This window comes from Ramlibacter cellulosilyticus (assembly GCF_014297465.1).
GTDB classification, from domain to species: Bacteria; Pseudomonadota; Gammaproteobacteria; order Burkholderiales; family Burkholderiaceae_C; genus Ramlibacter; species Ramlibacter cellulosilyticus.
In genome coordinates this window covers 54,297-108,568 of the sequence record NZ_JACORT010000009.1, presented here as the reverse complement: position 1 = coordinate 108,568, position 54,272 = coordinate 54,297, and the positions used below count along the sequence as shown (strand labels likewise).

Genomic DNA, 54,272 nt, shown 5'->3' with positions numbered 1-54,272 from the left:
ATACCTCACCATGAACGCTCTGCAATCGAGAACCGGCGTGGGGGGCTGCCGCCGGATCAGCCACGGACTGGCAGCCCTGGCACTTGCATGGGGCTCAGGGGCGCTGGCGCAGGACGTCGTGTCCGTGCCCGCCGCCCACTTGCACCACGCGGAGGGCTCGGTGGCGTACGCGCCGCAGGGCGACAAGGAGTGGCATGACGTCCAGCCGCGCCGGCTCCTGAAGCGGGGCGACCGCCTCTGGATCGACCGCGGCTCGCGCGCCGAAGTGCAGGCAGGCGGCCATGCCGTGCGGCTCAATGGCGAGACGCAGATGGTGCTGGAGAACGTGGGCGACACCGCGACCCAGCTAAGCCTCACGCAGGGCACCATTGCCGCAACGGTCACCCAGCTGAATCCGGGCGACAGCTTCGAGGTCGGCACGCCCAACCTCGCGTTCCGCGCGCGGCAGGCCGGCGACTACCGCATCGACGTGGACCCCAAGCAGGGCCTCACCCGCATCGTGGTGCTCTCCGGCTCGGGCGTCGTGTACGGCGAGAAGGGCGAGGCGCTGGAAGTGAAGAACGGCCAGCGCGTGAGCTTCAAGTCGCGCGACCTTTCGCGCGTGCCGCAGTCCGCGTTCGCGGCCACCGACGATTTCGACAAGTGGACCGGCGCGCGCCGGCGCGGCGAGCCCACCGTGAGCATGCCCAACGTGGCGCAGGCGGCCCCCGCGGCCCCCGCGGTGCCTGCCTTCATCAACAAGGGCAAGGACATCGTGATCACCGGGCCCGCGTCCTCGCTCCCCGGTGCCAGGCCCGCCGCCGCGGCGCAAGCGCCGGTGCAGGCCGCGAAGGCCGCGGCCACGCCCGCGCCGCTGCCGCCGGCCGTGCCCCTGCCGCCCGTCGCCAAGGCGCAGACCCTGCCGAACGTGACGGTGCTGCCCACGGCACCCGCGGCGGTGCCGCTGCGCGTGGGTGCCCCCGGCACCGCCGTCGCGTCCGCCCTGCCCTCGGCCTCCCTGAAGGCGGAAGCCGAAGCCCGCGCGCGGGCCCAGGCCGAAGCGGCCGCGCAAGCCGCGCGCGAGCAGGCCGAACGCGAGCGCGTCGCGCAGCAGCGCGAGGACGAGCGCCGCGCCGCCGCAGCGCGCGCGGAAGCCGAACACCGCGCCGCCGCCCTCGCGGAAGCAAAGCGCGTCGAAAACGAGAAGCGTGCGGCCGCCGCCGAGGCGAAGCGGATCGACAACGACAAGCGCGCCACCGCGGAGGCGAAGCGCGCGGAGAACGAAAAGCGCGCCGCCGCGGCCGAAGCGAGGAAGGCCGAAGCCCGGCGCATCGAGAGCGAGCGCCGCGTCGCCGCCGACAACCGGCGCGCCGAGGATCGCCGGCGCGCCCACGCCGCCGCGAAGCGCGCGGACGACGAGCGCCGCGCCGCCGCACAGGCGAAGAAGGAGCAGGAAACGAAGCGCGTCGCCGCCGCCAGGCGCGCGGAGGAAGAACGCCGCGCCGCCGCGAAGAAGGCCGAAGAGGAAAAGCGCCTGGCCGCCGTCCGCAGGGCCGAAGCGGAGAAGATCGCCGAGGCGCGCAAGCAGCAGCTCGCCCGCCTGCAGGAGCAGGCCCGTCGCGAGGAACAGGGCGCGCAGGCGCGCCGCGAGCAGGCCGCGCGCCGCGCGGAAGAGGAAAGGCGGGAGGAACAGGCCCGTCGCGAGGAGCAGGCGCGCCGGGAAGAAGTGGCGCGCCGCGAGGAGGACTTCCGGCGCCAGCGGGCCCTGGCGGACCAGGCGCGGCGCGAACAGGAACGACGGGACCAGGAAGTGTGGCTGCGGCAGCAGCAGTACTACCAGCCGCAGCCGGTGCGGCCGGCACCCATGGGCGTGCCGGCCCGCAGGGTCAGTTGACGCGGCCGCGCGTGTAGGTGCGCGTCACGGGCGCCGGCTTCTCTTCTTCCGGCGGCAGGTAGATCGTGGTGCGGTCGATCTTGGCGTCGAAGGCGGCGATCTCGGCGCTCGCGCAGCGGATCACGGCGCGGTCCAGGGGATGGCAGGTGCGCTGGCTCAGTTTGGTCAGGGATTCCGACTGGTCGATGTGGGCACGGACCTGGGCGGGATCGACCATCAGGGCGAAGGGATTGGCGGCCAACGCTGTCGTCATTTTCTTGGACTCCTTGATTGATTTGCGCCTGTCAGCGACGCTGTTCTGGATGACGCAGACTGTCGGCCCTGGGCGCAAGAGGATGGGTCAGAGGACTGCGTTACACCTTGTAGGACGCAGGCGCACCGCCGGCCGGGTTGGGGGACGGTGGAACGGGAGTTGCACAATAGGCACATGCCCTTCATGCCGCCCTTCATCGCACCCACCTTCCACCACGATGCCGAGAGCGCCCTGGACCAGGTGCGAGCGATCTACGCGCAGCAGATCAACCACCTGCGCGAGGCGATGCAGCGCTTCGTGGCCGGCGAGCAGATGCCGGCGCGCGTGCGGGCCTGCTACCCCTACGTGCGCATCCACACCGACAGCGTGGTGCCGCAGGCCGCACTGGAGAACTCGGGCCTCTCGTACGGCTTCGTCGCGAGCACCGGCCGCTACGAGACGACGCTGACGCGACCCGACCTGTACGGGCCGTACTACCTGCAGCAGTTCCGGCTCCTGCTCCAGAACCACGGCGTGCCGCTGGAGATCGGCACGAGCCACGAGCCGATGCCGATCCACTTCTCCTTCGCGGAGCATGACCACATCGAAGGCAACATGCCGCCGCAGCGCCGCGCGCTGATGCGCGACCTGTTCGACCTGCCGGACCTCGGCACCATGGACGACGGCATCGCCAACGGCACGGTGCGCTTCGACGCCGGCCAGCCGGTGCCGCTGTCGCTGTTCACCGCCTCGCGCGTCGACTACTCGCTGCACCGCCTGCGCCACTACACCGGCACGGTGCCCGAATGGTTCCAGAATTTCGTGCTGTTCACGAACTACCAGTTCTACATCGACGAATTCGTGAAGCTCGGTCACGAGGAGATGAACCGCCCGGACAGCGAGTACATCGCCTTCGTCGAGCCGGGCAACGTGGTCACGCGCCGCGTGGGCCTGCCGCGCGAGGCGATGGACAGCCTGGGCGCGCCGCCGCCGCGGCTGCCGCAGATGCCGGCGTACCACCTGATCCGCCCGGGGCACGGCGGCATCACCATGGTGAACATCGGCGTGGGCCCGTCGAACGCGAAGAACATCACCGACCACGTCGCCGTGCTGCGGCCGCACGCCTGGCTGATGCTCGGGCACTGCGCGGGCCTGCGCAACAGCCAGCAGCTGGGCGACTACGTGCTGGCCCACGCGTACGTGCGCGAGGACCACGTGCTCGACGAGGAACTGCCCTTGTGGGTCCCCATCCCCGCGCTGGCCGAGATCCAGGTGGCGCTGGAGCAGGCGGTGGCGGACGTCACGCAATGCCAGGGCGCGGACCTCAAGCGCATCATGCGCACGGGCACCGTGGCGAGCACGGACAACCGCAACTGGGAGCTGCTGCCCGGCAACGAGCCGCAGCGCCGCTTCTCGCAAAGCCGCGCCGTCGCCCTCGACATGGAGAGCGCCACGATCGCGGCCAACGGTTTCCGCTTCCGCGTGCCCTACGGCACGCTGCTGTGCGTGAGCGACAAGCCGCTGCACGGCGAGATCAAGCTGCCGGGCATGGCGAACCACTTCTACCGCGAGCGCGTGGACCAGCACCTGCGCATCGGCATGCGCGCGATCGAGATCCTGCGTTCACAAGGTCCGCAGCGGCTGCACAGCCGCAAGCTGCGCAGCTTCGACGAAGTGGCGTTCCAGTAAGGGGACGTTCTACAGCGCGCGCGTGGGTGCGAACGCGTCGTTCTGCGGCGCCGGTTCGGCCCGCTGCTTGCCGGACGCAGGGGCGTTGCGGCTCGACTTCGCCGCGCGGCTGCGCGTGCGGCCGCGGAAGGGCGTCGCGCGCCCGAGCAGCAGCAGGACCGCCACGCCCGCGACCATGCCGATCGCGACCGCGTAGCCCGCGGCGACGTAGTACTCCTCGATCTGGTGGCTGAGGAGGTAGAGCGCCGACAGGGCCGACACCGACATCGCCAGCGCCGCCACCGCGAACGCGAGGAAGTCGCCGAGCACCACTTTCTGGCCGCAGCGGGCGCACGCCGAAATGTCTTTCAGGTACAGCTTGCGGACGTCGAGCATCCGGTGGCAGTGGGGGCAGCGGTAATCCATGGCGGACGGTCTCGGGGGAGAAAGCGGAACCCTAACGCTCCTGCGCGGTGCGTGCAATCACCCGCGCGGGAGAACGCCACGCACGGCCGAGCAAAAACTCACAGCGCGGCTTCCGTCTCGATCAGCGTACCCATGGCTTCGCCCAGGCGGACGGGCCGCGTCGGTGCCCAGTCGGGCGTGAACGTCAGCACGTTCTGCGGAAAGAGCAGGATCACCGTCGAGCCGAGCAGGAAGCGGCCCATCTCGGCGCCCTTGGCGAGCACGATGTCCTGGTCGTCGTAGCGCCACTCGCGCGGCTCGCGCGTGCGCGGCGGGTTGATGACGCCGTGCCACACGGTCGCCATGCTGCCGACGATGGTCGCGCCCACGAGCACCATCACCAGCGGGCCGTGCGGGCATTCGAACTCGCACACGACGCGCTCGTTGCGCGCGAACAGGCTGGGCACGTGGCGCGCCGTCAGCGGGTTCACCGAGAAGAGGTCGCCGGGGATGTAGATCATCCGCTTCAGGCGCCCTTCGCAAGGCATGTGGATGCGGTGGTAGTCGCGCGGCGCGAGGTACAGCGTCGCGAAGTGCCCGTGGTCGAAGCGGTGCGCGAGCTGCTGGTCGCCGCCGACGAGCGCGCGCGTGGAGTAGCTGTGGCCCTTGGCCTGGAACAGCTGGTCGTGCTCGATGGGGCCGAACTGGCTGATCGCGGCGTCCACGGGGCACACGAAAGGCGCCGCGGCGATCGGACGCGCGCCTTCGCGCAGCGGCCGCGTGAAGAAGTCGTTGAAGGTGGCGTAGCTCTCGATGCGCGGGTCCGCCGCCTCGGCCATGTCCACCTTGTAGTGCGCCACGAACTTGCGGATGACCGCCGTGGTGATCCCGCCCAGGCGCGCCCCGGCGAGCTTGCCCGCGAGCACGGTGAGCAGCTTCTTGGGCAGGAGGTACTGCTGCGTGATGGGCAAGGGTGGGAACAAGCGGCGACCTCTTCTTCTGGAAAGGGAAAATTCTAAGGGGGCGGCACGTTGCACTGCGTACACGGACGAGGTCGGACACAATACCCCGCCCATGACCGAGCTGCTCCTCGAAGTTCGCGACCTCACCAAGCGCTATGGCGACACGGCCGTGGTCGACGGGCTTTCCTTCGGCATCGCCGCCGGCGAGTGCCTGGGCGTCATCGGTCCCAACGGGGCGGGCAAGACGACGACGATCCGCATGTGCCTGGGGCTCACCGAGCCGGACAGTGGCGAGATCCGCGCGCTCGGCGGCACCCTGCCGCGGGACGCGCTGGCGATCAAGGCGCAGCTCGGCGTCGTGAGCCAGTTCGACTCGCTGGACCCCGACTTCAGCTGCGCCGAGAACCTGCTGGTCTATGGCCGCTACTTCGGCCTGCCCGAGCAGCGCATCCGCGAACGCATCCCGCAGCTGCTGGAGTTCGCGGCCCTCTCGGCCAAGGCCGAAGCGAAGCCGGTGGAACTGTCTGGCGGCATGCGGCGCCGGCTGTCGCTCGCGCGGGCGCTGGTCAACGACCCGCGCCTGCTGATGCTGGACGAACCCACCACGGGCCTCGATCCGCAGGCGCGCCACCTCATGTGGGAGCGCCTGCAGGTGTTGCTGCAGCAAGGCAAGTCCATCCTGCTCACGACGCACTTCATGGACGAGGCCGAGCGCCTGTGCAACCGCCTGCTGGTGCTCGACCACGGACGCAAGATCGCGGAAGGCAGGCCACGCGACCTCATCGCGGAGCACCTGGAGTCGGATGTCGTGGAGGCGTACGGCAACGGCGCGCTGTCGCTCGCGGAGTCGCCGCTGCGCGCGCTGGCCGGCCGCACGGAGGTGAGCGGCGAGACCGTCTTCTTCTACACGCAGGACGCGCGGCCCCTGCTCGATGCGCTCGGGCGCGAGCATCCGCGCCTGCGCACCTTGCACCGGCCGTCGAACCTGGAGGACCTGTTCCTCAAGCTGACGGGCCGGCAGATCCGCGAGGGGGCTTGAATGAGCGAGCACCTGTCCCACTGGCGCATCCCTGCCCTCTCGCTGCGGTGGTGGCCCGTGTTCCGCCGCAACCTGCTCGTGTGGCGCAAGCTGGCGCTGCCCAGCCTGATCGGCAACATCGCCGAGCCCCTGATCTGGCTGGTGGCCTTCGGCTACGGCATGGGCGCGCTGGTGGGCAGCGTGCGCCTCGCAGGCGCCGAGGTTCCGTACATCCTCTTCCTCGCGAGCGGCTCCATCTGCATGAGCGCGATGAACGCGGCGAGCTTCGAGGCGCTGTATTCCGCCTTCTCCCGCATGCACGTGCAGCGCACCTGGGACGGCATCATGAACGCGCCCGTGAGCCTGGACGACATCGTGCTGGCGGAGATGCTCTGGGCCGCCTACAAGGCGATCTTCACCGTGACCGCCATCCTGCTGGTGATGCTCGCGCTCGGCATCTCGTACAGCCCCAAGCTGCTGGTGGCCTGGGTCGTGCTGGCCGCCGCGGGCGTCACCTTCTCCTGCATCGCCCTGATATTCAACGCGCTGGCGAAGGGCTACGATTTCTTCACCTACTACTTCACCCTGTTCCTCACCCCGATGATGTTCCTCTCCGGCGTGTTCTTCCCGCGCGAGCAGCTGCCGCAGGTGGTGCGCGCCGTCTCGGAGTGGCTGCCGCTCACCAGCGCGGTGGAGCTGGTGCGGCCCATGTTCATGGACCGCTGGCCCGACGACGCGCTGCAGCACCTGCTGGTGCTCGCCGCCTACGCGGTGGCGGCGTTCTGGGCGGCGCTCGCGCTCACGCGCCGCCGCTTCGCCGCCTGAGGAAAGCCCCGCATGGCCGCCCTGCTCCCGCCGGACCTCGTGGCCATGATGGCGCGCGGCGTGTCCGTCATCGTGGGCTCGCGCGACGCGCGCCTGCGCCCCAGCATCATGCGCGCCGTCGGCAGTCGCGTCGAGGCGGGCGGGCAGGACATCACCGTGTATCTCGCCCGGCGGCAGTCGCGGCAACTGGTGCAGGACCTCGCGGCGACGGGGCAGGTCGCCGTCGTCTTCAGCGAGCCCTCCACGCACCGCAGCGTGCAGCTGAAGGCCTCGCGCGTGGACATGCGCCCGGCCGGGCCGGAAGACGAAGCGGTGCTCGCCGCGTACCTCCGCTCCATGGAGCACGAGATCCAGCAGGTCGGCTTCGGCCCGCCGGTGACGCGCGCCATGCTCGCGCACCGGCTCGACGACGTGATCGCCGTGCGCTTCACGCCGGAGCAGGCGTTCGAGCAGACGCCGGGCCCGCGCGCCGGCGCCGCACTCGGAGGCACGCCGTGAGCGCGCCCTGCCTGCAGGACATCCGCGGCTGCTTCGAAGGCATCATCCCGGCCATCGTGGCGACCTGCAGCGCCGACGGCGTGCCCAACGTCGCCTACATCTCGCAGGTGTTCTACGCCGACGAAGCGCACGTGGCGCTGTCCTTCCAGTTCTTCAACAAGACGCGCCAGAACATCCTCGCGAACCCGTACGCGACGGCGCTGGTGATCGACCCCGGCACCGCCCGCTTCTACCGGCTGCGCATCCGCTACCTGCGCACCGAAACGGAAGGCGCCTTGTTCGAAGGCATGCGTGCCCAGCTCGCCGGCATCGCCTCGCACAGCGGCATGCAGGGCGTGTTCCGCCTGCTCGGCTCCGACGTGTATGCGGTGGAGGAAATCGAGGCACTGGAAGGCGAGCCCCTGGCGGCGCCGGCGCCGCGCCCCAACCTGCTCGGCGCCGTGCGGCGTGCGAGCGAGCGCCTGGCGCGCTGCACCAGCCTGGACGAAGCACTCAACGCGGTGCTGGCGAGCGCGAGCGACCACCTGGGCATCCGGCACGCGATGGTGCTGATGCTGGACCCTGCGGCGCAGCGCCTGTACACGGTGGCGAGCTGCGGCTATGCCACCTCGGGCGTGGGCTCCGAGGTCGGCGTAGGCCAGGGCGTGATCGGCATGGCCGCGCGCGAACGCACGCCGGTGCGGATCGGCCACGTCACGAGCGCGGCGCTCTACAGCCAGGCGATGCGCAGCAGCTTCGATGCGAACGTGCCCGACTTCGAGCCGGTCACCGAGATCCCTTACCCCGGCCTGCCGCAGCCGCACAGCCAGCTGGCGGTGCCGATCCAGAGCGGCGGCCGCATGCTGGGCGTGCTGTTCGTCGAGAGCTCGCAGGAGCTGCAATTCAGCTACGAGCACGAGGACGCGCTGGTGGCGATCGCGGGACACCTGGGTGCGACGATCGAGCTGATGCAGGCGGCGACGGAAAGCGTGGAGGCAGCGGCGGCCCCCGCCGCGTCACCCGCTGCCACGCGCCCCTCGGCGCTCGCGCCGCTGGTGGTGCGCCACTTCCCGGCGAACGCGAGCATCTTCTTCGGCGACGACTACGTGATCAAGGGCGTGGCCGGCGCGATCCTGTGGAAGCTGCTGCGCGACCACCAGCAGCTGGGGCGCACCGAATTCAGCAACCGGGAGCTGCGTCTCGACGCGTCCCTGAAGCTGCCGGACGTGAGCGACAACCTCGAGGCGCGCCTGCTGCTGCTGCAGCGGCGGCTGGCGGAGCAGGAAGGCGCGGTGCGGATCGAGAAGACGGGGCGGGGGCGGTTCCGGCTGGTGGTGCAGCGGGGGGTGGAGCTGGTGCAGGTTTGATCCGGCGCCCTTCGGTGGGGTTCGCTTCGCTCACCTTCTGCGGCGTTCGCCGCACCACCCTACTCTGTGCGCACGGCGGCTGTTCGTAGGGTGGCGGCGCGCCAGCGCCGGCAGGTGAGCGCCAGCGAACCCCACCGTTCACCCCAGCGCCTTCGCGAGCTTTTCCCACTCCCGGCTGCTCAAATGCGGCCGCACCGCCGCCAGCACCGCCTCGAACGCCTCCGCCGGTGCCTTCGCCTTCATGTCGGCGCACAGCATCGCCCGTTCCTGCGGGTTCATGAAGGGCACCAGCCAGCGCGCCGTGAGCATCATCTCCTCCGGCGGGATCGAGGCCACCAGGGCATCGTGGATCGCCAGCAGCTCGGCGTCGGTGTAGCGGGCCCACAGCACCGCGTTGTGCGCAGTCTCTTCCACGTGCATGTGCTGGAAATTGCCGGCGACGAAGAGCGACAGCGCGCGGTACAGCGACAGGGCCGCGGCGGGACGCTCGGCCGCGGGGGCGATCTGCAGGTAGGCGACCTGCGCGGACAGGTGCGCGATCTCGCGCTCGTGTTCCTCGTGCTCGTGGCCGATGCGGTCGCTGGCACCCGGCGCGCGCGCCTCGATCGCTGCGTGCACGAAGGCGTTCTCGTGCGCGAGGTGGCTGCCGCAGAAGCCGAGCAGCCGGAGGACGCGCTCGCCGGCCTCGGCGACCTCGCCGTCGTCGGCCGGGTCCATGCGGCCCAGGGCCAGCAGGGTGTCGGCCATGAAGGCGCGCAGCGCCTTGTGGATGCCGGAGTACATGTCGAAGCGCGGCGCCTCGGCGGCGGCAACCTGGGCAAGTTCCTTGGATGTGATCTTCATGTCTTCTTTCGCTGGGGAGACGGCAGGAGCGCCGTGGAAAGAAGTCTAGGAACGCCCCTCGCGAGGCGTTCTGAAGAATCCACTAAGAAAACCTTCAGGAAACCTTAAACGGCCAGCGCCTCGCCGCCGGCGTGAACTGATTCACGGCCGCCGCGCGCTGCCGCCTTGACCAGGTCGGCGGCCTTCTCGCCGATCATGATCACCGGTGCGTTGGTGTTGCCGCCGACGATGCTGGGCATCACGGACGCGTCCACGACACGCAGGCCCGCGATCCCGTGCACGCGCAGCTGCGGGTCGACGACGGCCCCCGCATCGGTGCCCATGCGGCAGGTGCCCACCGGGTGGTAGATGGTGTCGGCGTGGCTGCGGATGAAGGCCTCGATCTGCGCGTCGTCGCGCGCGCCCGCGGAAGCCGCGAGCTCGCGCCCGCGCAGGCCCGCGAGCGCAGGCTGCTCGAGGATGTGCCGCATCACGCGGAAACCGCGCACGAGGCGGCGCACGTCGTCCGCGTCCGCTAGGAAGTGGGGGTCGATGCGCGGCGGCGCCAGCGGGTCCGCGCTGCGCAGCGTGAGCGACCCGCGGCTGCGTGGACGCAGCAGGCACACGTGGCAGGAGTAGCCGTGGCCGAACACCGTCTTGCGACCGTGGTCCACCAGCTTGCCGATCACGAAGTGCAGTTGCAGGTCGGGGATGGCTTCCTCCGGCGAGCTGCGGATGAAGCCGCCCGCTTCGGCGAAGTTGGTGGTCAGCATGCCGCTGCGCTGCCGCCGCCATTCGGCGATGCCTTTCACCACGTTCACGGCGCCGGTGAAGGACAGGCCGAAGAGGTCCGTGAGGTGCGGCGCGTCCCAGACCTGCACCACGTCGACGTGGTCGTGCAGGTTGCGGCCCACGCCGGGCAGGTCGTGCGCCACGGCGATGCCGTGCTCGCGCAGGTGCTCCGCCGGGCCGATGCCGGAGAGCATCAGCAGCTGTGGCGACAGCAGCGCGCCCGCGCTGAGGATCACCTCGCGCCGCGCGCGCAGCTCCTGCGAAGCGCCGACTATGCGGTACGCGACGCCCGTCGCGCGCTTGTCTTCCAGCAGCACGCGCGTGGCATGCGCCCCGGTGACCACGTGCAGGTTGGGCCGCGCACGGTTCGGGGCCAGGTAGGCCTTGGCCGCGCTGAAGCGCTCGCCGTCGCGGTGCGTGACCTGGTACAGGCCCACGCCTTCCTGCTCCGCGCCGTTGAAGTCGTGGTTCTCCGGATAGCCGGCCTGCCTGCCCGCCTCGACGAACACCTTGCTGAAGCGGTTGGGACTGCGCAGGTCCATCACGTTGAGGGGACCGTCGCCGCCGTGGAAGGCGTCGGCGCCGCGCTCGTTGCGCTCGGCCTTGCGGAACCAGGGCAGCAACTCGGCGAAGGACCAGCCCGGGTTGCCGGCGGCCGCCCACGCGTCGTAGTCGCTCGCATGGCCGCGCGCGTAGATCATCGCGTTCACCGAGCTGGAGCCGCCGAGCACCTTGCCGCGCGGCTGGTAGCCCCGCCGGCCGCCCAGGCCCGGCTGCGGCTCCGTCTCGAAGCCCCAGTTGGCCTGCCCGTTCTTCGCCAGCAGTGCCAGGCCGGCGGGGCAGTGGATCAGCACGCTGGTGTCCGGCGGGCCGGCCTCCAGCAGCGCGACCTGCACCGACGGGTCTTCGCTCAGGCGTGCGGCCAGCACGCAGCCGGCGGAGCCGCCGCCGACGATCACGTAATCCACCTGGCTGGGAAGCGCTGTGCTCATCCTGGTCTCCTCCACGGCAGTCTAGGCGCACGCTGGCGCGCCGGGCCGAGTGGCTGCTCTAATCGTGCTCATGGAAAACGCCCTCCCGCCTCCCCCCGAAGGAACGATCACGACCGAGCGGCGCGGCGCGCTGCTGCTGGTGGGCATCAACCGGCCCGCCAAGCGCAACGGCTTCACGCCGCGGATGTTCCGCGAGCTGGCCGAAGCGTACACCTTGCTGGACGAGGATCCCGCGCTGCGCGTCGGCGTGCTGTTCGCGCACGGGGACCACTTCACCGCCGGCCTGGACCTGCCGACCATCGCCCCGGCCATGCAGAAGGGCGAGAAGCTCTGGCCGCACGGGGCCGTGGAACCGCTGGACCTGGGCTCGCCCGGCTACCGGCGCCGCACGAAGCCCATGGTGGTGGCGGTCCAGGGGATCACCTTCACGCTCGGCATCGAGCTGATGCTGGCCGCCGACATCGTGGTGGCCGCGGACGATTGCCGCTTCTCGCAGCTGGAAGTGAAGCGCGGGATCATGGCCACCGGTGGCGCGACCCTGCGCATGGCGGAGCGCGCCGGCCTGGGCAACGCGCTGCTGCACCTGCTGACCGGCGACGAGTTCGGCGCGGCCGAAGCCTTGCGGCTGAACTTCGTGCAGAAGGTCGTCCCGCGCGGCGGCGAACTGCAGGAGGCGATCCGCATCGCCGAAAGCATCGCGGACCAGGCGCCGATGGCCGTCGTCGCGACGCGGCGCAATGCGCTGAAGGCCGTGGAGCGCGGACCGCTGGAAGCCATGGCCGAATTCGTGGCGGTGCAACAGCACCTGGCCCGCAGCGAAGACGCCGCCGAAGGCGTGCGCTCGTTCGTCGAGAAGCGCCAGGCGCGCTTCACCGGGCGCTAGCAAGCAGACCAAAGTCTTCCTTCTCCCGCAGAGCCACCTGCCCTGCACGGTGGCCGCCGGCCCGCGCGATCGCTCCAATCCTACGAGCGGATCGTCCCGCGTCCGTGAACCCGCACGTGGCGCGTCGGTAGATTGGTTTCCCGAGAAGAGAACCGGGAGAAGTCATGGAAGTCCAGGTGCGGGCGCTGTGCGCCGCGGGCGCGCTGTGTCTCGGTGCGCTGCTGGGTGGCTGCGGCGGCGGCGGTGGTGGATCGGGTTCCGCCGGAAGCGCAACGAACGGCTCCACGCCGGCGCCGGCGTCGGCTCCATCGCCCGGGTCGGCGACTGGCGCTGCTCCCGCGCCCGCCGTTCCGGGCGGCAACGCGGCTGCCGGCGTGCCGGGCGGCGTGCCCGACAAGGTGACGATCGCGGACGTGGGCCCGTATCCGGCCAGGCCGTCGACCGGGGGCAGCACGGGCGGCGGCACCAGCGCCGGCGGAGGCACGAGTAGTGGCGGCGGCACCAGCGCAGGTGGCGGCACGGGCACCGGCGGCACCGGCCCCGCCCCGGCGCCCGCCGGTCCCACGACCCTCGTCCTCTACGACGCTCCCGCGGGCGAGTACGAGAAGCTGGGCTTCTCCTACGCGATCATGCTCGGCAACCTGCTCGGGCACTTCGATGCGAAGGTGGACCTCGTGCCCGTGCACCGCTATGCCGCGGGCCAGATGGCGGCGCACGACGCCACCTTCTACCTGGGCGCGGCGTACGACACGCAGCTGCCCACCGCCTTCCTCGCCGATGCGGCGGCGACGACGAAGACGCTCGTCTGGTTCAAGTACAACCTCTGGCGGCTCGCGGACGATCCGGCGTACCAGTTCACCGCGACGCGCGGCATCGCCTTCGACGACCTGCGCGGCATGAACGCGCAGCCCACCGCCGCGGCGCCCAGCCCCGGCTTCTTCGACACCGTCGCCTACAAGGGCAAGGACTTCGTCAAGTACTACGCCTACGACGCGCAGAAGAACGCGATCGACGCGGACCCGGACATCGGCGTCACCGAAGTCGCCGACGCCGCGAAGGCCAGCGTGGTCGTCCCGATCCGCAATTCCAGGACCGGCGAGCAGGCACCGTACGTCGTGCGCTCCGGCCGCTTCTGGTACGTCGCGGACATTCCCTTCAGCTTCATCGGCCCGCGCGACCGCTACCTCGTGCTCGCCGACCTGCTGCACGACATGCTCGGCATCGACCACCCCGAGCAGCACCAGGCCATGGTGCGCCTGGAAGACGTGGGAGCGCCCGTGTCGGTGAGCGCCATGAAGCGGCTGACCGACTTCCTGCAGGGCCGCAACATCCGCTTCTCCATCGCCGTGATCCCGCACCACATGGATCCCAAGGGCTCGGGCAACGACGGCGTGCCGCAGGAGATCCCGCTCGCGCAGGCCACCAACCTGCGCACCGCGCTGGACTACGCCTTGCCCCGCGGCGGCGAGATCGTGATGCACGGCTACACGCATCAGTACGGCGCCGTGAAGAACCCGTGGACCGGCATGAGCGGCGACGACTACGAGTTCTGGGACATCGCGCACAACGCGCCGGTGCCGGAAGACTCCACGGAGTGGGCGCTCGGGCGCTTCACCAAGGGGCTGTGGGAGCTGGGGCAGTTCAACTACGGGCCCGTCGCCTGGGAGACGCCGCACTACATGGCCTCGCCCACCGCTTCGCGCGCGGTGCCGCTGGCGTTCAACACGACGTACCAGCGGGTCGTCTACTTCACCGCGGACAAGCCGGACTTCTCGCCGCATGCGGGCAAGGACTTCTCCGCCGGCCAGATCTTCCCGTACGTGATCCAGCGCGACTACTACGGCCAGAAGGTGCTGCCGGAGAACCTGGGCAACATCGAGTACGACATCCGCCGGATCGACCCCACCTCCTACTTCACCTACTCCTGGCAGGACATCCTCCTGAACGCCCAGTACGCGCTGACGGTGCGCGACGGCTTCGGCTCCTTCTTCTTCCACCCGTTCTGGCTGGAGAAGGACATCGGCACGACGGGCTACCAGGACTTCACGCGGCTCGTCGACGGCATCACCGCGCTGGGCTACACCTGGGTGACGCCGACGACGGTGCGCTGACCGCCAGTGCGGAGGGTGGCAGTGGCCGCCCTCCCCTTCCGCAGTTCAGTTGCGTGCAATTCAATCTTGTACTAGACTTCGCGGCATGCCCTCGCGCAGCCTCTCCGCCGACGAAGCGCTCCTGCTCGACAACCAGGTGTGCTTCGCGCTGTACTCGGCGTCGCTGGCGATGACCAAGCTGTACAAGCCGCTGCTCGACGAGCTGGGCCTCACCTACCCGCAGTATCTCGTGATGCTCGTGCTCTGGGAAGGCGACGGGCTGATGGTGTCCGAACTCGGCCAGCGGCTCAGCCTCGACTCCGGCACGCTCACGCCCTTGCTCAAGCGCCTGGAGGCCGCCGGCCTCGTCAGCCGCATGCGCGCGGTCGAGGACGAGCGCCGCGTGCACATCCACCTCACCGCCGCCGGTCGCCGGCTGAAGCAGCGCGCCGCCAGGGTGCCCGGCTGCGTGCTCGCGGCCAGCCAGTGCTCGCTGCCCGAGTTGCTGCAGCTCACGCGCGACCTGCGCACCCTGCGCGAACGCCTCACGGCCTGATCCTTTCCCCCCACCCCACCACAAGGAAGCAACGATGCCCACCGCTCTCGACAAAGTCCTCTACACCGCCAAGACCCATGCCGTCGGCGGCCGCGAAGGCACCGGCCGCTCGGACGACGGCCGCATCGAGGTGAAGCTGTCCTCCCCCGGCGGCGCCGGCCAGGGCACGAACCCCGAGCAGCTGTTCGGCGTCGGCTACTCCGCGTGCTTCCTCGGCGCGATGAAGGCCGTCGCCCCGAAGGTCGGCGTGCAGGTGCCGAACGACACGGCCATCGACGCGGAAGTGGACCTCGGCCCCACGTCGCTGGGCTACGGCATCGCCGTGCGCCTGAACATCACCGTGCCCGGCATGGAGCGCGCCAAGGCGGAGCAGCTCGTGGCCGAGGCCCACAAGGTCTGCCCGTACTCCAACGCGACCCGCAACAACATCGACGTGCAGATCACGGTGAAGTGAGCTCCTGCGGCGACAATGCCGCATGGAACCAGACGCTCGCCATCCGTACGAGACCCTCACGCCCGACGTGGTGCTGGATGCACTCGCGTCCGTGGGCCTCTTCGGTGACGGGCGTCTGCTCGCCCTGAGCTCCTACGAGAACCGCGTCTACCAGGTCCACCTGGAAGACGCGTTCGAGGGCAGCGCGATCGTCGTCGCCAAGTTCTACCGGCCGGGCCGCTGGAGCGAGGCGCAGGTCCTGGAGGAGCACGCCTTCGCGCAGGAGCTGCTGGCGGCCGAAGTGCCTGCCGTCGCGCCGCTGGCGCCGCAAGGCAGCACGCTGCACCACCACGCCGGCTTCGCCTTCAGCGTGTCGCCGCGCCGCGGCGGCCGCGCGCCGGAGCTCGACGACGGCGAGGTGCTGGAGTGGATCGGCCGCTACCTCGCGCGGCTGCACACCGTCGGCGCCCGTTCGGCCTTCGCCGTGCGCCCCGCGATCGACGTGGCCAGCTTCGGCGAGGAGCCGCGCGACTGGCTGCTCGCCCATCACGCCATTCCGCTGGACGTGCAGGGCGAGTGGCAGCGGGCTTGCGAGAAAGCGCTGGCGCAGGTGCGCTCGGCGTTCGAGACGGCGCGTGCGGACGGCGTGCGCCTGCTGCGGCTGCATGGCGACTGCCATCCCGGCAACATCCTCTGGACACCCGACGCCGGGCCGCACTTCGTGGACCTGGACGACGCGCGCACCGGGCCCGCGGTGCAGGACCTGTGGATGCTGTTGTCCGGAGAGCGCGCGCAGCGCCAGCGCCAGCTGGGCGCGCTGCTCGATGGCTACGAGCAGCTGCGCGACTTCGACCGCAACGAGCTGGCGTTGATCGAGCCGCTGCGCACGCTGCGCCTCATCCACTACAGTGCGTGGCTGGCGCGGCGCTGGGACGATCCCGCCTTCCCGATCGCGTTTCCGTGGTTCGGCACCAGCGACTACTGGCGCGGGCAGCTGCAGATGCTGGAGGAGCAGATGGAGGCGATGGAGGAGCCGGCGCTGGTGGCTTGAAGGAGGCGTGGGGTTGCTGGGGTGCGCTGCGCGCAACCCAGCCTACGGCCCCGATCTACGCCGGCCATGAGCCCGGTATGTAGGCTGGGTTGCGCGCAGCGCACCCCAGCGTTCGCACCGCGTCAGCGCAGCGTGTTCTCCAGCACCCCGATGCCCCCGATCTCGATCTTCACCACATCCCCCCGCCCCAGGTACTTCGGCGGCTTGAACCCGATGCCCACGCCCGCCGGCGTGCCGGTGGCGATCAGGTCGCCGGGGTAGAGGGTGATGCCGGCCGAGATGCACTCGATCAGCGTCGGGATGTCGAAGATGAAATCCTTCGTGTTGGCGTCCTGGCGCAGTTCGCCGTTCACCCAGCACTTCACGTCCGTGTTCTGGCCGTCCATCTCGTCGGCCGAGACGAGCCACGGCCCCATCGGGCAGAAGGTGTCGAAGGACTTGCCCAGCAGCCACTGCGAGTGGCGGCCCTGCCAGTCGCGCGCGGTCACGTCGTTGACGATCGTGTAGCCCCACACGTGCTGCATGGCGTCGGCTTTCCTGATGCCCTTGCCGCCCCGGCCGATCACCACGGTGAGTTCGGCTTCGTAGTCGATCGCGGTGGAGACTTCGGCCGGGTACAGGATGTTGTCGTTCGGCCCGACCACCGACTCCGGCACCTTGGAGAAGATGATGGGGGCGGACGGGATGTCGCCGCCGGACTTGGCGCTGGAGTCGAAGCCGCTGCCGGCGAACTCCTTGGCGTGCGCGTGGTAGTTCTTGCCGACGCAGAAGATGTTGCGGCGCGGACGCGGTACCGGCGCCGTGAGCTGCACCTGCTGCAGCGGGATCGACTGGCCCGTGGGCGGCAGCGCGCGGCCTGCGGCCTGCGCCTCGACGAGCGGCAGGGCGCCGAGGGCGGCCTGCTGGGCGTCGAGCTGGAAGGGTTCGACCTGCTGGCCGTCGGCGGATACGCGGCCGACGCCGGGCTGGCCCTGGTAGCGGTAAGCGGCAATTCTCATGGTGGAAACTCTGTTGCGCGGGGACGGAGGGGTTCCATAGCATGCTAACAAAACAACCCCTAGGAGTTCCCCCGATGATGCGCCGACTTCTCCTGGCCGCGGGCCTTGCCGCCGCGGCCGGCCTCGCCGTTGCGCAGGCCGCCTACCCCAGCAAGCCCGTCACGATGATCGTGCCCTTCCCGCCCGGCGGCCTGGCCGACGTGGTGGGCCGCCCGGTGGCGGAGGCCATGTCGCGCGAGCTCGGCCAGCCGGTGGTGATCGAGAACAAGGGCGGCGCCGGCGGCGGCATCGGCATGGCCCAGGTGGCCAAGGCCGCACCCGACGGGTACACGATCCTGATGGCGCTGTCCTCGTACAGCGTGCTGCCCGAGGCGGACACCATCCTCGGCCGCACGCAGATGTACTCGTACGCCTCCCTGCGCCCCATCGCGCGCATCACCGCCGACCCGACCGTGCTGGCCGTGCGCGCCGACGCGCCCTGGAAGACGGTGAAGGACTTCGTGGACGACGCGCGCAAGCGTCCGGGCGCCATCAACTTCGGCTCGTCGGGCAACTACGGCACGATGCACGTGCCCATGGAGATCCTCAAGCAGGTCGCCAACGTCCGCATGACCCACATCCCGTACACGGGCGCGGGCCCGGCCGTGGTCGCGCTGCTCGGCGGCCAGGTCGACGCGCTGTCCACCGGCCCCGCCACCGTGCTGCAGCACGTCAAGGCCGGCAAGATCCGCGTGCTCGCCCACTGGGGCACCACGAAGCTGGAAACCCTGCCGGACGTGCCTTCGCTGAAGCAGTCCGGCTACGACGCCGAGTACGCGCAGTGGTCCGGCCTGTTCGTGCCGGCCGGCACGCCCGAGCCCGTCGTGCAGCGCCTGCGCGCCGCCGTGAAGGCCGCCGCCGCCGATCCCAAGGTCAACCAGGTGATCCTGAACGCCGGCAGCCCCGTGATGTTCCAGGACACGCCCGACTTCGAGAAGTACGTGCAGAACGACGTGAAGCGCATGGCCGACGTCGTGAAGAAGATCGGCAAGGTCGAATGACGCCAAGGAGGCTTCCATGAAGCGCCACCCGTTCCTGCGCTGCCTCGCCGCCGGCGCCTGCGCCGCGGCCCTGCTGCAGCCCCTCGCGTCGGCAGCGCAGAACTGGCCCGCGCGGCCGGTGAAGATCATCGTGCCCTTCGCGGTGGGCGGCCCCGCGGACGTGTTCGCGCGCTTCCTGGCGCAGCGCCTGCCGGAGTCGCTCGGGCAGGCCTTCGTGGTGGAGAACCGTCCCGGCGCGGGGGCGGTGATCGGCACCGAGATGGTGGCGAAGTCGCCGCCGGACGGCTACACCTTGCTGCTCATGTCGAACACGCACACCGTGAACGAGACGCTGGTGCCGAACAGGCCCTACGACCTCGAACGCGACTTCGTGGCGGTGGCGCCGATCAACTCCTCGGACCTCGTGCTGGTGGCGCATCCCGCCGTGCCCGTGAACAACGTCCGCGACATCCTCAAGCTCGCGAAGGAACGGCCGGGCAAGCTCAACTACGCGTCGTCGGGCACCGGCACCCCGTACCACATGGCCGGCGAGCTCTTCAAGAGCATGTCGGACACGAAGATCGTGCATATCCCGTACAAGGGCAGTTCGGGCGCGCGCACCGACGTGCTGGGCGGCCAGGTCGACATGATGTTCGACGCGGTCACCACCATGACCGAGCAGGTGAAGGCGGGCAAGGTGAAGGCCATCGCCACCACCGGCAAGCAGCGCTCGACCGTGCTCCCCGAGGTGCCGACGGTCGACGAATCGGGGGTGCCCGGTTACGAAGCGACCATCTGGCTCGGGCTGCTGGCGCCCAAGGGCACGCCGCCGGCCGTGGTGCAGCGCCTGAACGAAGCCGTGTCGAAGATCGTGAGCCAGCCCGAGGTGCAGCAGGCCTGGGCGAAGCAAGGTGCCGTGGCCATGGTCATGAACCCGCAGGCCTTCGACAAGTACGTCCGCGACGACGTGGCGAAGTGGGCGAAGGTCATCAAGTCCGCCAACATCAAGGCAGATTGACATGCCCCGCACGCTCCGCATCCTGAGTGGCGGCGCCGCCAGCGGCCTCGTCAGCCGCCTGCAGCCCGCGTTCGAGAAGAAGCACGACTGCAGGATCGAAGGCACGTTCGGCGCCGTCGGTGCGATGAAGGACAAGCTGCTGGCCGGCGCGCCCTGCGACCTTCTGATCCTGTCGCTCGCGCTGATCGAGGACCTCGTGGCGCAGGACCGCGCCGAGGCGGCGACCGTGAAGGCCGTCGGCCAGGTGAAGACCGGCGTCGCGCTGAAGGAGAAGCACCCGCCCGTGGCGGTGGACACGCCGCAGAAGCTGCAGGCGCTGCTGCAGGCCGCTCCCGCGATCTACTTCCCCGATCCGGCCAAGGCCACGGCCGGCATCCACTTCCTGAAGGTCCTGCAGGCGATGGGCCTGGACCACGACAAGGCCAGGCTCAAGACCTACCCGAACGGCGCGACCGCGATGGCGGCGCTGGCGCAGTCGACGGAACCGGAAGCGGTGGGCTGCACGCAGGTGACGGAGATCCTGATCACGCCGGGCGTGCGGCTGAACGGGCTGCTGCCGGAGCCTTACGAGCTGACGACGACGTACACGGCGGCGGTGGCGGTGGGCGCGCAGGAGCCGGAGCTGGCGCGGGCGCTGATCGTGGCGTTGACGGCGGCGGAGGCGGCGGAGACGCGCAAGAGGTGCGGGTTCGAGTGAGGCATGGATCGGTGGGGTTCGCGTTCGCTCACCGTCGGCGGCTGGCGCCGCCCCAGCCTACATTCGCTTTCCTGTAGGGTGGCGGCGCGCCAGCGCCGGCAGGTGAGCGCGAGCGAACCCCACCGTTCCCTACTTACGCGAGCAACGCGTTCACCCGCTTCACATACTCCGCCGGATCCTCCGGCATCCCGCCCTCGGCCAGCAGCGCCTGGTCGAACAGGATGTGCGCCAGGTCGTTGAACGCCGGCGAGCCATCGAGCTTCTGCACCAGCGGATGCGAGGCATTCACCTCCAGCACCGGCTTCACGTCCGGCGCCTTCTGGCCGGCCTGCTTCATGAGCCGCGCGAGCTGCAGGCTCATGCCGCCTTCGGTGACCACCAGGCACGCCGGTGAGTCGACGAGGCGCGTCGTGACGCGCACGTCCTGCGCCTTGTCCTTCAGCGCTTCCTTCAGCTTCGCGAGCACCGGCTTGAACGATTCGGCGGCTTTCTCGGCCGCCTTCTTCTCGCCTTCGTCCTGCAGCTTGCCCAGGTCCACCTGGCCCTTCGCCACGGACTGCAGCGGCGTGCCTTCGAACTCGGTGAGGAAGGACAGCGCCCACTCGTCCACGCGGTCCGTCATGTACAGCACCTCGATGCCCTTCTTGCGGAAGATCTCGAGCTGCGGGCTGTGGGCGGCGGCCGCCTGCGTGTCGCCGGTGATGTAGTAGATGGCCTCCTGGCCTTCCTTCATGCGCGCCTTGTACGCGGCCAGGGACACGCTCGCGGTGTCGCTCTGCGTCGAGGCGAAGCGCAGCAGCTTCGCGATGCGCTCGCGGTTGCCGAAGTCCTCGCCCAGGCCTTCCTTCAGCACCGCGCCGAACTCGGCCCAGAACTTCGCGAACTTCTCCTTGTCCGCCGATTCCGCGTCCTGCTCCGCCTTCGCCAGGTCCTCGATCATCGCCAGCACGCGGCGCGTGTTGCCCTCGCGGATCGCCTTCACGTCGCGGCTTTCCTGCAGCAGCTCGCGGCTCACGTTCAGCGGCAGGTCGGCGGAGTCGACGACGCCCTTCACGAAGCGCAGGTACGCGGGCAGCAGCGCCTCGGCGTCGTCCATGATGAAGACGCGCTTGACGTACAGCTTCACGCCCGCGGCCTTGTCGCGGTTCCACAGGTCGAAGGGCGCGTGCGAGGGGATGAACAGCAGCTGCGTGTACTCGGTGCTGCCTTCCACGCGGTTGTGCGTCCAGGCGAGCGGCTCCTCGTAGTCGTGGCTGATGCTCTTGTAGAACTCCTGGTACTGCTCCGGCGTGATGTCCTTCTTCGCGCGCGTCCAGAGCGCCGTCGCCTGGTTGACCGTCTCCCACTCGTCGCTGAGCACGTGCTCGCCCGGCTTGCCGTCCTCGCCTTCCTTCCACTCCTCCTTGCGCATCAGGATGGGCAGCTGGATGTGGTCGGAGTATTTGGAGATGATCGACTTGATCTTCCAGGTGGACAGGTAGTCCGAAGCGTCTTCGCGCAGGTGCAGCGTGACGCTGGTGCCGCGCTGCGGCCGGGTGATGGTCTCCACCTCGAAATCGCCGGCACCGCCGCTCACCCAGCGCACGCCCTCTTCGGGCTTCAGGCCGGCGCGGCGCGATTCCACCGTGATGCGGTCCGCGACGATGAAGCCGGAATAGAAGCCGACACCGAACTGGCCGATGAGCTGCGCGTCCGCCTTCTGGTCGCCGGACAGGCGCGACATGAACTCGCGCGTGCCGCTCTTGGCGATGGTGCCCAGGTTGTCGATGGCTTCCTGCTGCGACAGGCCGATGCCGTTGTCGGCGATGGTGAGCGTGCGCGCGTCCTTGTCGAAGCTCACGCGCACCTCGAGGTTGGGTGCGTCCTCGTACAGCTCCGGGTGGTGCAGCGCCTCGAAGCGCAGCTTGTCGCAGGCGTCCGAGGCGTTGGAGATCAGCTCCCGCAGGAAGATCTCCTTGTTCGAATAGAGCGAGTGGGTGACGAGGTGCAGCAGCTGCGCAACCTCGGCCTGGAAGGAGAGGGTCTGTTTCTGGCTCATGGCGTGTTGTTCAAATGCAGCGTCCCCGAGCTAGGGCCGGCGTGAAACATTTCAAGGCGGGAGATGCTACTTCAGCCCGGACGTGAAGTTTTCGACGTTTCCTGCCGAGTCGGTGAAAAAACGCCCCCCGGGGGTGTGCAACACGTGGTTACAGTGCATGTATGAGGATCGAGCTGCCTTCCGCTTCCTGGGCCGACACCGCGCTGCGCGCCGAGGACGACGCGCACACGCTGACCGTCGCCGGCCACACGTCGAGCGACTGGGCTCCGCTGCAGTTCCTGCCGGAACCGGACGCCCTGCTCGCCGTGCGCACCGAAGTGGCCGCGCCGGCGCCGGTGGTGCTCACGCTCACGTTCTGAGCCTGCCGGCTCCCCAAAGGAAAAAGGGCTGCGGATGCAGCCCTTTTCGCTTCTTCGGGAGGGAGGGTCGTGGCGCTTCAGAAGCTCAGTTCACCCGAGGGGATCTTGCCCAGGCGCAGCGCCTGCGCGGCTTCGGCGCGGACGGCCTGCACGCTCACGTTCGACGTGGGCGCGACCAGCACGCGGGAGCCGGCCGGCTCCTGGCTGCGCGCGGCGGGCACGCGCGCGGCTTCGGCCATCACTTCGGCGCGGGTGCGCTGGCCGTCGAACTTGATCGCGAACTGGGAAGCATCGGCTTCGTCGGCACGGGCGACACCGGACACGGCGGCGGCGATGGCGGCGGCGGCGAACAGGAACTTGGCATTCATGGCAGGGACCTTTCAGTGGTTCGGAGATCTGTCTGGATCGGTTGCTGCGGCTCTCCTTGTTTCCCCCGCTGCAACCGTGATCTCACTGTAGGTTTCTCCCTTTAGCCAAGCCTTAGCGCTTTCTTAGCTGACCGTGAGCGTCTCCACGCGCGCAATGAGTCCGCTGCGGTCCTCGCGATTGCGCAGCGTAAGCAACAGCCCCGCGCGTTCCGCCGCGGCGCGGGCGATGGCGAGGCCGAGGCCGCTGCCGTTGGTGCCGTTGCCCGGCACGCGGAAGAAGCGGTCGAACACGCGCGGCAACATGTCCTGCGGGATGCCGGGGCCGGTGTCGACGACCTCCAGCGCGATGCGGCCCTGCGCATGTTCGAGCTTCACGTCGACGACACCGCCTTCTGGCGTGTAGCGCAAGGCGTTCTCGATCAGGTTGTCCAGCACGCTGCGGATGTCGCCGGCCGCGCAGGCGAGCGGGATCGGCGTGCTGGCCTGCTCCGCGCCCGCCACGCCGAGGTCGATGTTGCGCTGGTCGGCCAGGCCGATCAGGGTCGTCACGCTCTCGCGCAGCTGCGCGCGCAGGTCCACGATCGCGGGACCGTCGGCGCCCGCGCTCTCCTGCCGCGAGAGGCGCAGCAACTGGTCGACGAGCCGCTGCGCGCGGCGCACGCCCGCCTCGAGGTGGGCGAAGCGCTGTTCGGCCGCGGGGCAGTTCATGTCATTGCGCATGTTCTCCACCTGCAGCCCGATGGCGGCGATGGGCGTGCGCAGCTCGTGCGCCGCGTCCTGCACGAAGCGGCGCTGCGTCGCGAACGCGTCGCGCAGGCGGCGCAGCAGGCTGTTGAAGGAGGAGACGAGCGGAACGATCTCCTGCGGCACGTTCCGCACCGAGAGCTCGGCGATGTTGTGCTCGTCCTGCTGCGCGGCCTGCCGGCCGATGTCCTGCAGCGCGCGCGACATCGCGCGCGCCACGCCCCACAGCACCGCCATCGCGAGCGGCACCATGAGCAGGAAGGGCGCGATCGCCGCGCCCGCCCGTTCGGCCGCGAGCTTGCCGCGGAAGTCCGCGCTCTGCAGCACCTGCACGCTGTGCGCGCCCGGCTTCACGGGCGGCAGCGTGTAGACCCGCCAGTGGTAGCCGCTGGTCGCGAGGTCATGGAAGCCGGCGCCCTGCTGCAGGGGGACCTGCAGCTCGGGATACGACGTCACCTGCAGCGCGTTGCCGGGGCTCCACGTCTGCACGACGTAGGCGCCCCACTGGTGCACGCGCTCCTTCGTCATGCGCGCGGGCTGCGGCATCTCGTTGGTCGCCAGTGCCTCGGCCAGCTGCTGCATCTGGTCGTCGAGGAACATGTCGACCATCTTGCAGTACGACCAGTACGACACCGCCGCGGAACCGCCGCCCACGACGAGGAAGAGCGGCAGCAGCCACAACATCAGCGCCCGCCGCAGCGAGCACATGGGCCCGGTGGGGAAGACGTGCCATTTCATGCCGATGCTCCCGCGCCGCCGGTCACGCGCCAGCCCAGCCCCCGCACGTTGCGGATGGTGTCCGGCCCGATCTTGCGGCGCATGCCGTGGATCAGGACGTCCACCGCGTTGCTGCTCACCTCTTCGCCCCAGCCGTAGATGCGGTTCTCCAGTTGCTCGCGCGACAGGATGGCGCCCGGACGTTCCAGCAGCGCGTGCAGCAGCGCGAACTCGCGCGCCGAAAGCTGCGAGCGCTCGCCGCCCTGCACCATCACTTCGCGCGTGGTCAGGTCCAGCTGCACGGTGGTGTTGCCGATCACCGAGTGCGCGCTGCCGTCGCGCCGGCGGATGACGGCCCGCATGCGCGCGAGCAGTTCGCGCACCTCATAGGGCTTCAGCAGGTAGTCGTCGGCGCCGAGGTCCAGGCCGGTCACGCGGTCGTCGATCGCGTCGCGCGCGGTGAGCACCAGGACCGGCGTGGTGTTGCCGCGCGAGCGCGCGTGCCGCAGGACCTCCACGCCGTCGCGCTTGGGCAGGCCGAGATCGAGCAGCACGCAGGCGTAGTCGCCGTCGTCCCAGGCGCTCTGCGCCAGCAGGCCGTCCTTGACCCAGTCGACCGACCAGCCCTGGCCCTGCAGGGCCTCGCGCAGGCTGTGGCCGATCATCTCGTCGTCTTCGACCAGCAGGACTCGCATGGCACGGCTTTCCTCATCCACGGGGGGATTCGCAGGATAGCCGTCGATTCTTAGGACCGCGTGAGCGCCCGCACAGGCGCCGGGGACGGCCGGATGTCGGACCGTCGCCGCCCGTCCGCGAGCCCCCTCGCGTCGGGGGGGAGCACGCGCTCCCGCGCCAGGCGGTACGCGGCGTCCGCCTGCCGGCCCGTGCAGCGGGAACGCAACACTCCGCGCCGCCCAACGTTCGTGAGCGCCCGCTTGTCACGCGTGGCGTGCTCCGCTTGCGGCAGCTCAGCAGAATCCGGCGAAAACGCGGTGTTAAGGCAACGGCTTATTAAGCGTAGCTGAATCCCCACGGTCTGAGGGGTCCAGCTTCTAAAACCATAGCACTCAAGCCGTGCAGTATTTGGTGATTTCGTCCGCTTGTTGGCTTGTCGCAACCTGACCGTTTGTTGCAACCAGTTACGAGCAGCGTAGAGTTCCGTTCATTGATCCACGTCGGAACCTGGAATTGAAGACCTGTGGCAGAGCAGAGAAAGAAAGCACGCGCGCGGAGACGTGCGGCCTGGGGAAGGCTGCTGCGGTCCGTGTCCGTCTGCTGTGCCGTGACCCACATGGCCGGCGGCTGGGCTGCCGACGCCGTGCCCAGCGTGCAGTCCCTGGACCGCGCGCAGGCTGAACAGGAGCGATTGAGGAAGATGCTGGAGAGCAAGCCCAAGGCTTACGAGGACAAGGTGATGGACGCGACGCCGCTGCCGCCCGCGCCCGAGCCTGCCACGCCTTCCGCGGCGGAGGCGGGGCTGCGCACGTACCTGTCCGAGAGCCGCCTGGGCTGGGCCCGCTCCGAGAGCGGCCTCGACCTGCGCCAGTCCACCGAACTCGGCCAGCGCCTGGAGTACCGCCAGGAGACGCTCAACTACGGCGACATCCTCCTGCAGGCGGACCTGCGGGCCCACGACGGCACCGACCTCGGCTTCGGCGCGCTGGGTCGCGCCGGCCAACGCACCAGCGGCCGCGTGACGCTGCGCAACGTGGGCCTGCCGGTCACCACGCAGATGTTCGCGGACAGCGTGGTCGGCGACTTCGGCAGCGAGATCACCGATGCGCTGGCGCGCACCTATCGCATGTCGCTGGGCACGAGCACCGTGCGCGGCGCGGCCACGCGCGTGTTCACGGCCACGAGCGACCTGCGCGTCGGCGTCGGCGAGCGCGGCGTGCTGGCCGGCGGCCCGTATCCGGGCTTCGAGAAGAGCCAGGGCAGCATCGCCTGGGCGGGCTACAGCCAGCGCTTCGGCGAGCGGATGTTCGCCGGCGTCCAGGCCAGCCGCGCGACCGAGGTGCCCTCCATCACGCCCGGCCTCTCCGTGGCCCGCGCGGACGTCGGCAGCGTGGCCGCGAGCATCGGCTACGGCCCCGACCTGCTGGAAGACGGCCAGGCGCGCGCGCGCGCCATCCACGTGCGCAGCGAAACGCAGGGCGACGACCGTCCCGGCGCGCAAGGCCTCTTCCTCGAAGGCGCCACGCGCCAGGGGACGGCGCGCCACGAGTTCGGCGTGTACCAGGCCGATCCCTTCCTGCGCTTCGGCGAGTACGTGCTCGCGTCCGACACGCGCGGCGCCTACTGGCGCATCGACGACACGGGACTGCGCCTGAACTGGGGCGCCGGCGTCGACTTCCAGGAGCAGAACGCCGAACGCGACGCCGCCCGCGGCTACCGCCGCACCATCAACGCCAGCGCCAACGCGCAGTACCGCATCGACCGTGACCGCCTCGTCGGCGGCAGCGCCACCGTCCTGAACAGCCGGCACGAGACGGCCGTCGGCACGTCCTCGCTCCTGCAAGGCGGCTCCCGCAGCCTGTACGCGAACGCCTTCTACCAGACCCGCTTCATCGGCTACGGCCGCACGCGCGTGCGCGTGGCAGTGCACCGCAACGAGTCCGTGGTGTCCGGCGACCTGCCCGCGTCCGGCGAGGAGCTGGAGTGGGAGCAGGAATGGCTCGCCGGCGACTACCAGACCGGCCGCCCGGAGCTGAGCACCACGCTGGGCGTCGCCCGCGACCGCAGCAGCGGCGTCAGCACGCTCTCGCCCACCGCGGGCCTGAACTTCCGCATGTGGCCCGCCGTGGCGTGGACCGTCAGCGGCAACCTGCGCTACACGGCCACCGACAGCCACCTCGCGACGTCGCGCGGCCTGTCCGGCACGCTCGACACCGAGCGCCAGCTGCCCGAGGGCTGGGTGGTGGGCGCCTCCGTCAGCCTGAACCAGGCCGTCGTCGAAGTGGCGCCCACCGGGCTGGCCGCGCCGACCGTCACGCGCAGCAACGACAAGTACGCCTCGGTGTACCTGCGCTGGGAAGGCAGCCGCGGCAGCAGCTACCGCACCGCGGGGTCCACGAGCGTGGGCGCGGGCGAGATCGCCGGCGTCGTCTTCTTCGACGCCAACCGCGACGGCGAGCAGCAGGGCGCCGAGAGCGGCGTGCCGAACGTGGAAGTGCTGCTGGACGGCCGGATGCGCACGACGACCGACCGCGCCGGCCGCTTCGTTTTCCCGCTGGTGGGAACGGGACACCACCAGATCACGCTCACGCTGGAGACGGTGCCGCTGCCCTGGGGCGCGGCGTCGGATCGGGCGACGCGTGTCGATGTCCCGCTGCGTGGGCAGGCCGAAGCCCGCATCCCTGTGGTGCGGGTGGGGGACTGAGCATGCGGAATAGCAAGACTCCGTGCGGCGGACGCCACCCGGGTCTCATCTTGTTCGTTGGTTGACCTGGAAGGAAGAGAGAGAGACATGAAGAAGCAACTGAAACTGGCCGCCGCGGCGGCTGCGATCGTGGCGGGCCTGGCCAGTGGCGAGGCCATGGCGGAGAGCACGTATGGCTACGACGCCTCCGCCACGCCCGGTGCAGTGAGCGCGCGGGCCCGCATTCGCATCAATGTGAACACGCCCAAGCTGATCATCCTGCGCGTGGGTAGCGCCAGCGCCACGCAGGATGCACTCGATTTCAACCTGACGCCTTTCATCTCCACGGGCCCCGCCCCGGTGACGGTGGCCGGCAACAACCAGGCGGCGGACTGGGACGGGTCGGCCCCGAGCTTCGCGGCGAGCCCCGTGGGTGCCCTGACGGCCTACCTCTGGCACAACAACGCCGGCGGCGCGGCGCTGACCTGCTCGGCCACCACGCCGTTCACCTCGCTTGCGGCGACCGACATCCTGGTCAGTTCCGGCGCCGGCCTGGCGCACCCCGGCACGGACACCGCCTGCGGCACGCCCGTGTCCGGCCTGGCGCGCAACACCGTGCACCAGGGCACCTGGACCTACAGCGTCGCCGCCAGCGCCATCAACAGCACCGCCGCCGGCAGCGACTTCGAAATCGTGACCTACACGGCCACCGCGCCGTAAGCAACGTGCGCGGGCCGCAGGGGCGGCCCGCACGAGGAGGGAAGCATGAAAAACAATCGTTGGGGAGCGCTGGGTGCAGCGCTGGTGGCCGCGTTCGCCATGGGCGGCGCGCAAGCCGAAAGCACCTACGGCTATTCGTCTTCCGGTGCAGGCACCGTGACCGCCACGGCACGCCTGAACCTGAGCGTGGCGGTGCCGAAGATGATCCTGCTGCGCGTGGGCGCGGCGACCGGCACGGGGGACTCCCTGAACTGGAACGTCACGCAGACCATCCCGGCGGGCGCCGTGGCGCCGGTCAACGGCAACAACACCGCCGTCAACTGGGACGGCAACGCGCCGACCGTGGGCATCTCCGGCACGCAGTCGACGGTCGCCAGCGCGTGGACGAATGCGACCACCGGCACGCTGGGCTGCACTGCCGCCCCCGTGGCACCCGCGGGCGGCCCGACGCTGGCCGACTTCGGCGTGACCGCCAGCGGGGGTGGCACGAACCTCCCGCACCCCGGCGCCACCGTCGGCGCGTGCGCCGGCGGCACGACGTCGGGCTTCACCTCCAACTCGGTGCGCTCCTCCACGTGGACGTACACGCTGGGGGGCACGCCGGCCAGCTGGCCCGCGGGCACCTACACGTCCACGGTGACCTACACCGCGAGCGGCGTGTAGAGTGGCGCACCATGCGCCAAGCGTGCCGTAGTTCATTTCGCCATGCCGCGTTCGCGGCGGCCGCCCTGCTGGGTGCCGCCCCGGACGCCGGCGCGGTCTTCATCAGCACGCCCCTGGGCTCGCCGCCCTCCGTCACGCTGCGGGTCGGCTCGGCCAACAACACCATCAACCGCGTCACCTTCACGGTGAACAACGCGAATGTCATGCCGACGCCGACCCCGGTCATCGGCACGCCCAGTGCCGGCACGCCCCCCACCTCGCCCGCGGGCGGCGTGGAGATCGAGGTGATCACGCGCAACACGGCATCGCTCTTCGACCGCCGCACCATGCGGCTGACGGTGAACTCCTCCACGCCGCTGCAGTGCGTGGCCGGCTCCGGCTGCGGCACCACGGTGATCCCGTTCACGGACATCCGCTGGACGTCCTACAACCTGGAGGCCGGCAACAACGCGGGCCAGGACATCCAGACCGGCAGCTTCGACGGCTCCGGCGCGCAGCAGCTCGCGATCTACGAGAGCGTCATCCTCTTCGGGTTCGGCAGCAGCATCACCATGCGCAACGTGCTGGTCTTCCAGTACGACAACACCACCTTGTACCCCTCGGGCCGCTACCTCGGCCGCGTGGTCTACACCGCGAGCAACCTGTGATCCCCCGCGCCGCGTGCCTGCTCCTCGCGCTGGCGGCGGCCACGTCGGCGCCCGCCGCGGAGCGCCTGGACGACTCGGCCTCGCCGCGCAGCCGGGTGACCCCGCGCGTGGTGCTCACCGACGAAGGCCGGCCGCTGGTGGCCAGCCGCAACCCGACCCGCGCGATCGTGCAGGTGAGGCAGGTGGATTACCGCCTCTCCACCGCGCGCTACGCCGGGCGCCAGGCCCGCATCTACTACGTGATCCCCGCCTTCATCCCCGGCTTGCGCTCGCCCGCCGGCCTGCGCGTGGAGTGGCGCGGCAGCCTCTTCGCGAGCGGCACCGCGCGGCCCGGCGAACGCACGCTCGTGTGGAGCGGCGTCGTGCCCGGCCCGTGGATCAACGAACGCATGGACCTGAACTTCCAGCTGGAGCTGCGCGAAGTGCAGCCGTCGGCCGACGCAAGATTCGAATTCGAGCCCTTCTTCGAGATCGAGGTTTCCCCATGAAGTCCCCCTTCGCGCTGCTTGCAGGCGCCCTGGCGCTCGCCGCCGCATGGCCCGTGCAGGCCGCCCCGTTCGAGGTCGCCGTGTCGCCCTCGCGCTTCGAAGTCGCCGGCAAGCCCGGCGGCCGCATCGGCCAGTCGATCAACATCTTCAACGTCGGCAACACGCCCACCGAAGTCTCGGTGCGCACGCTCGACTGGACCTATTCTGCCGAAGGCAACATCGGCTACCACGAGGAGCTGCTCCCGGGCAGCTGCCGCCCGTGGGTGACCCTCGAGCGCCGCACCGTGCGCGTGCCGCAGCAAGGCAAGCTGGCCGTGCGCTTCCAGGTGGACGTGCCCGCCGGCACGCCGCGCGGCGAGTGCCGCTTCATGCTGGCCCTCGAAGGCGTGGAGCCCGCGTACCAGGCGCAGCTGCAGGGCGGCGGCGCCAGCCTGAGCCTGCCGGTGAGCGGCCGCATCGCGGTGGCCGTGTACGTGGCGGTGGACGGCGCGGCGCCCAAGCTGGAAGTGCGGCAGGTCGGCGTGAAGGCCATCAACGGCAAGCCCACCCCGGTGATCACGGTGGCGAACACCGGCGACGCGCACGGCCGCCTCGACGGCGGCCTCGCCTCCGTCGATGCCAAGGGCCTCAAGTTCGACCTGCTGCCCGAAGGCACGCCGATCATGCCGGGACAGACGCGCACGTTGCCCTTCGCGCCGCGCGCGGAAGGCCAGCAGAAGGCGATCGAGTACACGCTGCCCGTGAAGAGCGAAGGCCAGCTCGATTGGGAGCTGGGCAGCTTCAAGGTGGACGTGGAGTTCAAATGAAGCGTGCCTGGCGCTCGCGTGCCGCCCTGCTCCTGGTCGCCGCGGCGCCTGCGCTCGCCGTGGCGGACCAGGGCACGGACAACGGCGCGAGCCCCAGCACGACGGCCGACCTCGAGTTCCTGGTCGACATCGGCAAGTTCCTGTTCTTCCGCGTGGGCAGCGGCGGCTTCCCGACGGCCAGCGGCACGATCGACACCGTGGCCCTGGACGTGGGCATGACGATCCCGCCGGGCGCGGTGATGGCGGTGCCGGGTGCCGGCACCACCGTGAACTGGGGCGGCACCGCGCCCGCCTTCGTCGCCCCCTCCGCCAACGTGCCGGTGGAAGTGCGCAGCAACGCGGGCCAGATCACCATCCGCGCCAACGTGGTCAGCACCCTCACGAGCGGCGGCAACGTCATCCCGATGTCGCAGATCCTGCTGGCCTCCAGCGACCCCGGCCTGCCCGCCCCGACGCTGCCCAACACCGGCATGAGCGCCACGGTCAACGTGGCGGGCACCGCGTTCAGCAACCTGGTCACGCAGCGCCTGGCGACCTGGACGTTCTCGTACGTCCCCGTGCCGACGCAGCGCGCGGGGACCTATACGGGGCAGATCAGCTTCACGGCGTCGTCGCCCTGAGCGGCAAAGCTTCCGTGCGTAGCCCACGAGTCGTTTCGATCCCGATCGACTCATGAAATGAGTCGATTGGAGGCAATATTCGACTCACGAGTCGATTTGTCGCCATAATCGACTCACTGCCCAGCCTGTGGCGATGCTCCTTGGAATCCCTTCAGTACATCTGGCAGCTTCGCGGATGGCCGCGCCTCTCCTTCGACGAAGAGCATCTCGCCGAGGAGGTTGCGCTCGCGCGCAAGGCGCAGGCCGCGGTGGAGGGAAAGCTGGCCGCGCTGGGCTCGCGTGAGCGGCAGGACCTGGCCGCCGAAGCATGGACACGGGAAGCCCTGGCCACCGCAGCCATCGAAGGCGAGATGCTGGACCTGCTGGCGGTGCGTTCCTCCGTCGCGCAGCGCCTCGGCGCTGCGGCGTTCAAGGGGCCCGCGGCACCGCGCCACGTCGACGGCCTCGTGAGCATCATGGACGACGCCATCGTGAAGGCGAACGAGCCCCTCACGCACGAACGGTTGCAGGCCTGGCAAGCCGCCATCTTCCCCACCGGGTTCTCCGGCATGCGTCCCGTGAAGACGGGGGCGTATCGCCCGGAGGCCATGCAGATCGTGAGCGGCCCGGCGGGCAAGGAGTCGGTGCACTACGAGGCGCCGCCTGCGAGCGACGTCCCTGCGCAGATGCAGGCGTTCCTCGACTGGTTCAACGCCAGCCAGCAGGACAGCCTCGTGAAGGCGGCGCTGTCCCACGTCTGGTTCGAGACCATCCACCCCATGGACGACGGCAACGGGCGGGTGGGACGCAACATCGTGGACCTGTGCCTGGCGCGCGATGCCGGCGAGACCTCCCGGCTGGTTCGCATCTCGCAGCGCCTGCTCGACCAGCGTGAGGCCTACTACAACGAGCTGGGCCGCGCGCAGCATGGCGGGCTGGACGTGACGCCCTGGATGGTGTGGTTCGTGCGACAGGTGCGCATTGCCTGGGAGGCTGCGAGTGCCGTGGTCGACGCGTCGCTGGAAAAGGCCAGGTTCTGGACGGCGCACGCCGACGCGCCGCTGAATGCACGCCAGAGGAAGGCGGTCAACGCCTTGCTGGACGAAGGCCCGGGCGGCTTCGAAGGGGGCATGAGCACGCGCAAGTACGTGAGCCTCACCAGCACTTCGCGGCCCACCGCGTCGCGCGAACTCATCGAGCTGAATGCGCTCGGCGTGCTGAAGCAGTGGGGCGCCGGCCGCTCGACGCGGTACTACGTCAACCTGCCGGGGTGGTTCCCGCAGCAATGAAAAGGCCCCCTGAGCCTGCGCAGCTCAGGGGGCCTTCGGGAAGCCTTCAGGCTTGCTTTGGCTTCAGGCCGCTCCCGGCGGCAGCGCCGCCGCGCTCTCCGGCAGGGCCGGGCCTTCGCCGTACTCGTTGGGGCCGGCGCTCGGCTGCACCAGCCAGTAGATCAGGATGATCCAGCCGATGAAGGGGATCAGCCAGATCAGCTGGAACCAGCCGCTCTTGCCCATGTCGTGCAGGCGGCGCGAGCCGACGGCCAGCGAGGGGATGAGCAGCGCCAGGTTGACCAGCGCGCCGATCATCTCCAGGCGCAGGATGCTGAACAGAAGCCCGACCAGCACGCAGGCCAGGGCGAACCACCAGAACTCCGACCGGCCGGCACGGCCGTTGAAATCCGCGTACTTGTCGCGAACACAGCGCAGGACCGCTTGCTTGAAATCCATCGTGAGAGCCCTCCTTCTTGTTAGGCGCTCGCCATGATACGGAGCGAGGGGTGGAAAGCAACCGCCCCAACGGATCAAAAAACCGTGTCCCAGTCGGCGTCTTCGCGCACCGCGGCACGCAGGTGGAGCAGCGCCTGCTTGTGGATCTGGGAGATGCGCCCCTTGGTGAGCGAGAGCGATTCGGCGACGCGGTCGAACGGAATGCCCTGCAGGTAGTGGCTGCGGACGACGGTTTTCTCCTGCGCAGGCAAACCGTCGACAGCGTGAAGCAGCCGAGCCCTCAGTTGGGCGAGCGCCACACCCCGGTAGAAGGGGTGGTGGCTCGCGCCCTCTGCGGTCTCCACCATGCCGGTCCCCTCGAGCATCCAGCAAAGCGCCAGGCCGATGCCGACCTCCGTCACGAATCGCAGCAACTGCGCGGGTTCGTCCGGCGCGTTCCCGGCCGCGTCCGCACCGGCCAGCGTCTGGAGGTCGTGCAGGCGTTCGTTGCGCAGCCTTTGCCGCGCGGCGATCTGCTGGTGCTTCTCGGTGAGGCGCTCCAGCCCGTTCAGGATCGCCCCCTGCATGCGCCGCGCGGCGAAGGTGCGGAATTGCACGCCTCGCGCCGGATCGAAACGGTCCAGCGCCTCGAGCATGCCCAGCGAGGCGTACTGGAGGAAGTCGCCGAACTCCACGTCGTCGCTGAACCGCCGGCCGTAGAAGTGGGCCGCGATGACTTTCGCGTAAGGCAGGTGCATCCGGAGCAGGGCCGCACGCGCGGCCTCGTCGCCCTCCTCGCGCAGGCGCCGCCACAAGGCGGGCTCGTCGTCGGCCGGGCGCAGCGCGAGGTCCATGCCGCTCAGTGGAAGGACCCGACCAGCGCCTTCAGGACCAGCGCCCACCCGTCCACGAGGACGAAGACGAGGACCTTCAACGGAAGGGCGATCGTGGTGGGCGGCATCATCATCATCCCCAGCGCCATCAGGATGGAAGAGACCACCAGGTCGATGAGGAGGAAGGGCAGGAACAGCAGGATGCCGATCTGGAACGCGGCCCGCAGCTCGGACAGCATGAACGCCGGGATCAGCTGCACGTTGCTCACTTCCTCGATGGCCTGCGGCACCTTCGCCTTCGAGAGCTCGATCATCAGCGCGAGGTCCTGCTCGCGCGTCTGCCGCGTCATGAAGGACCGCAAGGGCTCCATGCCCCTGCCGTACGCCGCCTCCATGCCGATGGTGCCGTCCATGAAAGGCTGGAAGGCCTGCGCGTTCAGCGTCTCCAGCACGGGCGCCATCGTGAACAGCGTGAAGAACAGGGCAAGGCCGATCAGCACCGGATTCGGCGGCGTCTCCGGCATGCCGATGGCCTGCCGCAGCATGGACAGGACGATCACGATGCGCAGGAAGGAGGTGACGCACACGAGCAGCGCCGGCAGGATCGCGAGCACGGTGAGCCCGAGCACGATGCGCAGCGCCTGTGCCGTGTCCGCGGGCGCGAGGTCGACGGCCTTCGCCGTGACGGCCGCGGCTGCAGAAGCGTCCGCGGCAGGCGCCAGCGCGAATGTGGCCACCGCCGCAAGCATGCAGCAGACTTTCATGCGGCTGGCTCCTGCGGTGCCGCGGAGCCGGGCCTGCGCGCCAGCAACTGAAGTTGCTGCCCGGTGCATCCGACGAGCAGCTCCTCGCCGTTCCATCGCACCACGTGCACGCTCGCATGCGCCGTCAGCGCCTGGCTGGAGACTCGCACGGCATGGCTGTCCTCCGCCCCGCCGGCAAGCGGCGGGCGTCGCCGCGCCAGGCGCCGCCACACGGTCCAGGCACCACCTGCACCGACCAGCGTCAGCACCGCGAGCGAGGACCACCAGCCCGGCGCGGAAGGTGGTGCCGCCGCATCGCGCCGCAGGGGCAGGCTCGCGGGCAGGGAGGTGACGGCGGGTGCTGCAGGCGCAGGTTCCGTCGCGGCTGCCGCGGCGGCCCCGCAGGACAACAGGAATGCGAGTCCGATTCGGCGCAGGCAGCGTTCCATGTCACAGCCTCAGGGGCAGCGGCAGCTCGGTAATGCGCACGCCGAACACACCGTCGACCGCGACCAGTTCGCCGCGCGCGACCACCTTGCCTTCCAGCAGCAGGTCCACGGGCTGTTCGACCGCGCGATCGAGCACGAGCACCTCGTGTTCGCGCGCCGACAGCAGCTCGCCGAGCGTCATTTCGGACGTCCCGACGCACACCTGCAGCTTCACCCGGACGCCATGCAAGGGATGGGCATCGCGCATCAAGGCAGCCCCAGGCTCCGTCCCGGCGGCTTCCTGCAGTTCCACCGGCCTCGCCCGCAAGCCGGCGGTGGGGCCTTGCTGGAGGAAGGATTCGATCATCTGGCTCATCGCGTCTCCTGCATCCCGATCGCGCTTTCCGGTCGCGCGAGCTCGATCGCGCGGCGGCCCCTGCTGCGCGCCAGCCAGCCGTCGCACAGGACGGTGCCTTCATGGCACACGCGCGCTGCGACGCCTACCGGATGCTGCAGGCGGATCACGTCACCGAGCTGCAGCCCCGTGACCTCGCCCAGCGGCAGCTCGCACCCGGCCAGTTCCACTTGCACGCGCAACGCTCCGGGCGAGATCGCGTCGTGCAGCGGCACGACGGGCTGCTCCGTCCTTGCACGTGCAGCGACACCCAGGACCGCGCGGACCAGGCCAGCTTCGAGCAACAGGACGCCCTGCCCGGGAAGGCGGGCGATCACGGCGCCGCTCCAGTACGACCACACGGCGTCGGCGGGAGCACCTGGCTCGGCGCTCCATTCCAGCCGGAGGAGCGAAGCGATGCGTGCCTGCGCGTCCTCCGCGCAGCGGCGGGCCACAGCGTGCGTCGCGCAAGCGTCGTCCGCGCTGTCCGCGAGCCAGTCCGGAAGGCCGCACCGATGCGTCCAGCCGTCGGACATCCACGCCGCGCCCCGCTCGCACCTGCCGTGAACCGCCCACCGCACGCCAGGTGCCGAGCCCGCTCGCGCCGGGACACAGCAGACCCGCGTGGCCGCATCCTCGGGCAGGCCCCAATCCGCGGCCCACGGCGCAAGCGCGGATGCGAGCAGGGCCGCCAGCCGCTCCAGCTCCCTTTCGCGCCAGGCGCACAACGCCCGGGCTTCCGGCGCAGCACGCCAGGCGGAACGTGACGAGGACGCTGCGCTCACTTGTGCCGCATCCCGAAGAGTTCCTGCAGCATGTCGTTCGCGGTGGAGATCACCTGCGATGCCGCCTGGTAGCCGCGCTGCATCACCACGAGCTCCGTGAACTCGCGCGAGAGATCCACGTTCGACATCTCCAGCGATCCCGCACGGACCGTGCCAAACCCGGCATCGCCTGCGAGCCCCTGCTGCCAGCGGATGCCGTTCGCCTCGGCGAACTGGCTGTTCCCGAGCTCCTCCACCGCATCGAGCGTGGTGAAGCGTCCGAGCGCGAGCCGCGGGCCCTTGGCAGTCTGGCCGTTGCCGTACGTGGCCACGAGCGCCCCGGTGGCATCGAAACCGACTTTCGTGAGGTTGCCTGGCGCGTAGCCGTCCTGCTTGCTCATCGCGAGGGTCGACAGGTTCCCCGCGGCGAACGAACTCACGTCGGCCCCGAGCTCCAGCACCAGGGGCTGCGCAGGGCGACCCGCAGGCGTGTAGTCGAAGGTGAGGCTGCGGCTCGCCGCATCGGGATAGCCGTTCTCGAACACGATCTCCACCGCACCGAAGCTGGTCGTCCCTTCCAGCAATTCGGCCTGCCAGCTCCCGGGCTTCGTGGCCTCGGTGCTGGTCAGCTTCAAGGACAGCGTGTGTTCCTGGCCGAGTCCGTCGAAGACCTTCATCCCGCCCACCGTGAATTCGGTGGACGTACTGGACAGGTTGCCTGCGAGGCGCAGGTTGGAAGTCGCCTTTCCCGCGGCCACGCGCAGCCCCTCGAGCTGGATTTCGCCCACCCGGCCCGAGGCATCGACGCCGAGGACCTTGCTCCCGTCGCTGCGGTTGACGAACACGCCATCGCCGTCGAATTCGAAAGCGCCTGCCCGCGTGTAGCGAACCTGCCCTTGCGCGTCGCGCAGCATGAAGAGCCCTTCGCCCTCGACCGCGAGGTCGAAGTCGCCGCCGGTCTGGCGCAGCTCGCCCTGGGAGAAACTCAGGCGCGTGCCCGTGGTGCCCAGCCCGTGCCCGAGCCGCAGCCCGTTGGCGCCGCTGCCCGCGGCATTCGCGTAGAAGAGGTCCGCGAAACCGAGCGTGGTGCTCTTGTAGCCGGGCGTGTTCATGTTCGCGGTGTTGTTGGCGATCACCCGCAAGGCCTGCTGGTGGCCCATGAGGCCGCTGGTGCCGACGTGGATGGAATCGAGCATGGAACCCTCCCGCGCTTCAGCGCACCGAAAGCAGCTGGCCGAGGGTGACGTCGTTCACCACCGTCCCGCCCGCGAGCGACACCGTCAGGAGGGGTGCATCGCCTTGGAGGGAGAGGGCACTCACGATGCCGCTGCTGCGCCCCGTGCTCGTGGTGAACTCGATGTTGCGGCCGATGAGGCCCACCGACTGCAGAGCCGCCTGGTTGCCGATCAGCTGCTGCAGGCGTTCGTTCATCTGCTGCGACTGTTCCAGCGCGGTGAACTGCGCGACCTGCGCCATGAACTCCTGGTTGTCCATGGGTTTGAGGGGGTCCTGGTACGTGAGCTGCGTCGTCAGCACGCGGACGAAGTCCTGCAAGCCGAGCGAAGAGGCTGCGGTGGGCGAGACGGCACCCACATCCGCGGTGGACAGGCTCATGGGCTCTCCTGGAAAGGTTCGGGACGTTCGTAGACGCTGCGCCCGTTGCAGGTCAGGCGCGCGAGCTTCAGGCCAGGCGGCGCGGCCTCGCGCAGCGCGGCCACCATGGCCGTGGCGCTGATGGCATTCGCCGCTGCGGGCACGCCAAGCCACACGGCGATGCCATCGGCATGGTGTTCGACGTGCACGTGGATGGACGCGGGTTGCACGAGGCGGCGCGGCGTGACGGGCGGAGCGGTGCGCTCCGGAGGTTGCGGGCGGTCGCACTCCCGCGGTGCCGTGTTGGGCGCGCCCTGCGGTACGGCGGGGGGAACCTGCGGTGCTGCGCCGGCCTCGCCGTACTGCGAGAACGCCGGCAGCGTCCCACGCGCGTGCATCGCGAGGACGGCCGCAGTGCGTGCGCCCGCACGCGCGTGCAGGACGGACCCGCTCACGCCGTGCGGTGCACGCTGCTCCGTCTGCGCGGCACCTTCCTGCCTGCCTGCCAGGCCCGCATCCTCGAGCGTCTTGCGCCAGCCCGCGGCGGACCCCGCGGACGCGGGGCGCGATGGCGTGAGCGCCGATGTCGTCGCGAGCGGCAGCGTGTTCTGGGGCACTGCGTTCATGGCGCGGTCTCCGCCGCTGGGGAGCGGGACGAAGTGACGGCATGGCGCACGAGCCAGGCCAGGTCGGCCAACCGCGCCTCGCGCCGCGCCTGCTCCCGCAGGTAGCGCGCCAGCGCGGATTCGCGCAGCTTGCGCGCCGCGTCCAGCCGCTGCTGCGCTTCCACGCAGGCCCGCCGCGCGCTTTCCACTCTCGCCTCGATCGCCCGCGCCTGTTCCTCGCACTCGCGCTGCCGCTGCAGCGAACGCTGCACGTGGCCGAGCACGTGCGCGCGCACCGCAGGATCCAGGCGCGCGCCAGGTGCGGCGACGAGGTGGCGCATGCCTTCGTCGCAACGGGCGCGGACCACGCGCAGCTCGTCTTCGCGTGCCTGGCGTTCGCGTTCGGTCACGCCCATGTGCGTGCGGGCAACATCGACCTGGTGTTCCCTCTGCCGCTCCACGGCCGAGAGAGGCCATGCGAACCCGCGCACGTCGGCTCCGGGAGCGTTCGTGTGCCTCATGCCGCCCCCCGGGTCTGCAACGCATCGCGCAGTTGCCGCAAGGCATCCGCCCGGCTGCAACCGCCGGCATCCTGGCGCAGCCAGGCAAAAAGCTTGCCCTCGACGGCAAGTGCAGCGTCCAGCGCCGGGTTGGACCCCCCGGCGTAGGCGCCGAGTTCCACGAGTGGACGCCCCCTCTCCAGCGCGGCGAGGTGGCGGACCGCCGAAGCGGCGAGCGATCGCTCCTCTTCGCCGGCGAGGTCGCCCATGACGCGGCTCGCACTCTGCAGTATGTCGATGGCCGGGAAGTGGCCCTGCTGCGCGAGCGACCGCGACAGCACGACGTGCCCGTCGAGGACGGCGCGCATCGCGTCGGCGATCGGTTCGTTGAAGTCGTCGCCCTCCACCAGCACCGCCATCAAGGCCGTGATCGAGCCGCCCGAAGGCGCCGTGCCGCAGCGCTCGCACAAGCGCGGCAGCTCCGCGAACACGGACGGCGTGTAGCCGCGCGCCGTGGCCGGCTCGCCGGCCGCCAGCCCGACCTCCCGGCGCGCCATGGCGAGGCGGGTCACGGAGTCCATGGTCAGCAACACGCTGCGCCCCTGGTCCCGGAACCACTCGGCGATGGCGAGCGCCACGTGCGCGGCGCGGATCCGGCACAGCGCCGGCTGGTCCGCGGTGGCCGCGACGACGACGGAGCGCCGGAGGCCCTCCGTCCCGAGCTGCTCCTCCACGAACTCGCGCACCTCGCGCCCGCGCTCGCCGATCATCGCGATCACGTTCACGTCCACCCGCGCATGGCGGGTCACCATTCCGAGCAGGCTGCTCTTGCCGACGCCGCTGCCGGCGAAGATGCCGGCACGCTGGCCTTCGCCCAGCGTCAGCAGCGCGTCGATCGCCCGCACGCCGGTCTCCAGCACGCGACGGATGCGCGGTCGCTGCATGGGACTGGGCGTCCGGCCCGCCAGCGGCCAGGTGCCGTTGCAGGCGGGTGGCGCGTGTCCGTCCAGCGGCGCACCGAAAGCATCGACCACGCGCCCGAGGATGTCGGGACCCACCGCGATTTCCGCGGCCGCCTCCACCGCCAGCACGTGCGAGCCGGCGGCTATTCCTTGCAGCGCCCCGAACGGCATCAGCACCACGCGCCGCGCCTCGATCCCCACGACTTCGGCGAGCACCGGGCTGCCCGCCGCGGAGGCCGGATGGACGTGGCACATGGACCCGAGTTCGACCTCCGGGCCCTCGGCTTCGATCGCGAGGCCCTGGACGCGGCGTACCCAGCCCATGCGGCGGGTCAGCTCGCTCGCGGCAAGCTGGCGGCGATAGGCAGCCATCGCGCTCACGACTGCGCCTCCCCCACGCGCCTGGCGCGCGCGGACAGCAGGACGGCCTTGAACGTTGCGAGCATCGTTTCCAGGCGCGCGTCGAGCCCGCCGCCGGCCTGGCGCACGATGCAGCCCCCGAGGGCGACCTGCGGGTCCGCCACGTACCGGACGGGTCCGCGCTCCGGCTGCGGCTCCAGGAGTTCGAGGTCCTGCGGGTGCACGTGGATTTCCGCGCCGCCGTCGCTTGCAGCACGCACGGCCCGCGCGCGTAGCTCCGACCGCACCGCCTCCGGCTGTGGCGCAGCTTCACCCACCATGCGGCACACGGCGTCGAAGCACAGGGCCACCATGTCGTCCTCCGCGGCGCGCAGGCAGTCGTGCATCGCCGTGGAGAGGCCTTCCACGAGCGAGGTGAGTTGCTCCTGCTGCTTGCGCAGGGGCGCGAGTGCTTCCGATACCGCGCGCTCCACCGCCGCCGCGCGTTCCGTGGCGGCCGCACCGAGGCCCTGGCGCCGTCCTTCCTCGTAGCCGGCGTGCTGCGCCTCTCGCCGCAGTTCCTCGATGGCCTCCGGATCGAGCGGCACGGGGACAGGCGCCGCGGGAACGGGCTGCGCCGTCGCGGGCGACGTGCGCGCCCGGCCGACGCGCAGCGGTTGGCGTTCCACTTCCATGCCGCGGAGGATGTCTGCCGCGAGCGCGTTCATGTCCGGCCTCCCCACCGCAGCAGCCTGGAGCGGGCGCGCTGCCAGCGATTCGGCGCGTTGCGGGCGACGGGGGACGGAGCGCTTTCGCAACGCGCCTTCAGGGCCTGCAGGATGGCCGCCTGCAACGCGGGCGCCGGTGCACGAAGAGGAATTTCCTGCACCTGCCTGCGGCGGTCTGCACCGATGGCCGCGAGCAGTTGCGGCGCCCAGTTCCATGCGCGCATCGCGAGCAGCGACCGCGTGAGGCCGGGCGGCTCCTGTGCGAGCACCTCGACCAGCCGCGCGAGCTCCGCCGCGCCCAGTGTTTCCGGCCACGCCGCCTCCGGCGTGGCCGCCTGCGCGTCCTGCTGCTGCAAGGCCTGCAGCAGGCCCGGATCGCCGGGAATGCCCAGGTCCTGCAGCTCCTGCAGCAAGGGGCGCAGCAGGTGCCGCTGCCGCTCCACGAGGCGCGCAAGCAACCATTCCCGATCCCGCGCTGGCAAGGCATGCAAGGTCATCGCCGCTGTACGCAGCGGGTCCATCGCGATATCGACCGGTGTCATTGCACCTCCCCGGGGGGCCGCGCCATCGCTGCCGCGGCAGGCTCGGCCTCGTGCATCCAGACCTGCAGGCGCTGCAGCGCGGCGCGCCGCTGCGGCTCGGTGAGGGGCTGTACTCGCGCCATGCGCGCGGCGCGCCGCAGGAGCAGCACCGCGATCACCCCCAGCACGACGAGCAGGACCCCCGCCAGCGGCCAGCCCGGATCGCCAGGCGTCGACCGCGGCAATGCCGGGGCCGCAGGCGTGGGCACGACCTGCGGCACCTCCACGGCCGGCGCCGCGCGCATCCCTTGCACCACCACGACGTCTCCCCGCTCCGGCAAGGCCCCCACCGCCGCCGCGAGGACGCGCTGCAGGTGCTCCTGCGTCTGCGGCTCCAGCTTGTCGCGCACGACGGCCACGACGTGCAGGCGCCGGATGGCGCCGGGCTGGCTGACGACCTGTTCGACGCGGCGGCCCGCCTGGTACTCGACGTCGCGCTGCATGCTGCTGCCGCGCAGCGACCGCGCTTCGGTGCCGCGCGGGTCCGCGCCAGCGTTGTCGCGGGCGGACTCGCGTTCCCGCACCAGCACGCCCGTCGCGCCGGCGCCTTTCCCGTCGCCCGCAGGGAGCACGTCTTCCGTCGTCACGCGGACCTGGTCCATGTTGAGGCTCACGTCCACGCTCGCCAGCGCTTGGCCCGGACCGAGGGCCTGGTCCAGGACGGCACCCGCCTTGCGGGCGAGGTAGCTTTCCGTCTCGCGCTTCAGGTCGAGCCGCGTGCCCGCGCTGCCGGCATCCCCGTCTCCCTCCGGCGGGCGGCTGAGCGGCACCCCTTGCGTGTCGACGATGGTGACCTCGTGCGGCGCGAGGCCCGGCACCGCGGCGGCCACCAGCCTCTGGATGCCCGACACCTGCTCCGCGCGGAGCGCGTGCCCGCCGCGCACGGCCAGGGTCACGGCCGCCTTGGCACGCGCGACGTTCTGCCGGAACAGCCCCTGCTCCGGCAGCACGAGATGGACGCGTGCGTCGCGGATCTCCGCGAAGGACAGGATGGTGCGCGTGAGTTCGCCCTGCAGCGCGCGCTGGAAGTTCACCTTCTGCGCGAACTCGGTCATCCCGAAATCCGTGCTGTTGAACAGCTCGAGGCCCACCGTGCCGTGCAGCGGAAGCTCGCGTCCCATGAGCTTGAGCCGCACCGCGTGCACCTGCGAGCGGTCGACGAGCAGCGTGGTGCCGCCGTCCGCGACGGTGTACGGCACTTTCAGTTTCTCCAGCTCGGTGCCGAACGCAGCGGCATCCTGAGGCCGCAAGTCGGTGAACAACACCGCCGGGTCGCTGCGCAGCGCCCACCAGCCGGAGGCGGCGAGCAGGACCAGGAACAGCGCGAGCGCACCCGCAACGAGCGCGCGCGATCGCGGGGGCAGCGCGGGCCACCAGGTATGCATCGCGTCCTCCGTGCCTCAGACCTGCATGCGCATGACGTCCTGGTAAGCCTCCAGGACGCGATTGCGGACCTGCAGCAGGAGTTGCAGGGACATGCGGCTCTCCTCCAGGCGGACCATCACTTCGTGGAGGCTCGCCGCCTCGCCGGCCGCCAGCCGCTGCAGGTCCGCCTGGCTGGCGAGCAGGCCTTCGTTCACTTCCTGCAGCCCGCGCGCCACCTGCTGTGCGAACGCCGGCCCCATGGGCGTTGCCACGCCCGTGGCGGGCGGCGCGACTTCGTCATGCGCCCCGAGGCCGGCGATCGCCTGCACGTTCATGGCGTCCTCCCGATCTCCAGCGTCTTCAGGGCCAGCGCGCGGGCGGTGCCCAGGGCCGCGACGTTGGCTTCGTAGGCACGCGCAGCGGCCATCAGGGTGACCATTTCCGCGGCGGGATCGACGCCGGGGTAGGCGACGAAGCCGCGCTCGTCGGCGAGCGGGTGCCCGGGATCGAGCACCAGCCGCGGCCGCACCGGACTGGGCTCGACGCTCGCGAGGGGCAGCGACGCCGCCACGTCACCTGCAACGAGATTCGCGAAGGTGCCGCCGGCCGTCGCCAGCACCCGCAGCGGTTGGAAGCCAACCGCCACTGGCGATGAGACGGTGTTCGCGTTGGCGAGGTTGAGCGAAGCGATTTCGACGCGCGTCCGCTCGACGCGCATGCCCGCCGCACTGATCGCGAAGGCCTGCTGGTAATCCACGGCTACTTCCTCCCGTCGCCGGCGGCCAGCGCCAGCATGGACAGGTGCCGCGACAGGCCCTGCACGAGCACCTGGAACTGCACGGCGTTGCGCGCCAGCTCCGTCATTTCCGCGTCGACCTGCACCGGCCCTTCGAGCGCCTCGGGTGCGGCCGCCGCTGCGCCGCGCAGCGACGCCAGGCCGCGCGCATCGAGGAAGGTGCGGTCCGCGAGTGCGGCGCGCGCTTCCTCGAGATGGGCATGGAAGGAGGATCGCAGCAGTTGGTATCGCTCCGTGCCCGCGTTCGCGACGTTCGCCGAGACGAGCGCGTGCGTGCGCGTGGCGGCGTCCAGTGCGGCCGACAGTGCCGCGGTGGTCATGGATTCGATGGGCGCGGGCATGGCCTCCTCCTCACTGCACCACCAGCTCCGCGTGCAAGGCGCCGGCGGCCTTGATCGCGCGCAGGATGGAAATGATGTCGCGCGTGCTCGTGCGCATGCGCGCGAGCGACTGCACCAGGTCCGCGACCGTCCCGGAGCCCGCGAGGTAGCCGACGCCCGTCGGCTCCTCGACGTCGACCTGCGAGTTCCGCACCACGGCGGTGGAAACGCCCGGGCCCGCGTACCCGAGGTACGCCGGCTGGGACACGCTGTTCTGGGTGGCGATGGAGATCTTCAGGTCGCCGTGCGAGATGGCCACGCGCGCGATGCGCACGTCGCCGCCGGAGACGACGGTGCCCGTGCGTTCGTTGATGACAACCCGCGGCCGGTGGTCGGGATCGACGGCGACGTTCTCCACCCGCGCGAGGAAGCCCACCAGGTCCTGCCGCAGCGCGGGTGGCACGGCGATCTCGATGCCGGAGGCATCGCGGGCGTGGGCGATCCCGCCGCCGAATTGCGCGTTGATGGCAGCGGCCACCCGCGCCGCCGTGGTGTAGTCCGCTTCGTTCAGGACGAAGGTGACCTGGTCGCGCGCGCCCGGCTGCCAGGCTGCCATCCCGACTTCCACCGTCGCGCCGTTCGGGATCGCGCCTGCCGTGGGATGGTTCTTCTGCACGACGTTGCCGTTGGCGTCGTACCGGTGGCCGCCGATGGACAAGGGCCCTTGCGCGAGTGCGAACACCTTGCCGTTGGGCGCTCGCAGCGCCGTCAGCAGCAGCGTGCCGCCCAGCAGGCTGCGGGCATCGCCGCTGGAGCTCACGGTCACGTCCAGCGTGTCGCCTTCGCGCGCCGTCGCCGGAAGTGCGGCGCTGACCATGACGACGGCGACGTTGCGGCTGTTGACCTGCTCCGGCGCGACACCCAGGTTGAACTGCGCTAGCACGTTGGACACGGCCTGCCGCGTCGCGCGGTTGCCGGGCGAATCGCCCGTCCCCGCGAGTCCCGTGACGATGCCGGTGCCCACGAGGACGTTCTCGCGCCAGCCCTGCACCTTGCCGATCTCCTTGACGCGCAGGGGCGCCTCCCTCGCGAGCCCGGGTGCGGCGCAGGAGAGGAGGCAAAGGAGGAGGGCGAGCGCACGCATCTCAGAACCCCACCGCGTCGAGCAGCCTGCGCCACCACGCGCGCCGGTTGCGCTCGGTGAGGTCGCCCTCGCCGACATAGGTGATGCGGGCCTGCGCGATCCGCGTGGACTGCACCACGTTGCCGTCGCTGATGTCCGAGGGACGCACCACGCCCTCCAGCGTGACGCGCTGCAGCTCCTCGTTCACGGTGACGGACTGCGCGCCGGCGACGCGCAGCTGCCCGCCGGGGAGCACCTCCTGCACGGTGACCGTCAGCGTCGCCAGCAGGCGGCTCGCGCGCTGCGTGCGCCCGCCGCCGTCGAAATCGCCCGCGACGACGAGGTTCGTCTGCGCCACCTTGTTGCTGCCGTGCGCGAGCTCCGCCGCCATGTGGTTGGCGCGGCGCGTGCCCGTGTCGGCGCTGCTGGACGCGCTGGAGTTCTCGAACACCTGCACGGTGAGGACGTCGCCCGGGCGGTACGCCTTGTTGTCCGCGGTGAAGCCCCTCCAGGCGTCCTCCTGGAACAGGCTCTGGGCCTGTGCACCGCCCGCGCACACCAGCGCGAGCAGCAGGGTGCGGAGTGCGCGGCTCATGGTGCGAGCTCCACGCGGCCCGGACCGAGCACCCGCGCGAACATGGGCCCGGACGCGCCCTGCGGCCGCACGCGGATGCGCTGCCCCGGGCGGCCGTCCTGCAAGACCTCGACCCGGCTTTCCAGCGTGATGCTGCCTTCGACGGAGCGCAGCGACGCCCACTCGCCGCGTGCCACGGCGAGCGGCCCGGCGTCGCCCGTCGCGAGCAGCGCGTCGTCGCGGAGCGTTCTTTCGCCTGTCGCAGCGGTGGCCGCGGCCGCGGACTGCAAGCTCACCGGCACGGTCCGCACGAAGGCACCCTCCGTCCAGACATCCACCCACACGAGCATGCGTCCCGCCGATGCGCCCTGTTCCAGACCCCGCACCTCCAGGCGGACCCGCCCTTCGGGGACATCCACGTCCCGCGGCGTGCCGCCAACGAGCACGTGGCCGCCGCGCGCAGCCTCGACGGCTGCCCGCGCGATCTCCTCTCCTTTCACTCGCGGCGTGGCACGCACCACCCGCGCCTCGTGCGCGCCCGACCAATCGAGTGCGTCCGGCGCCAGGTCCGTGTGGCGGCGGACCCACTGCGCCAGGTCCGTCCTGCGCAGCGCGGCGGACTCTCCGGGGCGCGGCGCGCGCCCGACCGGCAGGTTGACCAGCGTGCGGATCGTGGCGAGATCCTGCGCATGGACGCGTGCCACGTCGCCCAGGACGACCTGCGAAGACGCCACGGTGGCCCGCGGTAGCAGCTCGATCCCGGCCTGCGGGCCCGCCCACGCCACCGGCGAGGCCAGGCATGCGAGCAACAAGGTCGTGGCGCGCATGTTCACCGCCGCAAGCCGTTGATGAGGCCGAGCATCTCGTCCGAGGCCTGCACGACCTTCACGCTGGCCTCGTACGCCCGCTGCGCCACGAGGAGGTCCACCATCTCCTCCACCAGCTTCACGTTCGATCCTTCGAGGAAGCCCTGGGCCAGGGTTCCTGCCCCGTCCTCTCCGGCGCGCGCCGCGATCGGCTCGCCCGAGGCGTCGGTCGCGCGGTAGACGTTGCCGCCTTGCGCGAGCAGGCCCTGCGGGTTCGCGAAGCGCACCAGTTCGAGCTGCCCTGCCTCCACGGGCGTGGACTGGCCCGGCAGCCGCACCTGCACGCGGCCCGTGGCGGAGACGGTGATGGCCTCGGCGTTTTCGGGAATCGAGAGGTTCGGCTTCAGCGGGACACCCGCCTGCGTGGAGAGCAGCCCGTCCGCGTTCACCTTGAAGGTGCCACCCCGCGCATAGGCGCGCGACCCATCCGGCATGGCGAGCTCCAGGAAGCCTTCGCCGAGGATCGCGACGTCCATGGGCGACTCGGTCTTCTTCAGGTCGCCGCCCGCGAAGACCTTGCCCGGCGACAGCGCCTGCACGCCGACGCCCACCGAGGCGTTCACGAACGCGCCGTTCTCCCCGGCACCCGCGCGCTGGCCGGCGACCACGCCGCCCGCCACGAGGTCGGAAAAGCCGATCCGCGTCTTCTTGAACCCCGCGGTGTTCACGTTGGCCAGGTTGTTGGCGATGGCGTCCACATGCGCCTGCTGCGCATGCATGCCCGTCGCCCCGATGTACAGCGCATCAAACATGGGCCCTCCTTCCGTTCATGCCGCTTCCCCGAGCTTGCGGATGCTCGTGGCGAGCATCTCGTCGTAGCCGAGCGCGACCTTCTGCAGCGTCTCCAGGTGGCGCACGGTTTCGACGAGCCGCACCATCTCGTGCAGGTGGCTCACGTTCGCGTTCTCCAGGAGACCCTGCTGCACACGCACTGCGCCCTCCGGCGCCAGCCATGGGGTGCCCTGGGGAAACACCAGCCCGTCACCCGCCCGCTCCAGCACGGCACCGCCTTCGAACTGCACGACCTTGATCTGGCCGACCGGCGCGGCGCCGCGCACGCCACCCGGCGCCTCGAACACGCGCCCGGCTTCGTCGACCACGGGCGTGCCGGAGGCCAGCACGATCTCGCCGCCGACGCCCATCACGGTGTGCCCCTGCTGCGTCACCAGCCGGCCGGCGGCGTCGAGCCGGAAGCTGCCGTTGCGCGTGTACGCGGTGCCTTGCGGCGCCTGCACCTCGAACCATCCGGGGCCGGACAAGGCGAGGTCGAGCGGTTGGCTGGTCGGCTTGAGCGTTCCCGACCGGGGGTCGGTGTGGACGGTCGTGCGCGCAAGGTCCGCAGCGGCCACGCGTGCACCGAAAGGCAGCGTGGCCACCACTTCGCGCTTGAAGCCCGGGGTCTGGACGTTGGCGATGTTCATCGCCACGCGATCCATGCGCGTGACGTCGGCCTGCATGCTCCCGAGGACGGCGGACAGGATGGGATCCATGGGCGGGCCTCAGGCGGTAACGGTCCCGTAGGACTTGAGTTCGATCACCTGCGGGATCTCCGCCAGCGACAGCACGCGCAGGTGGGGCAAGCCGCGCTCGGAGAGGGTCCGCAGGTAGCGACGCAGCTCCGGCGCGCACAGCAACACGGGAAGCAGGTTGCTCTTCATCATGCGGTCGGCCTGCTGCATCAGGTGCAGCAGGAATTTCTCCACCAGCTTGGGTTCGAGCCCGGGCCCCGCCGCTGCGGAGGGCTGCAGGCCTTGCAGGAAGCGACTCTCGACGGCGGGGTCGATGGTGAGGACGTGGAGAGAGGCGGAACTCCCTGCCAGGCTCTGGCAGATGGCATGGCCCAGGCGCTGCCGCACGGCCTCCGTCAGCTGCCCGGCGTCCTTGCTCACGCGCCCGGCGTCGGCCAGCGTTTCCAGGATCGCGTGCAGGTGCCGGATGGACACCTTCTCGCGCAGGAGGTTCTGCAGCACCTTCTGGATGTCGCCCACGGAGAGCACGGTCGGGACCAGCTCCTCGACGAGGGTCGGCTGCGCCTGGCGCACGCGGGCCAGCAGCTTGTCGGTCTCGGCCCGCGTGAGCAGGGCGGCGGACTCCCGGCGCAGCACCTCGGTGAGGTGCGTCATGAACACGGTGGGAGCGTCCACCAGCGTGTAGCGCGCCGCTGCCGCCTGCTCGCGCAGCGCCGCATCGATCCACAGCGCCGGCAGCCCGTAGCTCGGTTCGCGCGTGGGCTCGCCCGGGACGCTGCGCAGGTCGCCGGAGGGATGGATGGCGAGCAGCTGCCCCTGGCGGACCTCCCCGCGCGCGGCCAGCGTGCCGTCGACGTGGATCTCGTAGGCGTCCGGCGCGAGCCGGGCGGCGCCGCGGAAGCGCACCGATGGCAGTACGAACCCGTACTCCTGCGCGTGCTGTCGGCGCAGCGCCGCGATGCGGTCCTGGAACAGCGTGCCGGCATCCTGCTTGCCCGCCACCCAGCCGCTGCCGACGAACACTTCGACGGGCTCCACGGAAGGCAGGATTTCCCCGTCGTCGCTTGCAGTGGCAGGCGCGGGTGCGGCTTCCACCGCCTGGCGGGCGTGCACGCGGTGCGCCAGCCAGGCCGTCAGCGCCGCCGCGACCATCAGCGTGGCAGCAGGTGCCGCGGGGATGCCCGGCAGGCACAACAGGCCGGCGAGCGCGAGTGTCACCAGCACGAGCGTCTTCGGGAAGGCCGTGACCTGCCGCAGGGCCTGCCGGCTCAGGTTGCCGTCCGACGCGGAGCGCGTGACGATGATGCCGGTGCCGACGGCGATGACCAGGGCGGGCACCTGCGTCACGATGCCGTCGCCTATCGTCAGCAGCGTGTACGTCTGCAGCGCCTGCGCCCACGGTATCTTGTGCTGCACGAGGCCTATCACCAGCCCGCCCGCTATGTTGATCAGGAGGATCAGGATCCCCGCGATCGCATCGCCCTTCACGAACTTGGAAGCCCCGTCCATCGCCCCGTAGAAGGCTGCCTCGCGCTCGAGCGCCTTGCGCCGGCGCTGCGCCTCCGCCTGGTCGATGAAGCCCATGTTCAGGTCGGCATCGATGCTCATTTGCTGGCCGGGCATGCTGTCGAGCGTGAAGCGCGCGGCGACTTCGGACACGCGTTGCGCGCCGTTCGTCACGACGACGTATTGCACGACGATGAGGACGACGAACACGACGAGGCCCACGACGATGTTGCCCGCCACGACGTGGGAGCCGATCGCCGCGATCACGCGGCCCGCGTCGCCGTCCGCGAGGATCAGGCGCGTGGCCGCGACGTTCAGCGAGAGGCGGAACAGCGTCGCGACCAGCAGCAGCGACGGAAAGGTGGAGAAATCCGTCGGGCGCGCCGAGAAGAACGTGAGCAGCAGCAACAGGAAGGCGAAGCTGAAGTTCGCGAGGAGGAGGAAGTCCAGCAGCGGCCGGGGGATGGGGACGAACAGCACCATCAGCACGCCGAACACGGCAAGCACGAGCGCCACGTCGGTGTGGCGGCCGAGGACGTCCTTCAGCGCGTTCACGCCACGGCTCCCTGCGGCATGCGCTGGCGGCGCATGGCGAGCACCCAGACGACGATGCGCGCCACCTCGGCGTGGAAATCCGCGGGAAGGGAGGACTCCAGCGGCACCTCGCGGAACAGGCGACGGGCGAGCGGCGGGTTCTGCACGACCACGATGCGGTGGCGCGCCGCGATCTCGCGCATCGCCGCCGCGAGCTGCCCCGCCCCCTTGGCGATCACGCGCGGCGCATCCATTTCCCCGTGCCGGTATTCGAGCGCGACGGCGTAGTGCGTCGGGTTCGTCAGGACGAAGTCCGCGTTCCGCGTATTGCGCAACGACAGGCTGCGCTGCAGCAGCTCGCGCCTCAGCTCCCGCAGGCGAGCCCGGATGCGCGGATCGCCTTCGCGATGCCGGTACTCGTCCTTCCACTCGCGGCGGCTCATGCGCATGCGGCGGTGGAAATCGCGCCGGGTGAAAAGCATGTCGACCGCCGCGATCAGCGCCAGCGCCGCCGCCATGCGCCACGCGAGGGCGACGAGGTCGGACCAGGCCGCCTGCAGGAAGGCGGGCGCCGGCAGGGTTGCCAGGACGTGGAACTGCGGCAGCAGCGCGAGCAACGCTGCCACGCCCGCGCAGCACAGGACGGCCAGCTTCACGCAGGCGCGTGCGCCCTCGAACAGCGTGCGCCGCGAGAACACCCGCTTCCATCCTGCGGCAGGATTCAGGCGCTCGAAATCGAACTGGAGCGGCTGCAACGAGAAGACCATGCCGGTCTGCGCCACGGCCGCTGCGGCACCGGCCGCGACCAGCACCAGCAGGAAGGGCAGGAGGATGCCCGCCGCGCCCTCCACGAGCTGCGCGAACACCGGGCCCGCGCCGTCCGCCGACCGTCCAGCCACCTGCACGAGCGCGGACCGGAACAGCCGCAGGAGCGCTTGCAGCGCAGCGGCGCCCTGCCAGGCGAGGAAGGCGACGGCGGCGAGGAACACGGCGCAAGCCGTCGCGTCGACGCTGCGCGGCGTCTGCCCGCGGTCGCGCGCCTTCTGCAGCTTGAAGGTCGTGGGCTCCTCGCTGCGGTCGATGTCCTGGTCGGCCGTCATCGCACGCCTCCCGCCGCGAACCACGCCGACCACGTGTGGTGGATGCCTTCGTACAGGCGGCGCGCCGGCGTCGCGAATTCCGCGGCCCACGCGGAGAGCGCGAAGATCCCGACGAGGATCTTCGCGGGCAGCCCCAGCACGAACATGTTCATCTGCGGCAGGTTGCGTGCGATCACGCCGAGGACGAAGTCGACCAGCAGCAGTCCGAGCACCACCGGCGAGGCGAGCGCGAAGCCGAGCGTGAACAGCGCCGCGCCGGCGCGCAGCAGCGGCTCCGCGGCCGTGGAAGCAGGGACGCCGCTCCCGGGCGGGAAGCGTTCGACGCTGTACGCGATGCCCCGCAGCAAGGCATGGTGACCGTCCACCAGGAAGAAGAACACCGCCGCGAGCAGGCCGAAGACGGCGGACACGATGGGCAGGCGCGACTGCGTGAGCGGGTCCACGACCTGTGCGATCCCGAACCCGACCTGCACGTCGACGAGGCGCCCCGCGAGGGAGAACCCCGCGAAGGCGAGCAGCACGCCGAGCCCCAGGGTCGCCCCGATCGCCGCCTCGCGCAGCATCGCGGTGAACAGGGCGCCGGCTGCATGGATCCCCACGTCCTGCGTTTCGGCGAAAGGAAGCGCCAGCACGCAGGCGAGTGCCATCACCAGCAGCAGCCGCGCGGTCGCGGGAATGGAGACGGCGTACAGCAAGGGCGTCAGCAGCAGCAGCGCCGCGATGCGCGTGGCGAGCAGCAGCACCGTGGTGACCCACTGCACACCGAGCGCCGACAGGAGGGACTGCATGCGTGTCCTCACAACATCGACGGAATGCGGGACCACAAACCGGTGGCGAAGGTGCACACCGTGCGCAGCATCCACGGACCGAAGGCGACCATCGCGACGCCGGCGGCCAGGAGCTTCGGCACGAAGGACAGGGACATTTCCTGCACCTGCGTCAGCACCTGCAGCACCGACACGACCAGCCCCACGGCCATCGTGACCGCCAGCACGGGCAGGCACACGAGGAAGCCGGTCCAGAAGAGGTCGGCGGTGAGCTTCAGGGCAAGGTCGGGATGCAAGGGGGTGCTCCGTGCTCGGTCGCGCCACTTTGCGCGCCGCATGCGCCGCTGTTTAGTGCGGAAGTCACATCGACTTCGTCGCTTCGGACGTCCTCCGAACTGCGGACCGAGTGCTGGCTCTGCCGCCCGAAGAACGATGTGCATTCCATTCAGACAGCGTTCATGCCCCCGGTCGCAAACTCACCTCCATCGTCAACCAACCCCTCGTGAGGTGAACATGCAATCCACTCTTCGCACCAGGCTCGCCGCCGCCGCCATGCTGCTGGTCCCGGTGGGCGCCCTCGTCGCCGCGCAGCCCGCCGCCGCGCAGCACCGCGACCGGGACGGTGACCGCTACCACTCGCAGCGCTTCGACCGCCGCGCGCCGGACATCTTCGACGTGACGCCGGACCAGGGCGACCGCGTCAGCGAGCGCGGTCTCACCCGCATCGCGGCGCGCTTCAGCGACGACCGCAGCGGCGTCGACCCGCGCACGGTCACCCTGCGCGTGGACGGCCGCGACGTGACGCGCCATGCCCGCGTCGACGGCAACGACATCCGCTACGCAGACAACCTGCGCCCGGGCCGCCACTTCGCCGAGGTGCTGGTGCGCGACCGCGCCGGCAACCTTGCGCGCCGCAGCTGGGCCTTCAACGTGGTGGACCGCGACTTCGGCCGCTACGGCTACGGCTACGGCCGCAACCGCTAAGCGGGCACCTTCCGGCGGGGCGCAGGCTCCGCCGGGCGCCGCGCCGCAGCCTGTCGGGTGCGGCTGGCACAAAGTCGGCCTGCAGTCCCACAACCTCAGCCGCAAGGCGTTCAGCAAGCGTTCACGGCTGCCCTCCTAAGCTGGCACCAGTCCAACACGAAAGCGAGGTTTCCCATGAAAAACCAACTCCGTTCCCAGGCCGCCGCTGCCGCCGTCCTGCTCGCCTCGCTGGGCGCAGCTTTCGTGGCGTCGCCCGCGCACGCGCACGCCACCTTCACCCCGCACCACCACAGCGCGCAGGAGCTGATCCAGCGCTTCGAGCTGATCGGCCCGCCCACGCGCGGCGTGAAGCTGGTGTACCGCGTGACGGGCATGCCGGGCAGCTACGTCAGCATCCGCGTGCCCACCTACCCGCAGGAGATCGACCTGAAGGAAGTGCAGCCTGGCGTGTACGAGGTCGACTACGTGATCGCGCCGAACGAGGACCCGCGCAACGTGCTGCAGGCCGTGGCCCGCATCCGCGCGCAGGACGACCAGGCCCTGGCCCGCCTGGGGACCGCCGCCTACCTCGCCCCGGGCACGGTCGCCGTCCCCGTGCCGCCGCAACGTGACAACCGCGTGCCGCCGCCGCCAGTGCGCGAAACCCGCGACACCCGCGCGCCGGACATCGCCAACCTGCTCCCCGCGCAGGGCCAGCGCGTTTCCGAACGCGGCCAGACGCGCATCGCCGCCGACTTCCGCGACGACCGCGCCGGCGTGGACCGCAACTCCGTGCGCCTGCGCGTGGACGGCCGCGACGTGACGCGGGATGCCCGCATCGACGACGACGGCATCCAGTACCGCGACGACCTGCGCCCGGGCCGCCACACGGCGGAACTGACGGTGCGCGACCGCGCCGGCAATGCGACGCGCAAGTCGTGGACCTTCGACGTGGTGGACTGGCGCCCGGGCAACGGCTGGGGCGACCGCAACCACGACCGCGGCTGGGACCGGGACCGCGACTGGCG

Annotated in this window: 61 protein-coding genes (1 of these 61 only partly in view); 25 read left to right on the top strand and 36 right to left on the bottom strand. The window is 70.6% G+C overall.

Annotated features, from left to right (window positions below; translation table 11 throughout):
- Positions 1-10 precede the first annotated feature (10 nt).
- A complete protein-coding gene (locus tag H8N03_RS19510; protein WP_187077893.1) occupies positions 11-1,873 on the top strand; it encodes a FecR family protein in 1,863 nt (620 codons plus the stop codon).
- Here H8N03_RS19510 and H8N03_RS19505 read toward each other — a convergent pair.
- Positions 1,866-2,126 (bottom strand): hypothetical protein, encoded by a 261-nt coding sequence (locus tag H8N03_RS19505; RefSeq protein ID WP_187077892.1) that lies wholly within the window; start codon positions 2,124-2,126, stop codon positions 1,866-1,868. The genes H8N03_RS19510 and H8N03_RS19505 overlap by 8 nt on opposite strands.
- A 174-nt stretch (positions 2,127-2,300) precedes the next feature.
- Between H8N03_RS19505 and H8N03_RS19500 the strand changes: the two genes are divergently transcribed.
- Complete coding sequence (locus tag H8N03_RS19500; protein ID WP_187077891.1) at positions 2,301-3,794, top strand: AMP nucleosidase; 1,494 nt, start codon at positions 2,301-2,303, stop codon at positions 3,792-3,794.
- A gap of 9 nt (positions 3,795-3,803) precedes the next feature.
- Here H8N03_RS19500 and H8N03_RS19495 read toward each other — a convergent pair whose 3' ends face one another.
- Positions 3,804-4,169: a hypothetical protein gene (locus tag H8N03_RS19495; RefSeq protein ID WP_187077890.1), complete on the bottom strand. Its 366-nt coding sequence runs from the start codon at positions 4,167-4,169 to the stop codon at positions 3,804-3,806.
- Between the two features lie 128 nt (positions 4,170-4,297).
- Positions 4,298-5,161, bottom strand: coding sequence for an archaetidylserine decarboxylase (gene asd / locus H8N03_RS19490; protein ID WP_255428300.1), 864 nt, complete (start codon positions 5,159-5,161; stop codon positions 4,298-4,300).
- Between the two features lie 91 nt (positions 5,162-5,252).
- Between asd and H8N03_RS19485 the strand changes: the two genes are divergently transcribed.
- The 4 genes from H8N03_RS19485 to H8N03_RS19470 are packed head-to-tail and all read left to right on the top strand — an operon-like array spanning position 5,253 to position 8,827.
- Positions 5,253-6,179 carry an ATP-binding cassette domain-containing protein gene (locus tag H8N03_RS19485; RefSeq protein ID WP_187077888.1) on the top strand — a complete coding sequence of 309 codons (927 nt, stop codon included), beginning with the start codon at positions 5,253-5,255 and terminating at the stop codon, positions 6,177-6,179.
- Positions 6,180-6,983, top strand: a complete 804-nt coding sequence (locus H8N03_RS19480; RefSeq protein ID WP_187077887.1) for an ABC transporter permease — start codon at positions 6,180-6,182, stop codon at positions 6,981-6,983. It abuts the gene before it with no gap.
- A 12-nt stretch (positions 6,984-6,995) separates the two neighbouring features.
- Positions 6,996-7,481 (top strand): hypothetical protein, encoded by a 486-nt coding sequence (locus H8N03_RS19475; RefSeq protein ID WP_187077886.1) that lies wholly within the window; start codon positions 6,996-6,998, stop codon positions 7,479-7,481.
- Entirely contained in the window at positions 7,478-8,827 is a 1,350-nt protein-coding gene (locus H8N03_RS19470; protein WP_187077885.1) for a GAF domain-containing protein, read from the top strand. The genes H8N03_RS19475 and H8N03_RS19470 overlap by 4 nt, the downstream gene beginning before the upstream one ends.
- Before the next feature lie 138 nt (positions 8,828-8,965).
- Here H8N03_RS19470 and H8N03_RS19465 read toward each other — a convergent pair whose 3' ends face one another.
- On the bottom strand, positions 8,966-9,670 hold the full coding sequence (locus H8N03_RS19465; RefSeq protein ID WP_187077884.1) for a hemerythrin domain-containing protein: 705 nt from the start codon (positions 9,668-9,670) through the stop codon (positions 8,966-8,968).
- 104 nt (positions 9,671-9,774) lie between these two features.
- Positions 9,775-11,433 (bottom strand): GMC family oxidoreductase, encoded by a 1,659-nt coding sequence (locus H8N03_RS19460; RefSeq protein ID WP_187077883.1) that lies wholly within the window; start codon positions 11,431-11,433, stop codon positions 9,775-9,777.
- A 70-nt stretch (positions 11,434-11,503) separates the two neighbouring features.
- Between H8N03_RS19460 and H8N03_RS19455 the strand changes: the two genes are divergently transcribed.
- The 5 genes from H8N03_RS19455 (at position 11,504) to H8N03_RS19435 (ending at position 16,446) form a co-directional block, all read left to right on the top strand.
- Positions 11,504-12,316 carry a crotonase/enoyl-CoA hydratase family protein gene (locus H8N03_RS19455; protein WP_187077882.1) on the top strand — a complete coding sequence of 271 codons (813 nt, stop codon included), beginning with the start codon at positions 11,504-11,506 and terminating at the stop codon, positions 12,314-12,316.
- A gap of 164 nt (positions 12,317-12,480) precedes the next feature.
- On the top strand, positions 12,481-14,427 hold the full coding sequence (locus H8N03_RS26550; RefSeq protein ID WP_290428159.1) for a DUF2334 domain-containing protein: 1,947 nt from the start codon (positions 12,481-12,483) through the stop codon (positions 14,425-14,427).
- Between the two features lie 85 nt (positions 14,428-14,512).
- Positions 14,513-14,962: a MarR family winged helix-turn-helix transcriptional regulator gene (locus tag H8N03_RS19445; RefSeq protein ID WP_187077881.1), complete on the top strand. Its 450-nt coding sequence runs from the start codon at positions 14,513-14,515 to the stop codon at positions 14,960-14,962.
- A gap of 34 nt (positions 14,963-14,996) precedes the next feature.
- Positions 14,997-15,416 (top strand): organic hydroperoxide resistance protein, encoded by a 420-nt coding sequence (locus H8N03_RS19440; RefSeq protein WP_187077880.1) that lies wholly within the window; start codon positions 14,997-14,999, stop codon positions 15,414-15,416.
- Between the two features lie 22 nt (positions 15,417-15,438).
- Positions 15,439-16,446, top strand: a complete 1,008-nt coding sequence (locus H8N03_RS19435) for a serine/threonine protein kinase (protein WP_187077879.1) — start codon at positions 15,439-15,441, stop codon at positions 16,444-16,446.
- Between the two features lie 122 nt (positions 16,447-16,568).
- Here H8N03_RS19435 and H8N03_RS19430 read toward each other — a convergent pair whose 3' ends face one another.
- Positions 16,569-17,444, bottom strand: coding sequence for a fumarylacetoacetate hydrolase family protein (locus tag H8N03_RS19430; RefSeq protein ID WP_187077878.1), 876 nt, complete (start codon positions 17,442-17,444; stop codon positions 16,569-16,571).
- A 74-nt stretch (positions 17,445-17,518) separates the two neighbouring features.
- On the opposite strand from H8N03_RS19430, the gene H8N03_RS19425 reads away from it, so the two are divergent.
- The 3 genes from H8N03_RS19425 to H8N03_RS19415 are packed head-to-tail and all read left to right on the top strand — an operon-like array spanning position 17,519 to position 20,178.
- Positions 17,519-18,484, top strand: coding sequence for a tripartite tricarboxylate transporter substrate binding protein (locus H8N03_RS19425; RefSeq protein ID WP_187077877.1), 966 nt, complete (start codon positions 17,519-17,521; stop codon positions 18,482-18,484).
- Between the two features lie 16 nt (positions 18,485-18,500).
- Positions 18,501-19,481: a tripartite tricarboxylate transporter substrate binding protein gene (locus H8N03_RS19420; protein ID WP_187077876.1), complete on the top strand. Its 981-nt coding sequence runs from the start codon at positions 18,501-18,503 to the stop codon at positions 19,479-19,481.
- Position 19,482: 1 nt separating this feature from the next.
- Positions 19,483-20,178, top strand: a complete 696-nt coding sequence (locus tag H8N03_RS19415) for a molybdate ABC transporter substrate-binding protein (protein WP_187077875.1) — start codon at positions 19,483-19,485, stop codon at positions 20,176-20,178.
- Positions 20,179-20,311: 133 nt separating this feature from the next.
- On the opposite strand, the gene htpG is transcribed toward H8N03_RS19415, so the two are convergent.
- Positions 20,312-22,216: a molecular chaperone HtpG gene (gene htpG, locus H8N03_RS19410; protein ID WP_187077874.1), complete on the bottom strand. Its 1,905-nt coding sequence runs from the start codon at positions 22,214-22,216 to the stop codon at positions 20,312-20,314.
- A 161-nt stretch (positions 22,217-22,377) separates the two neighbouring features.
- On the opposite strand from htpG, the gene H8N03_RS19405 reads away from it, so the two are divergent.
- Complete coding sequence (locus tag H8N03_RS19405) at positions 22,378-22,575, top strand: hypothetical protein (RefSeq protein WP_187077873.1); 198 nt, start codon at positions 22,378-22,380, stop codon at positions 22,573-22,575.
- A gap of 77 nt (positions 22,576-22,652) precedes the next feature.
- On the opposite strand, the gene H8N03_RS19400 is transcribed toward H8N03_RS19405, so the two are convergent.
- The 3 genes from H8N03_RS19400 to H8N03_RS19390 all read right to left on the bottom strand — a co-directional run bounded on the left by H8N03_RS19400 (position 22,653) and on the right by H8N03_RS19390 (position 25,099).
- Complete coding sequence (locus tag H8N03_RS19400) at positions 22,653-22,943, bottom strand: DUF4148 domain-containing protein (protein ID WP_187077872.1); 291 nt, start codon at positions 22,941-22,943, stop codon at positions 22,653-22,655.
- A gap of 123 nt (positions 22,944-23,066) precedes the next feature.
- On the bottom strand, positions 23,067-24,425 hold the full coding sequence (locus tag H8N03_RS19395; RefSeq protein ID WP_187077871.1) for a sensor histidine kinase: 1,359 nt from the start codon (positions 24,423-24,425) through the stop codon (positions 23,067-23,069).
- Positions 24,422-25,099 carry a response regulator gene (locus H8N03_RS19390; protein ID WP_187077870.1) on the bottom strand — a complete coding sequence of 226 codons (678 nt, stop codon included), beginning with the start codon at positions 25,097-25,099 and terminating at the stop codon, positions 24,422-24,424. Before H8N03_RS19390 ends, H8N03_RS19395 begins: the two co-directional genes overlap by 4 nt.
- Before the next feature lie 587 nt (positions 25,100-25,686).
- Between H8N03_RS19390 and H8N03_RS19385 the strand changes: the two genes are divergently transcribed.
- The 8 genes from H8N03_RS19385 (at position 25,687) to H8N03_RS19350 (ending at position 32,974) form a co-directional block, all read left to right on the top strand.
- Positions 25,687-27,783, top strand: coding sequence for an SdrD B-like domain-containing protein (locus H8N03_RS19385; protein ID WP_187077869.1), 2,097 nt, complete (start codon positions 25,687-25,689; stop codon positions 27,781-27,783).
- 87 nt (positions 27,784-27,870) lie between these two features.
- Entirely contained in the window at positions 27,871-28,482 is a 612-nt protein-coding gene (locus H8N03_RS19380) for a hypothetical protein (RefSeq protein WP_187077868.1), read from the top strand.
- Positions 28,483-28,527: 45 nt separating this feature from the next.
- Positions 28,528-29,145 carry a hypothetical protein gene (locus H8N03_RS19375; RefSeq protein ID WP_255428299.1) on the top strand — a complete coding sequence of 206 codons (618 nt, stop codon included), beginning with the start codon at positions 28,528-28,530 and terminating at the stop codon, positions 29,143-29,145.
- A gap of 11 nt (positions 29,146-29,156) precedes the next feature.
- On the top strand, positions 29,157-29,792 hold the full coding sequence (locus H8N03_RS19370) for a hypothetical protein (RefSeq protein WP_187077867.1): 636 nt from the start codon (positions 29,157-29,159) through the stop codon (positions 29,790-29,792).
- Positions 29,789-30,280: a hypothetical protein gene (locus tag H8N03_RS19365; protein WP_187077866.1), complete on the top strand. Its 492-nt coding sequence runs from the start codon at positions 29,789-29,791 to the stop codon at positions 30,278-30,280. The genes H8N03_RS19370 and H8N03_RS19365 overlap by 4 nt, the downstream gene beginning before the upstream one ends.
- A complete protein-coding gene (locus H8N03_RS19360; RefSeq protein WP_187077865.1) occupies positions 30,277-31,086 on the top strand; it encodes a fimbrial biogenesis chaperone in 810 nt (269 codons plus the stop codon). Before H8N03_RS19365 ends, H8N03_RS19360 begins: the two co-directional genes overlap by 4 nt.
- A complete protein-coding gene (locus H8N03_RS19355; RefSeq protein WP_187077864.1) occupies positions 31,083-31,706 on the top strand; it encodes a hypothetical protein in 624 nt (207 codons plus the stop codon). Before H8N03_RS19360 ends, H8N03_RS19355 begins: the two co-directional genes overlap by 4 nt.
- Before the next feature lie 140 nt (positions 31,707-31,846).
- Complete coding sequence (locus H8N03_RS19350) at positions 31,847-32,974, top strand: Fic family protein (protein ID WP_187077863.1); 1,128 nt, start codon at positions 31,847-31,849, stop codon at positions 32,972-32,974.
- Between the two features lie 63 nt (positions 32,975-33,037).
- Here H8N03_RS19350 and H8N03_RS19345 read toward each other — a convergent pair whose 3' ends face one another.
- From H8N03_RS19345 to H8N03_RS19220, 26 genes are all read right to left on the bottom strand, one after another.
- Positions 33,038-33,412 (bottom strand): DUF805 domain-containing protein, encoded by a 375-nt coding sequence (locus H8N03_RS19345; RefSeq protein WP_187077862.1) that lies wholly within the window; start codon positions 33,410-33,412, stop codon positions 33,038-33,040.
- A gap of 74 nt (positions 33,413-33,486) precedes the next feature.
- On the bottom strand, positions 33,487-34,245 hold the full coding sequence (locus tag H8N03_RS19340; RefSeq protein ID WP_187077861.1) for a sigma-70 family RNA polymerase sigma factor: 759 nt from the start codon (positions 34,243-34,245) through the stop codon (positions 33,487-33,489).
- A 5-nt stretch (positions 34,246-34,250) separates the two neighbouring features.
- A complete protein-coding gene (gene fliP, locus H8N03_RS19335; protein ID WP_255428298.1) occupies positions 34,251-34,988 on the bottom strand; it encodes a flagellar type III secretion system pore protein FliP in 738 nt (245 codons plus the stop codon).
- Positions 34,985-35,416, bottom strand: coding sequence for a flagellar biosynthetic protein FliO (locus H8N03_RS19330; protein ID WP_187077860.1), 432 nt, complete (start codon positions 35,414-35,416; stop codon positions 34,985-34,987). Before H8N03_RS19330 ends, fliP begins: the two co-directional genes overlap by 4 nt.
- Before the next feature lies 1 nt (position 35,417).
- A complete protein-coding gene (locus H8N03_RS19325; protein WP_187077859.1) occupies positions 35,418-35,771 on the bottom strand; it encodes a FliM/FliN family flagellar motor switch protein in 354 nt (117 codons plus the stop codon).
- A complete protein-coding gene (locus tag H8N03_RS26035) occupies positions 35,768-36,325 on the bottom strand; it encodes a FliM/FliN family flagellar motor C-terminal domain-containing protein (RefSeq protein WP_222623055.1) in 558 nt (185 codons plus the stop codon). The genes H8N03_RS19325 and H8N03_RS26035 overlap by 4 nt, the downstream gene beginning before the upstream one ends.
- A gap of 245 nt (positions 36,326-36,570) precedes the next feature.
- Positions 36,571-37,749 (bottom strand): flagellar hook protein FlgE, encoded by a 1,179-nt coding sequence (locus H8N03_RS19315; protein WP_187077857.1) that lies wholly within the window; start codon positions 37,747-37,749, stop codon positions 36,571-36,573.
- A gap of 16 nt (positions 37,750-37,765) precedes the next feature.
- Entirely contained in the window at positions 37,766-38,167 is a 402-nt protein-coding gene (locus H8N03_RS19310; protein WP_187077856.1) for a flagellar hook assembly protein FlgD, read from the bottom strand.
- Entirely contained in the window at positions 38,164-38,772 is a 609-nt protein-coding gene (locus H8N03_RS19305; protein WP_187077855.1) for a hypothetical protein, read from the bottom strand. Before H8N03_RS19305 ends, H8N03_RS19310 begins: the two co-directional genes overlap by 4 nt.
- On the bottom strand, positions 38,769-39,272 hold the full coding sequence (locus tag H8N03_RS19300) for a flagellar FliJ family protein (protein WP_187077854.1): 504 nt from the start codon (positions 39,270-39,272) through the stop codon (positions 38,769-38,771). Before H8N03_RS19300 ends, H8N03_RS19305 begins: the two co-directional genes overlap by 4 nt.
- Entirely contained in the window at positions 39,269-40,585 is a 1,317-nt protein-coding gene (locus H8N03_RS19295; protein ID WP_222623066.1) for a FliI/YscN family ATPase, read from the bottom strand. Before H8N03_RS19295 ends, H8N03_RS19300 begins: the two co-directional genes overlap by 4 nt.
- A 5-nt stretch (positions 40,586-40,590) precedes the next feature.
- Positions 40,591-41,280, bottom strand: coding sequence for a FliH/SctL family protein (locus H8N03_RS19290; RefSeq protein ID WP_187077852.1), 690 nt, complete (start codon positions 41,278-41,280; stop codon positions 40,591-40,593).
- Positions 41,277-41,822: a hypothetical protein gene (locus H8N03_RS19285; protein WP_187077851.1), complete on the bottom strand. Its 546-nt coding sequence runs from the start codon at positions 41,820-41,822 to the stop codon at positions 41,277-41,279. Before H8N03_RS19285 ends, H8N03_RS19290 begins: the two co-directional genes overlap by 4 nt.
- On the bottom strand, positions 41,819-43,246 hold the full coding sequence (gene fliF / locus H8N03_RS19280) for a flagellar basal-body MS-ring/collar protein FliF (protein WP_187077850.1): 1,428 nt from the start codon (positions 43,244-43,246) through the stop codon (positions 41,819-41,821). Before fliF ends, H8N03_RS19285 begins: the two co-directional genes overlap by 4 nt.
- 15 nt (positions 43,247-43,261) lie before the next feature.
- Positions 43,262-43,561 (bottom strand): flagellar hook-basal body complex protein FliE, encoded by a 300-nt coding sequence (fliE, locus tag H8N03_RS19275; RefSeq protein ID WP_187077849.1) that lies wholly within the window; start codon positions 43,559-43,561, stop codon positions 43,262-43,264.
- Positions 43,558-43,983 (bottom strand): flagellar basal body rod protein FlgC, encoded by a 426-nt coding sequence (flgC, locus tag H8N03_RS19270; protein ID WP_187077848.1) that lies wholly within the window; start codon positions 43,981-43,983, stop codon positions 43,558-43,560. Before flgC ends, fliE begins: the two co-directional genes overlap by 4 nt.
- 2 nt (positions 43,984-43,985) lie before the next feature.
- Positions 43,986-44,363: a flagellar basal body protein gene (locus H8N03_RS19265; protein WP_187077847.1), complete on the bottom strand. Its 378-nt coding sequence runs from the start codon at positions 44,361-44,363 to the stop codon at positions 43,986-43,988.
- 10 nt (positions 44,364-44,373) lie between these two features.
- Entirely contained in the window at positions 44,374-45,486 is a 1,113-nt protein-coding gene (flgI, locus tag H8N03_RS19260; RefSeq protein ID WP_187077846.1) for a flagellar basal body P-ring protein FlgI, read from the bottom strand.
- Between the two features lies 1 nt (position 45,487).
- A complete protein-coding gene (locus H8N03_RS19255; RefSeq protein ID WP_187077845.1) occupies positions 45,488-46,060 on the bottom strand; it encodes a flagellar basal body L-ring protein FlgH in 573 nt (190 codons plus the stop codon).
- Positions 46,057-46,866: a hypothetical protein gene (locus H8N03_RS19250; protein WP_187077844.1), complete on the bottom strand. Its 810-nt coding sequence runs from the start codon at positions 46,864-46,866 to the stop codon at positions 46,057-46,059. The genes H8N03_RS19255 and H8N03_RS19250 overlap by 4 nt, the downstream gene beginning before the upstream one ends.
- 2 nt (positions 46,867-46,868) lie before the next feature.
- Positions 46,869-47,657 carry a flagellar basal-body rod protein FlgG gene (gene flgG, locus H8N03_RS19245; RefSeq protein WP_187077843.1) on the bottom strand — a complete coding sequence of 263 codons (789 nt, stop codon included), beginning with the start codon at positions 47,655-47,657 and terminating at the stop codon, positions 46,869-46,871.
- Between the two features lie 15 nt (positions 47,658-47,672).
- The gene (locus tag H8N03_RS19240) at positions 47,673-48,395 is read right to left on the bottom strand and encodes a flagellar hook-basal body protein (RefSeq protein WP_187077842.1); all 723 of its coding nucleotides are present in this window, start codon (positions 48,393-48,395) and stop codon (positions 47,673-47,675) included.
- A gap of 9 nt (positions 48,396-48,404) precedes the next feature.
- Positions 48,405-50,435, bottom strand: coding sequence for a flagellar biosynthesis protein FlhA (locus H8N03_RS19235; protein WP_187077841.1), 2,031 nt, complete (start codon positions 50,433-50,435; stop codon positions 48,405-48,407).
- A complete protein-coding gene (locus tag H8N03_RS19230; protein ID WP_187077840.1) occupies positions 50,432-51,514 on the bottom strand; it encodes an EscU/YscU/HrcU family type III secretion system export apparatus switch protein in 1,083 nt (360 codons plus the stop codon). The genes H8N03_RS19235 and H8N03_RS19230 overlap by 4 nt, the downstream gene beginning before the upstream one ends.
- The gene (gene fliR / locus H8N03_RS19225) at positions 51,511-52,302 is read right to left on the bottom strand and encodes a flagellar biosynthetic protein FliR (RefSeq protein WP_187077839.1); all 792 of its coding nucleotides are present in this window, start codon (positions 52,300-52,302) and stop codon (positions 51,511-51,513) included. Before fliR ends, H8N03_RS19230 begins: the two co-directional genes overlap by 4 nt.
- Before the next feature lie 8 nt (positions 52,303-52,310).
- Positions 52,311-52,577, bottom strand: coding sequence for a flagellar biosynthetic protein FliQ (locus H8N03_RS19220; RefSeq protein WP_255428297.1), 267 nt, complete (start codon positions 52,575-52,577; stop codon positions 52,311-52,313).
- Between the two features lie 217 nt (positions 52,578-52,794).
- Here H8N03_RS19220 and H8N03_RS19215 point away from each other — a divergent pair, with 217 nt between their 5' ends.
- The gene (locus H8N03_RS19215; RefSeq protein ID WP_187077837.1) at positions 52,795-53,265 is read left to right on the top strand and encodes a hypothetical protein; all 471 of its coding nucleotides are present in this window, start codon (positions 52,795-52,797) and stop codon (positions 53,263-53,265) included.
- A gap of 174 nt (positions 53,266-53,439) precedes the next feature.
- Positions 53,440-54,272, top strand: the 5' portion of a protein-coding gene (locus tag H8N03_RS19210) for a hypothetical protein (RefSeq protein WP_187077836.1). It continues 19 nt past the right edge of the window; only the first 833 of its 852 coding nucleotides appear in the window; the start codon lies at positions 53,440-53,442; its stop codon lies off the right edge, out of view.

Coding starts and splice junctions, on each gene's coding strand:
- H8N03_RS19485 (WP_187077888.1), top strand. CDS start 5,253: ATGACCGAGCTGCTCCTCGAAGTTCGCGACCTCACCAAGCGCTATGGC.
- H8N03_RS19345 (WP_187077862.1), bottom strand. CDS start 33,412: ATGGATTTCAAGCAAGCGGTCCTGCGCTGTGTTCGCGACAAGTACGCG.
- H8N03_RS19315 (WP_187077857.1), bottom strand. CDS start 37,749: ATGCTCGATTCCATCCACGTCGGCACCAGCGGCCTCATGGGCCACCAG.
- H8N03_RS19440 (WP_187077880.1), top strand. CDS start 14,997: ATGCCCACCGCTCTCGACAAAGTCCTCTACACCGCCAAGACCCATGCC.
- H8N03_RS19495 (WP_187077890.1), bottom strand. CDS start 4,169: ATGCTCGACGTCCGCAAGCTGTACCTGAAAGACATTTCGGCGTGCGCC.
- H8N03_RS19370 (WP_187077867.1), top strand. CDS start 29,157: ATGCGCCAAGCGTGCCGTAGTTCATTTCGCCATGCCGCGTTCGCGGCG.
- H8N03_RS19360 (WP_187077865.1), top strand. CDS start 30,277: ATGAAGTCCCCCTTCGCGCTGCTTGCAGGCGCCCTGGCGCTCGCCGCC.
- H8N03_RS19215 (WP_187077837.1), top strand. CDS start 52,795: ATGCAATCCACTCTTCGCACCAGGCTCGCCGCCGCCGCCATGCTGCTG.
- H8N03_RS19505 (WP_187077892.1), bottom strand. CDS start 2,126: ATGACGACAGCGTTGGCCGCCAATCCCTTCGCCCTGATGGTCGATCCC.
- fliP (WP_255428298.1), bottom strand. CDS start 34,988: ATGAAAGTCTGCTGCATGCTTGCGGCGGTGGCCACATTCGCGCTGGCG.
- H8N03_RS19480 (WP_187077887.1), top strand. CDS start 6,180: ATGAGCGAGCACCTGTCCCACTGGCGCATCCCTGCCCTCTCGCTGCGG.
- H8N03_RS19325 (WP_187077859.1), bottom strand. CDS start 35,771: ATGAGCCAGATGATCGAATCCTTCCTCCAGCAAGGCCCCACCGCCGGC.
- fliF (WP_187077850.1), bottom strand. CDS start 43,246: ATGCATACCTGGTGGCCCGCGCTGCCCCCGCGATCGCGCGCGCTCGTT.
- H8N03_RS19265 (WP_187077847.1), bottom strand. CDS start 44,363: ATGCCCGCGCCCATCGAATCCATGACCACCGCGGCACTGTCGGCCGCA.
- H8N03_RS19425 (WP_187077877.1), top strand. CDS start 17,519: ATGATGCGCCGACTTCTCCTGGCCGCGGGCCTTGCCGCCGCGGCCGGC.
- H8N03_RS19455 (WP_187077882.1), top strand. CDS start 11,504: ATGGAAAACGCCCTCCCGCCTCCCCCCGAAGGAACGATCACGACCGAG.
- H8N03_RS19415 (WP_187077875.1), top strand. CDS start 19,483: ATGCCCCGCACGCTCCGCATCCTGAGTGGCGGCGCCGCCAGCGGCCTC.
- H8N03_RS19290 (WP_187077852.1), bottom strand. CDS start 41,280: ATGAACGCGCTCGCGGCAGACATCCTCCGCGGCATGGAAGTGGAACGC.
- H8N03_RS19330 (WP_187077860.1), bottom strand. CDS start 35,416: ATGGAACGCTGCCTGCGCCGAATCGGACTCGCATTCCTGTTGTCCTGC.
- H8N03_RS19390 (WP_187077870.1), bottom strand. CDS start 25,099: ATGCGAGTCCTGCTGGTCGAAGACGACGAGATGATCGGCCACAGCCTG.
- H8N03_RS19395 (WP_187077871.1), bottom strand. CDS start 24,425: ATGAAATGGCACGTCTTCCCCACCGGGCCCATGTGCTCGCTGCGGCGG.
- H8N03_RS19285 (WP_187077851.1), bottom strand. CDS start 41,822: ATGACACCGGTCGATATCGCGATGGACCCGCTGCGTACAGCGGCGATG.
- H8N03_RS19445 (WP_187077881.1), top strand. CDS start 14,513: ATGCCCTCGCGCAGCCTCTCCGCCGACGAAGCGCTCCTGCTCGACAAC.
- H8N03_RS19380 (WP_187077868.1), top strand. CDS start 27,871: ATGAAGAAGCAACTGAAACTGGCCGCCGCGGCGGCTGCGATCGTGGCG.
- H8N03_RS19430 (WP_187077878.1), bottom strand. CDS start 17,444: ATGAGAATTGCCGCTTACCGCTACCAGGGCCAGCCCGGCGTCGGCCGC.
- H8N03_RS26035 (WP_222623055.1), bottom strand. CDS start 36,325: ATGTCCGACGGCTGGACGCATCGGTGCGGCCTTCCGGACTGGCTCGCG.
- H8N03_RS19340 (WP_187077861.1), bottom strand. CDS start 34,245: ATGGACCTCGCGCTGCGCCCGGCCGACGACGAGCCCGCCTTGTGGCGG.
- H8N03_RS19295 (WP_222623066.1), bottom strand. CDS start 40,585: ATGGCTGCCTATCGCCGCCAGCTTGCCGCGAGCGAGCTGACCCGCCGC.
- H8N03_RS19250 (WP_187077844.1), bottom strand. CDS start 46,866: ATGCGCGCCACGACCTTGTTGCTCGCATGCCTGGCCTCGCCGGTGGCG.
- H8N03_RS19375 (WP_255428299.1), top strand. CDS start 28,528: ATGAAAAACAATCGTTGGGGAGCGCTGGGTGCAGCGCTGGTGGCCGCG.
- flgG (WP_187077843.1), bottom strand. CDS start 47,657: ATGTTTGATGCGCTGTACATCGGGGCGACGGGCATGCATGCGCAGCAG.
- H8N03_RS19460 (WP_187077883.1), bottom strand. CDS start 11,433: ATGAGCACAGCGCTTCCCAGCCAGGTGGATTACGTGATCGTCGGCGGC.
- H8N03_RS19465 (WP_187077884.1), bottom strand. CDS start 9,670: ATGAAGATCACATCCAAGGAACTTGCCCAGGTTGCCGCCGCCGAGGCG.
- H8N03_RS19435 (WP_187077879.1), top strand. CDS start 15,439: ATGGAACCAGACGCTCGCCATCCGTACGAGACCCTCACGCCCGACGTG.
- H8N03_RS19300 (WP_187077854.1), bottom strand. CDS start 39,272: ATGAGGCACACGAACGCTCCCGGAGCCGACGTGCGCGGGTTCGCATGG.
- H8N03_RS19355 (WP_187077864.1), top strand. CDS start 31,083: ATGAAGCGTGCCTGGCGCTCGCGTGCCGCCCTGCTCCTGGTCGCCGCG.
- fliR (WP_187077839.1), bottom strand. CDS start 52,302: ATGCAGTCCCTCCTGTCGGCGCTCGGTGTGCAGTGGGTCACCACGGTG.
- H8N03_RS19500 (WP_187077891.1), top strand. CDS start 2,301: ATGCCCTTCATGCCGCCCTTCATCGCACCCACCTTCCACCACGATGCC.
- H8N03_RS19405 (WP_187077873.1), top strand. CDS start 22,378: ATGAGGATCGAGCTGCCTTCCGCTTCCTGGGCCGACACCGCGCTGCGC.
- H8N03_RS26550 (WP_290428159.1), top strand. CDS start 12,481: ATGGAAGTCCAGGTGCGGGCGCTGTGCGCCGCGGGCGCGCTGTGTCTC.
- H8N03_RS19420 (WP_187077876.1), top strand. CDS start 18,501: ATGAAGCGCCACCCGTTCCTGCGCTGCCTCGCCGCCGGCGCCTGCGCC.
- flgI (WP_187077846.1), bottom strand. CDS start 45,486: ATGCGTGCGCTCGCCCTCCTCCTTTGCCTCCTCTCCTGCGCCGCACCC.
- htpG (WP_187077874.1), bottom strand. CDS start 22,216: ATGAGCCAGAAACAGACCCTCTCCTTCCAGGCCGAGGTTGCGCAGCTG.
- H8N03_RS19475 (WP_187077886.1), top strand. CDS start 6,996: ATGGCCGCCCTGCTCCCGCCGGACCTCGTGGCCATGATGGCGCGCGGC.
- H8N03_RS19510 (WP_187077893.1), top strand. CDS start 11: ATGAACGCTCTGCAATCGAGAACCGGCGTGGGGGGCTGCCGCCGGATC.
- fliE (WP_187077849.1), bottom strand. CDS start 43,561: ATGAACGTGCAGGCGATCGCCGGCCTCGGGGCGCATGACGAAGTCGCG.
- H8N03_RS19305 (WP_187077855.1), bottom strand. CDS start 38,772: ATGAACGCAGTGCCCCAGAACACGCTGCCGCTCGCGACGACATCGGCG.
- H8N03_RS19230 (WP_187077840.1), bottom strand. CDS start 51,514: ATGACGGCCGACCAGGACATCGACCGCAGCGAGGAGCCCACGACCTTC.
- H8N03_RS19255 (WP_187077845.1), bottom strand. CDS start 46,060: ATGAGCCGCGCACTCCGCACCCTGCTGCTCGCGCTGGTGTGCGCGGGC.
- H8N03_RS19400 (WP_187077872.1), bottom strand. CDS start 22,943: ATGAATGCCAAGTTCCTGTTCGCCGCCGCCGCCATCGCCGCCGCCGTG.
- H8N03_RS19310 (WP_187077856.1), bottom strand. CDS start 38,167: ATGAGCCTGTCCACCGCGGATGTGGGTGCCGTCTCGCCCACCGCAGCC.
- H8N03_RS19240 (WP_187077842.1), bottom strand. CDS start 48,395: ATGGATCCCATCCTGTCCGCCGTCCTCGGGAGCATGCAGGCCGACGTC.